At 71.9% G+C, this 57,671-nt stretch carries 47 protein-coding genes and 1 pseudogene (2 of these 48 only partly in view); 23 read left to right on the top strand and 25 right to left on the bottom strand.

The genetic code is table 11. The features are described from left to right. Both L3078_RS11485 and L3078_RS11480 read right to left on the bottom strand, forming a co-directional pair. Positions 1 to 34, bottom strand: partial view of an MBL fold metallo-hydrolase gene (locus L3078_RS11485; protein WP_239753338.1) — the 5' portion only. It extends 623 nt beyond the left edge of the window; only the first 34 of its 657 coding nucleotides appear in the window; the start codon lies at positions 32 to 34; its stop codon lies off the left edge, out of view. Positions 35 to 43: 9 nt separating this feature from the next. Next, positions 44 to 730: a maleylpyruvate isomerase family mycothiol-dependent enzyme gene (locus L3078_RS11480; protein ID WP_239753337.1), complete on the bottom strand. Its 687-nt coding sequence runs from the start codon at positions 728 to 730 to the stop codon at positions 44 to 46. A gap of 228 nt (positions 731 to 958) precedes the next feature. On the opposite strand from L3078_RS11480, the gene uvrA reads away from it, so the two are divergent. Both uvrA and L3078_RS11470 read left to right on the top strand, forming a co-directional pair. Then, complete coding sequence (gene uvrA, locus L3078_RS11475) at positions 959 to 4,027, top strand: excinuclease ABC subunit UvrA (RefSeq protein ID WP_239753336.1); 3,069 nt, start codon at positions 959 to 961, stop codon at positions 4,025 to 4,027. Between the two features lie 44 nt (positions 4,028 to 4,071). Then, the gene (locus L3078_RS11470) at positions 4,072 to 4,404 is read left to right on the top strand and encodes a hypothetical protein (protein WP_239753335.1); all 333 of its coding nucleotides are present in this window, start codon (positions 4,072 to 4,074) and stop codon (positions 4,402 to 4,404) included. On the opposite strand, the gene L3078_RS11465 is transcribed toward L3078_RS11470, so the two are convergent. From L3078_RS11465 to L3078_RS11455, 3 genes are all read right to left on the bottom strand, one after another. After that, positions 4,405 to 5,346, bottom strand: a complete 942-nt coding sequence (locus tag L3078_RS11465; protein WP_239753334.1) for a carbohydrate kinase family protein — start codon at positions 5,344 to 5,346, stop codon at positions 4,405 to 4,407. Positions 5,347 to 5,488: 142 nt separating this feature from the next. Next, positions 5,489 to 6,490, bottom strand: coding sequence for a hypothetical protein (locus L3078_RS11460; RefSeq protein ID WP_239753333.1), 1,002 nt, complete (start codon positions 6,488 to 6,490; stop codon positions 5,489 to 5,491). A gap of 228 nt (positions 6,491 to 6,718) precedes the next feature. Next, complete coding sequence (locus L3078_RS11455) at positions 6,719 to 7,093, bottom strand: LytR/AlgR family response regulator transcription factor (RefSeq protein WP_239753332.1); 375 nt, start codon at positions 7,091 to 7,093, stop codon at positions 6,719 to 6,721. A gap of 204 nt (positions 7,094 to 7,297) precedes the next feature. Here L3078_RS11455 and L3078_RS11450 point away from each other — a divergent pair, with 204 nt between their 5' ends. From L3078_RS11450 to pgi, 16 genes and pseudogenes are all read left to right on the top strand, one after another. Further along, on the top strand, positions 7,298 to 8,692 hold the full coding sequence (locus L3078_RS11450) for an ABC transporter substrate-binding protein (protein ID WP_239753331.1): 1,395 nt from the start codon (positions 7,298 to 7,300) through the stop codon (positions 8,690 to 8,692). Continuing rightward, entirely contained in the window at positions 8,689 to 10,089 is a 1,401-nt protein-coding gene (locus L3078_RS11445) for an ABC transporter substrate-binding protein (protein WP_420864052.1), read from the top strand. The genes L3078_RS11450 and L3078_RS11445 overlap by 4 nt, the downstream gene beginning before the upstream one ends. A 135-nt stretch (positions 10,090 to 10,224) precedes the next feature. After that, complete coding sequence (locus tag L3078_RS11440) at positions 10,225 to 12,906, top strand: PAS domain S-box protein (RefSeq protein WP_239760279.1); 2,682 nt, start codon at positions 10,225 to 10,227, stop codon at positions 12,904 to 12,906. 307 nt (positions 12,907 to 13,213) lie between these two features. Beyond that, entirely contained in the window at positions 13,214 to 13,885 is a 672-nt protein-coding gene (locus tag L3078_RS11435) for a response regulator transcription factor (protein ID WP_239753330.1), read from the top strand. Positions 13,886 to 13,952: 67 nt separating this feature from the next. Next, entirely contained in the window at positions 13,953 to 16,046 is a 2,094-nt protein-coding gene (uvrC, locus tag L3078_RS11430) for an excinuclease ABC subunit UvrC (protein WP_239753329.1), read from the top strand. Then, complete coding sequence (rapZ, locus tag L3078_RS11425) at positions 16,043 to 17,113, top strand: RNase adapter RapZ (RefSeq protein ID WP_239753328.1); 1,071 nt, start codon at positions 16,043 to 16,045, stop codon at positions 17,111 to 17,113. Before uvrC ends, rapZ begins: the two co-directional genes overlap by 4 nt. After that, on the top strand, positions 17,110 to 18,189 hold the full coding sequence (locus L3078_RS11420) for a gluconeogenesis factor YvcK family protein (protein WP_239753327.1): 1,080 nt from the start codon (positions 17,110 to 17,112) through the stop codon (positions 18,187 to 18,189). The genes rapZ and L3078_RS11420 overlap by 4 nt, the downstream gene beginning before the upstream one ends. Then, the gene (gene whiA, locus L3078_RS11415; protein WP_033526623.1) at positions 18,180 to 19,169 is read left to right on the top strand and encodes a DNA-binding protein WhiA; all 990 of its coding nucleotides are present in this window, start codon (positions 18,180 to 18,182) and stop codon (positions 19,167 to 19,169) included. Before L3078_RS11420 ends, whiA begins: the two co-directional genes overlap by 10 nt. Positions 19,170 to 19,351: 182 nt before the next feature. Continuing rightward, positions 19,352 to 22,306: a M14 family metallopeptidase gene (locus L3078_RS11410; RefSeq protein ID WP_239753326.1), complete on the top strand. Its 2,955-nt coding sequence runs from the start codon at positions 19,352 to 19,354 to the stop codon at positions 22,304 to 22,306. 269 nt (positions 22,307 to 22,575) lie between these two features. Then, the gene (gene gap / locus L3078_RS11405; RefSeq protein ID WP_215454515.1) at positions 22,576 to 23,586 is read left to right on the top strand and encodes a type I glyceraldehyde-3-phosphate dehydrogenase; all 1,011 of its coding nucleotides are present in this window, start codon (positions 22,576 to 22,578) and stop codon (positions 23,584 to 23,586) included. 136 nt (positions 23,587 to 23,722) lie between these two features. Then, the gene (locus L3078_RS11400) at positions 23,723 to 24,934 is read left to right on the top strand and encodes a phosphoglycerate kinase (protein ID WP_239753325.1); all 1,212 of its coding nucleotides are present in this window, start codon (positions 23,723 to 23,725) and stop codon (positions 24,932 to 24,934) included. A 6-nt stretch (positions 24,935 to 24,940) separates the two neighbouring features. Next, positions 24,941 to 25,717 carry a triose-phosphate isomerase gene (tpiA, locus tag L3078_RS11395; protein WP_239753324.1) on the top strand — a complete coding sequence of 259 codons (777 nt, stop codon included), beginning with the start codon at positions 24,941 to 24,943 and terminating at the stop codon, positions 25,715 to 25,717. 113 nt (positions 25,718 to 25,830) lie between these two features. Beyond that, positions 25,831 to 26,061: a preprotein translocase subunit SecG gene (secG, locus tag L3078_RS11390; protein ID WP_029181151.1), complete on the top strand. Its 231-nt coding sequence runs from the start codon at positions 25,831 to 25,833 to the stop codon at positions 26,059 to 26,061. A gap of 228 nt (positions 26,062 to 26,289) precedes the next feature. Continuing rightward, a complete protein-coding gene (locus L3078_RS11385; RefSeq protein WP_003957010.1) occupies positions 26,290 to 26,625 on the top strand; it encodes an RNA polymerase-binding protein RbpA in 336 nt (111 codons plus the stop codon). A 41-nt stretch (positions 26,626 to 26,666) separates the two neighbouring features. After that, positions 26,667 to 26,920 (top strand): annotated as a pseudogene (locus L3078_RS11380) (MFS transporter); the annotation flags it as partial. A 73-nt stretch (positions 26,921 to 26,993) separates the two neighbouring features. Further along, positions 26,994 to 28,649 carry a glucose-6-phosphate isomerase gene (gene pgi, locus L3078_RS11375; RefSeq protein WP_239753323.1) on the top strand — a complete coding sequence of 552 codons (1,656 nt, stop codon included), beginning with the start codon at positions 26,994 to 26,996 and terminating at the stop codon, positions 28,647 to 28,649. A gap of 79 nt (positions 28,650 to 28,728) precedes the next feature. Here pgi and fabG read toward each other — a convergent pair whose 3' ends face one another. From fabG to L3078_RS11305, 14 genes are all read right to left on the bottom strand, one after another. After that, positions 28,729 to 29,562, bottom strand: a complete 834-nt coding sequence (fabG, locus tag L3078_RS11370) for a 3-oxoacyl-ACP reductase FabG (protein ID WP_239753322.1) — start codon at positions 29,560 to 29,562, stop codon at positions 28,729 to 28,731. Beyond that, positions 29,559 to 31,220, bottom strand: coding sequence for an MFS transporter (locus L3078_RS11365; protein ID WP_239753321.1), 1,662 nt, complete (start codon positions 31,218 to 31,220; stop codon positions 29,559 to 29,561). Before L3078_RS11365 ends, fabG begins: the two co-directional genes overlap by 4 nt. Then, on the bottom strand, positions 31,217 to 32,683 hold the full coding sequence (locus L3078_RS11360; protein ID WP_239753320.1) for a nitrosuccinate lyase: 1,467 nt from the start codon (positions 32,681 to 32,683) through the stop codon (positions 31,217 to 31,219). Before L3078_RS11360 ends, L3078_RS11365 begins: the two co-directional genes overlap by 4 nt. Before the next feature lie 5 nt (positions 32,684 to 32,688). Continuing rightward, positions 32,689 to 34,785 (bottom strand): FAD/NAD(P)-binding protein, encoded by a 2,097-nt coding sequence (locus L3078_RS11355; RefSeq protein ID WP_239753319.1) that lies wholly within the window; start codon positions 34,783 to 34,785, stop codon positions 32,689 to 32,691. Continuing rightward, on the bottom strand, positions 34,782 to 35,708 hold the full coding sequence (locus L3078_RS11350) for an NAD-dependent epimerase/dehydratase family protein (RefSeq protein WP_239753318.1): 927 nt from the start codon (positions 35,706 to 35,708) through the stop codon (positions 34,782 to 34,784). The genes L3078_RS11355 and L3078_RS11350 overlap by 4 nt, the downstream gene beginning before the upstream one ends. 3 nt (positions 35,709 to 35,711) lie before the next feature. Continuing rightward, complete coding sequence (locus L3078_RS11345; protein WP_239753317.1) at positions 35,712 to 36,266, bottom strand: hypothetical protein; 555 nt, start codon at positions 36,264 to 36,266, stop codon at positions 35,712 to 35,714. Further along, positions 36,263 to 38,053 (bottom strand): AMP-binding protein, encoded by a 1,791-nt coding sequence (locus tag L3078_RS11340; protein ID WP_239753316.1) that lies wholly within the window; start codon positions 38,051 to 38,053, stop codon positions 36,263 to 36,265. The genes L3078_RS11345 and L3078_RS11340 overlap by 4 nt, the downstream gene beginning before the upstream one ends. Then, positions 38,040 to 38,846: a hypothetical protein gene (locus L3078_RS11335; protein ID WP_239753315.1), complete on the bottom strand. Its 807-nt coding sequence runs from the start codon at positions 38,844 to 38,846 to the stop codon at positions 38,040 to 38,042. The genes L3078_RS11340 and L3078_RS11335 overlap by 14 nt, the downstream gene beginning before the upstream one ends. Beyond that, on the bottom strand, positions 38,843 to 40,183 hold the full coding sequence (locus L3078_RS11330) for a beta-ketoacyl-[acyl-carrier-protein] synthase family protein (protein ID WP_239753314.1): 1,341 nt from the start codon (positions 40,181 to 40,183) through the stop codon (positions 38,843 to 38,845). Before L3078_RS11330 ends, L3078_RS11335 begins: the two co-directional genes overlap by 4 nt. Continuing rightward, on the bottom strand, positions 40,173 to 40,541 hold the full coding sequence (locus L3078_RS11325) for an acyl carrier protein (RefSeq protein ID WP_239753313.1): 369 nt from the start codon (positions 40,539 to 40,541) through the stop codon (positions 40,173 to 40,175). Before L3078_RS11325 ends, L3078_RS11330 begins: the two co-directional genes overlap by 11 nt. Continuing rightward, on the bottom strand, positions 40,538 to 40,822 hold the full coding sequence (locus L3078_RS11320) for an acyl carrier protein (RefSeq protein WP_239753312.1): 285 nt from the start codon (positions 40,820 to 40,822) through the stop codon (positions 40,538 to 40,540). Before L3078_RS11320 ends, L3078_RS11325 begins: the two co-directional genes overlap by 4 nt. 77 nt (positions 40,823 to 40,899) lie before the next feature. After that, positions 40,900 to 42,321 carry a class I adenylate-forming enzyme family protein gene (locus L3078_RS11315; protein ID WP_239753311.1) on the bottom strand — a complete coding sequence of 474 codons (1,422 nt, stop codon included), beginning with the start codon at positions 42,319 to 42,321 and terminating at the stop codon, positions 40,900 to 40,902. Positions 42,322 to 42,327: 6 nt separating this feature from the next. Further along, positions 42,328 to 43,548 (bottom strand): 3-dehydroquinate synthase II family protein, encoded by a 1,221-nt coding sequence (locus L3078_RS11310; RefSeq protein WP_239753310.1) that lies wholly within the window; start codon positions 43,546 to 43,548, stop codon positions 42,328 to 42,330. Further along, positions 43,545 to 44,369 carry a class I fructose-bisphosphate aldolase family protein gene (locus L3078_RS11305; protein WP_239753309.1) on the bottom strand — a complete coding sequence of 275 codons (825 nt, stop codon included), beginning with the start codon at positions 44,367 to 44,369 and terminating at the stop codon, positions 43,545 to 43,547. Before L3078_RS11305 ends, L3078_RS11310 begins: the two co-directional genes overlap by 4 nt. A gap of 454 nt (positions 44,370 to 44,823) precedes the next feature. Here L3078_RS11305 and L3078_RS11300 point away from each other — a divergent pair, with 454 nt between their 5' ends. Beyond that, positions 44,824 to 46,215 (top strand): MFS transporter, encoded by a 1,392-nt coding sequence (locus L3078_RS11300; protein ID WP_239753308.1) that lies wholly within the window; start codon positions 44,824 to 44,826, stop codon positions 46,213 to 46,215. Between the two features lie 217 nt (positions 46,216 to 46,432). On the opposite strand, the gene pgl is transcribed toward L3078_RS11300, so the two are convergent. From pgl to tkt, 5 genes are read right to left on the bottom strand one after another with little or no spacing between them, the layout of a single operon-like run. Further along, positions 46,433 to 47,215 carry a 6-phosphogluconolactonase gene (gene pgl, locus L3078_RS11295; protein WP_239753307.1) on the bottom strand — a complete coding sequence of 261 codons (783 nt, stop codon included), beginning with the start codon at positions 47,213 to 47,215 and terminating at the stop codon, positions 46,433 to 46,435. Beyond that, complete coding sequence (gene opcA, locus L3078_RS11290) at positions 47,212 to 48,474, bottom strand: glucose-6-phosphate dehydrogenase assembly protein OpcA (RefSeq protein ID WP_239753306.1); 1,263 nt, start codon at positions 48,472 to 48,474, stop codon at positions 47,212 to 47,214. Before opcA ends, pgl begins: the two co-directional genes overlap by 4 nt. Beyond that, entirely contained in the window at positions 48,471 to 50,003 is a 1,533-nt protein-coding gene (zwf, locus tag L3078_RS11285; RefSeq protein WP_391806280.1) for a glucose-6-phosphate dehydrogenase, read from the bottom strand. The genes opcA and zwf overlap by 4 nt, the downstream gene beginning before the upstream one ends. Beyond that, a complete protein-coding gene (gene tal / locus L3078_RS11280; RefSeq protein WP_220649592.1) occupies positions 50,000 to 51,118 on the bottom strand; it encodes a transaldolase in 1,119 nt (372 codons plus the stop codon). Before tal ends, zwf begins: the two co-directional genes overlap by 4 nt. 33 nt (positions 51,119 to 51,151) lie before the next feature. Next, the gene (gene tkt, locus L3078_RS11275) at positions 51,152 to 53,239 is read right to left on the bottom strand and encodes a transketolase (RefSeq protein WP_239753304.1); all 2,088 of its coding nucleotides are present in this window, start codon (positions 53,237 to 53,239) and stop codon (positions 51,152 to 51,154) included. 373 nt (positions 53,240 to 53,612) lie between these two features. Here tkt and L3078_RS11270 point away from each other — a divergent pair, with 373 nt between their 5' ends. The 4 genes from L3078_RS11270 to L3078_RS11255 all read left to right on the top strand — a co-directional run bounded on the left by L3078_RS11270 (position 53,613) and on the right by L3078_RS11255 (position 57,026). Beyond that, positions 53,613 to 54,569 (top strand): heme o synthase, encoded by a 957-nt coding sequence (locus tag L3078_RS11270; protein ID WP_239753303.1) that lies wholly within the window; start codon positions 53,613 to 53,615, stop codon positions 54,567 to 54,569. A 159-nt stretch (positions 54,570 to 54,728) separates the two neighbouring features. Further along, a complete protein-coding gene (locus L3078_RS11265; protein WP_239753302.1) occupies positions 54,729 to 55,076 on the top strand; it encodes a hypothetical protein in 348 nt (115 codons plus the stop codon). A gap of 57 nt (positions 55,077 to 55,133) precedes the next feature. After that, positions 55,134 to 56,240 carry an amidohydrolase family protein gene (locus L3078_RS11260; protein ID WP_239753301.1) on the top strand — a complete coding sequence of 369 codons (1,107 nt, stop codon included), beginning with the start codon at positions 55,134 to 55,136 and terminating at the stop codon, positions 56,238 to 56,240. 18 nt (positions 56,241 to 56,258) lie between these two features. Then, positions 56,259 to 57,026, top strand: a complete 768-nt coding sequence (locus tag L3078_RS11255; RefSeq protein WP_239753300.1) for a nucleotidyltransferase domain-containing protein — start codon at positions 56,259 to 56,261, stop codon at positions 57,024 to 57,026. Position 57,027: 1 nt separating this feature from the next. Here the strand turns inward: L3078_RS11255 and L3078_RS11250 are convergent, their stop codons facing one another. Next, on the bottom strand, positions 57,028 to 57,671 hold the 3' portion of the coding sequence (locus tag L3078_RS11250) for a COX15/CtaA family protein (protein ID WP_239753299.1). It continues 367 nt past the right edge of the window; only the last 644 of its 1,011 coding nucleotides appear in the window; its start codon lies beyond the right edge, outside the window; its stop codon occupies positions 57,028 to 57,030.

Raw genomic sequence — 57,671 nt, 5'->3', positions numbered from 1 at the left:
GACCGCCGACCTTCACCGCTCCGCTGTACGTCATGAGAGCAGCCTATAGCGGGGGCAGCGAGGGGAGCGCGCCTCCTTCGACGCGCAGGCCGGCGCCGTCCCGGCGACCGGCGAGCCAGCCGAGGAGAGCCGGCGCCGTCCCGGTCACCGTCACCCCGGAACCGGAGGGAGCGCTACCGGTGGTCCACGCGCGCGTGCCGTCCGTCACGTCGGTGAGGGGCACGTCGGGATGGCCGGCGAACCGGTCGACGAGGAAGGCGATCTCCCGCTCCATGAACTCCTCCGGAAGATCCTCCAACTCGTACCCGATCCCCAGATCCACGTGGTGGAGCTCCACCTCGATCCACCGCCGGAACGGCACCCGCGACACGTCGTCCGTGACCCCGTTGCGCAGCTCCACCGTCCGCGACCAGTCACTGAGGGCCGAAGCGGCGTCCTGGAGGCGGTCCGCGCTGTCGCGCACGTCGGCGAGCTGTGTCTTCAGAGGCCGGCGCGCGTCCCGCTCGATGTCGGCGTCCCGGGCGTCGCCGGAGACGTACATGGGGCGCCCTTCGAAGACGTTCACCAGCGCGTCCGCGTTGCGGGCGAGGTGGGCGAGGACGTGACCACGGGTCCAGCCGGGCAGCCGTGACGGCTGGGTCACAGCGGCGTTGTCCAGGCGGGCGGCTGCGGTGAGGAGCCGGTCCGTCGCTTCACGTACAGAGGCCAGGTCACGCGCGTGATCCATCATGCCGTCGACCCTAGCCCCGGCCACACCATCGGGTGAAGGTGGCGGAGTACGGCCGGAAATCGAATGCGCGTGCTATATGGTCGGTCGTGGCGTCGGGCATGCTGGAAGGCCCGAGATTGTTGTGGGAACGGGGAAACAGGACCGGCGCTGTCAGTGGCTCCCCCTAGTCTGTGGAGGACGGGGGCTCCCGGGCCCCTGTCACTTCACTCAAGAAAGGTGCGGACCGGCGTGGCCGACCGTCTCATCGTCCGTGGCGCGCGCGAGCACAACCTGAAGAACGTCTCGCTCGACCTGCCACGCGACTCGCTCATCGTCTTCACGGGCCTGTCGGGGTCGGGCAAGTCCTCGCTGGCCTTCGACACGATCTTCGCCGAGGGGCAGCGCCGGTACGTCGAGTCGCTCTCCTCCTACGCTCGGCAATTCCTCGGGCAGATGGACAAGCCGGACGTCGACTTCATCGAGGGTCTGTCCCCGGCGGTCTCCATCGACCAGAAGTCGACCTCGCGCAACCCGCGCTCGACGGTCGGCACCATCACCGAGGTCTACGACTACCTGCGCCTGCTCTTCGCGCGCATCGGCAAGCCGCACTGCCCCCAGTGCAGCCGGCCGATCTCCCGCCAGTCGCCGCAGGCCATCGTCGACCGGGTGCTGGAGCTGCCCGAGGGCAGCCGCTTCCAGGTGCTGTCCCCGCTCGTGCGCGAGCGCAAGGGCGAGTTCGTCGACCTCTTCGCGGACCTCCAGACCAAGGGGTACAGCCGTGCTCGGGTGGACGGCGAGACCGTCCAGCTCTCCAGCCCGCCCACCCTGAAGAAGCAGGAGAAGCACACCATCGAGGTGGTCGTCGACCGCCTTACGGTGAAGGACACCGCCAAGCGCCGCCTCACCGACTCCGTGGAGACCGCCCTCGGCCTCTCCGGCGGCATGGTCGTGCTCGACTTCGTCGACCTCCCCGAGGACGACCCCGAGCGCGAGCGCATGTTCTCGGAGCACCTGTACTGCCCGTACGACGACCTGTCCTTCGAGGAGCTGGAGCCCCGCTCCTTCTCCTTCAACTCGCCCTTCGGCGCCTGCCCCGACTGCTCCGGCATCGGTACGCGCATGGAGGTCGACCCCGAGCTGATCGTCCCGGACGAGGACAAGTCGCTCGACGAGGGCGCCATCCACCCCTGGTCGCACGGCCACACCAAGGACTACTTCGGCCGCCTCATCGGAGCCCTCGCGGACGCCCTGGGATTCCGGACCGACATCCCCTTCGCCGGGCTCCCGCAGCGCGCGAAGAAGGCCCTGCTGCAGGGCCACAAGACCCAGATCGAGGTCCGCTACCGCAACCGGTACGGCCGCGAGCGGGTGTACACCACGGCCTTCGAGGGCGCCGTCCCCTTCGTGAAGCGGCGGCACAGCGAGGCCGAGAGCGACGCCAGCCGCGAGCGCTTCGAGGGCTATATGCGCGAGGTGCCCTGCCCCACCTGTGAGGGCACGCGACTGAAGCCGATCGTCCTCGCGGTCACGATCATGGAGAAGTCGATCGCCGAGGTCTCCGCCATGTCGATCAGCGACTGCGCGGACTTCCTGGGCGAGCTGCGGCTGAGTGCCCGTGACAAGAAGATCGCCGAGCGGGTGCTGAAGGAGGTCAACGAGCGGCTGCGGTTCCTGGTCGACGTCGGCCTGGACTACCTGTCGCTGAACCGCGCGGCCGGCACGCTCTCCGGCGGCGAGGCGCAGCGCATCCGCCTGGCCACGCAGATCGGCTCCGGCCTCGTCGGCGTGCTCTACGTCCTCGACGAGCCCTCCATCGGTCTGCACCAGCGGGACAACCACCGGCTCATCGAGACCCTGGTCCGGCTGCGCGACATGGGCAACACGCTCATCGTCGTCGAGCACGACGAGGACACCATCAAGATGGCCGACTGGATCGTCGACATCGGCCCCGGCGCCGGTGAGCACGGCGGCAAGGTCGTGCACAGCGGCTCCCTGAAGGAGCTGCTCGACAACGCGGAGTCGCAGACCGGGCAGTACCTGTCGGGCCGCAAGGCCATCCCGCTGCCCGACATCCGCCGCCCGCTCGACCCGACCCGGCAGCTCACGGTCCACGGCGCCCGCGAGAACAACCTCCAGGACATCGACGTGTCCTTCCCGCTGGGCGTCTTCACCGCCGTCACCGGTGTGTCCGGCTCCGGCAAGTCCACGCTGGTCAACGACATCCTGTACACGCACCTGGCCCGCGAGCTGAACGGCGCCCGCAGCGTTCCCGGACGGCACACGCGCGTGGACGGCGACGACCTCGTGGACAAGGTCGTGCACGTCGACCAGTCGCCGATCGGTCGGACGCCCCGCTCCAACCCGGCCACGTACACCGGTGTCTTCGACCATGTGCGCAAGCTGTTCGCCGAGACCACCGAGGCGAAGGTCCGCGGCTATCTGCCCGGGCGCTTCTCCTTCAACGTCAAGGGCGGCCGTTGCGAGAACTGCGCGGGCGACGGCACGATCAAGATCGAGATGAACTTCCTCCCGGACGTCTACGTCCCGTGCGAGGTCTGCCACGGCGCCCGGTACAACCGGGAGACCCTGGAGGTCCACTACAAGGGCAAGTCCATCGCCGATGTGCTGAACATGCCGATCGAGGAGGCGACCGACTTCTTCGAGGCCGTCCCCGCGATCGCCCGCCACCTCAGGACCCTCAAGGACGTCGGCCTCGGCTACGTCCGGCTGGGCCAGGCCGCGACCACCCTGTCCGGCGGTGAGGCGCAGCGTGTGAAGCTCGCGAGCGAGCTGCAGAAGCGCTCCACCGGCCGCACGGTCTACGTCCTGGACGAGCCGACCACCGGTCTGCACTTCGAGGACATCAGCAAGCTCCTCAAGGTGCTGTCCGGCTTGGTCGACAAGGGCAACACGGTCATCGTCATCGAGCACAACCTCGACGTCATCAAGACCGCCGACTGGGTCGTCGACATGGGGCCCGAGGGTGGCGCCGGCGGTGGCCTCGTCATCGCGGAGGGCACGCCCGAGCAGGTCGCCGGGGTTCCGGCCAGCCACACGGGCAAGTTCCTGCGGGAGATCCTCGGCGCCGACCGGATCAGTGACGCGGCCCCGGTGAAGGCCCCGCGCAAGGCCGCGGCGAAGAAGTCCGTCGCCGCCGCCTCGACGGCCCGGAAGACGACGACGGCCCGCACCACCACGGCGGCGAAGACGTCGGCGGCCAAGTCCACGGCCGCCAAGACGACGGCTGCCAAGAAGGCCGCCGCGACCGCGAAGAAGGCCGCGCCCGCGAAGAAGACCACGCGGGCGCCCAAGGCCTGAGGCGTCCGAGCGGCGCGCGAGCGCAGTCGCAGCCGGAAGAAACAATGGCGGCCCGTGGGAACTCCCCACGGGCCGCCACCCGTTCCCGCGCCGCCCGCGCCGCCCGCGCCGCCCGCGCCGCCCGCGCCGCCCGCGCCGCCCGCGCCGCCCGCGCCGCCCGCGCCGCCCGCGCCGCCCGCGCCGCCCGCGCCGCCCGCGCCGCCCGCGCCGCCCGCGCCGCCCGCGCCGCCCGCGCCGCCCGCGCCGCCCGCGCCGCCCGCGCCGCCCGCGCCGCCCGCGCCGCCCGCGCCGCCCGCGCCGCCCGCGCCGCCCGCGCCGCCCGCGCCGCCCGCGCCGCCCGTGCCGCCCGCGCCGCCCCGGCGGCACTCGGTCTGTAGTCAGCCCTCCCGGGATTCGGAGGCGAGAGGGCGCAGCTCGTCCATCTCCGCCGCGTACGGCGGTTCCGCGCCTGCCCGGGAGCAGGTGATCGCCGCCGCGCGGGCCGCGAAGCGCAGCAGGCAGGTCCAGTCCTCGGTGTCCAGAGCCGCGAGGGCCGGGGCGGAGAGGGCGTCCCGGGCCGCCAGGCCGTGCAGGAGGGCCGCGTTGACGGTGTCACCGGCTCCGATGGTGTCGACGACGTCGACCTTCTCGCCCGGCACGGAGTGCTCCCCGCCGGCCCGGGTGTGGACGGTCAGCCCGTCGCCTCCGTGGGTGACGACGACGGCGGCGGGGCCGGAGTCCAGCCACAGACGCGGGGTGCCGCCCAACCACCGGGCGTCCTCCTCGGAGAGCTTGAGCAGCGACACCGAGGGCAGCCAGCTCAGGAAACGGGCCCGATAGGCGTCCGCGTCCGGGATCAGGCCCGGCCGGACGTTGGGGTCGAGCGCGGTGAACACGCCCTGGGCGGCGGTCGAGTGCAGCAGCTTCTCGTACGCGCTCGCGCCCGGCTCCAGGACCAGCGAGCAGGTGCCGAAGGAGACGGCCCGGGTCCCCTGGGGAAGCCGGTCGGGTGTCTCGAACAGGCGGTCGGCACTGCCCTCGACGTAGAAGGAGTACCGGGCCGAGCCGTCCGCGCCGATCGAGGCCAGGGCGAGGGTCGTGGGCTCGGGTCCCCGCTGCACGGCGGCCACGTCCACGCCGGCCTCGCGCAGGCCGGTCAGCAGGGCCTCTCCGTAGACGTCGTACGACACCCGGGAACAGAAGGCGGTGGGGGAGCCGAGACGGCCGAGCGCCACGGCCGTGTTGTAGGGGCCGCCGCCCCGGGCCGGCCGCAGATCCACGAGCGTGCCCGCGCCTTGCGGGACGAGGTCGATCAGGGCTTCACCGGCGACGACGATCACGAGGCGGATCCTTTCTGGGGGCTGTCGGCCGGAAAGTATCGCAAAGGCGTGCGCCTCGCGCTGGACGCCCGCCCGCCGCCGGGCCCTCCCGCGCCGGTTCAGACCCGGCCGCTCACTCCCAGTGCCAGCCGATCCCCACGATTCACTCCCAGTCCCAGCCGATCCCCACGATCCCCGTCCGCACCCGGGGTTCCACGAGGTGCACCGAGCGGTGGAGGCCGCTCAGGGCGAGGTTCTGCCGGCCGCCGCGCGGGGCCGCGGCGGAGTGCTGGCTGAAGCGGTGGCAGCGCGACGGCAGGGCACGCTCGTCGAAGCGGACCTGCAGGGCGTACTGGCCGCCCGTGGAGCGGAAGTCGCGGACGTACTCGGTGCAGACACCGGCCGTGCCGTCGTCGAAGCCGTAGCGGAACAGGTGGGTGTCGCCGCTGCGCAGCCGGGTGTCGAAGAGAAGCTCGGCGACCAGGACACCGGTGTCCCGGTCCCAGCGCACCCGCCCGCTGCGGCAGTTCTCCAGGGCACGGACAGCCATCCGCTCCGGTGCGCAGCCCGGGTCGCCGTGGTGGACGGCCACATAGCGGTCCACACCGTCCTTGTGGGCGCGCACGATCTGCTGGGACTCACGGCCGAGCAGCTCCCGACCGGCGCCGATCCGGACCCGCTCGTGGTGGCCGACGGTGTGCACCCCGCCGTGGAGCGGCACCTCCAGTTCGGCGAGGAGCCGTTCGAGGACGCCGGAGGCCTCCACGACGGACCGGTACGAGCGGCCGGCGGGGCGCTCCGGGCCGGACGCTTCGTCGTCCCTGGCGAGCAGCCGGATCAGCGACTCGTCCGGGAGCTGAAGGATCTCCTCCAGCGCCCGGACCGCCCGCAGCGACTCGGGGCGCTGCGGGCGCCGGGCACCCTGCTGCCAGTAACTGAGGCTGGTGACACCGACCTTGACCCCGTGGCGCGTCAGATGGTGCTGCACGCGCTGCAGCGGCAGGCCGCGGGCGGCGATCGCGGCGCGCAGGGCGACATGGAAGGGGCCGCCCCGCAGGGCCGACTCCAGCTCCGCCGTGGCGACGTCCGCGACGGCTGCGACGTCCGTGACCGCCGCGACGTCCGTGACCGCCGCGACGTCCGCGTGCTCTGTGGCGTGCCGCATGCAGGGACCTTTCCGTAGACGAGTGCGAGTGCGCGACGCGTGCTCGGGGCCGCGCGTGCCGATCGGGCGCCCGGCGGACGCTCGGGGCTGCGGGAACCCTGGGCGGCCGTCCGTCTTCACATCCGTACGACCGCGTTCCACGCCCCGAGTTCCTCCGCATTGAAGCGTGTCGACCAAGTCCCGACAACACCCACCGCGTGACATGGCCGGACACCGTCGCCGGGATCCTCACCGTGCGGGCGGCCCGTGATCGGGCCCCGACAGGTCCCGCAGCGCCTGTCCCGAGAGCTCCGACTTGTGCACGAAACCCCGGACCGGACTGGCGGCGACCAGCTCCTGGATGTCGTCCAGCGGGTGCGTGGAGATGAGGACGACGGCGGAGGCCGCCGAGCGCGCGAGTTTCGGCGCGAGCTCCAGTCCGCTCTCGCCGGCGAGGTCGATGTCCAGCAGCACCAGATCCGGGGCCAGTTCCACGGCCCGCGCCAGCGCCTCCGCGCCCGTGGACGCCACGCCGACGACGTGGACGCCGTCGCGTTCCAGCAGCGTACGGGCGGCCTCCAGGAACCGGGCACTGTCATCGACGATGAGACAGCGCATGGACATGGGCTCAGCCTCCCAAGGGGGTCAGGGGCATACATTCCGGCTAGCCGTAAAGTGTCGTCGCCGACGGACACCCGTCAGCGGGAAAGTGCCGAAGTCCTGTGCCGGGTCGACGCGTTCGCCCTCACTCAGGGAATCGCACGCGACACGAGGAGTAGCATGTCGTCGCCCTGGGGGCCGTGCCGTCCGGTCGAGTGGGGGTGTGCGATGCAGACGCAACGCCGGGACCTCGGAAAACGTCCTGTCCGCCGTGCCCTGATCTCGGGCGCGGCGGCCGTCGTGCTGCTCCTGGCCGGCTGCGGTGCCGGTGACGGCGACGGCCGGGTGGACGAGGAGAACAAGGCCGCGGGCGACACGACCTGCGACGGCAGGATCGACGGCACCGCCCACATCACGATGTGGTTCCACGCGGGCCAGAGCGGCGAGCAGACCACGCTCAGGCGCCAGGTCAAGGAGTTCAACAGAGCCCAGGAACAGGTACGGGTCGAACTGGTCACCCTGCCCGAGCAGCGCCCGTACACCGAACTGGTGCTGTCCGCGGCGGCCAGCGGCGATCTGCCCGACCTGCTCGACTTCGACGGCCCGAACCTCTACAGCTACGCCTGGTCCGGCACGCTCAGGCCGATCGACTCCTGCGTACCCGAGAGGACCAGGAAGGACCTGCTGCCCTCCCTCCGGGAACAGGGCACGTACGACGGCCGGTTGTGGGGCGTCGGCACGTTCGACTCCGGACTCGGCCTGTACGTACGGCCGTCGGTGCTGAAGGACGCGGGCGTGCGCATCCCGAAGGGCGTCGACGACGCCTGGACCGCCGACGAGCTGACCGGGATCTTGCGCACGCTGCGCGAGGCGGGCTACGAGGCGCCGCTCGACCTGAACTTCATCGACTCCCGGACCGCCGACGAGTGGAACACCTACGCCTTCGCGCCGGCCGTGTGGTCCGCGGGCGGTGACCTGATCGACCCCGAGGAGTTCCGCACGGCCGACGGGTTCCTCAACAGCCCCGAGTCCGTCGAGGCGCTCACCACCATGCAGCGCTGGGTGGAGGAGGGATACGTCGACCGGGACCGGAAGAAGGACAAGAGCGCCTTCGTGAAGGGCCGGACCCCCATCTCCTGGATGGGCCACTGGAAGTACGGGGAGTTCAGCGAGGCGCACCCCGGAGACGTGGCGATCGTGCCGCTGCCCGACTTCGGCACGGGGAGCGTCACCGGCATGGGCTCCTGGCAGTGGGGCATCCCCTCCGGGGACGCCGACGGCGACGCGGTGTGGCGCTTCCTGGAGTACCTGCTGCGCCCCGAGCAGGTGGCCAGGATGAGCGAGGCCAACGGCGCGATCCCGGGGACCGAGGGAGCCGTGAAGCTCTCCCCGCTCTACGACGAGGACGGCGCGGAGCGGCTGTTCATCGAGCAGCTGCGTGGCGGCACCGCCCGGCCCAGACCGCAGACCCCGGCGTACCCGGCGGTCACCGCCGCCTTCTCGCACGCGGTCGCCGACATCGTCTTCTCCGGAGCGCCCGTCGAGAAGACGCTGGACGACGCGGTCGAGGCCATCGACCAGGACCTCGCCGCCCACGACGGCTACCCGAAGAGCGGCCCGTGACCCGCGCCGCCCGACCCCGGCGAAGCGCCCCCCGGCTGCCCCGACGGCTCGGCGGCCCCGGGACGCCCCGCGCCCGGGCGGCGCTGCTGCTCTGCATGACCCTGCTGCTCGCGGGCTGCGAAGCGGGCGGGGCCGACGGCGAGCGCCCCCGGCGGGCCGCCGACGCGACCTGCGACGGGCGGATCGACGCCCCCGCACAGATCACGATGTGGTTCCACGAGCCCTCGGCGCGCGGTGAGCTGGACGCCGTGCGCGCCCAGGTCCAGGCATTCAACACCGCCCAGGACGAGGTGACGGTCCGCCTCGTCGACGTCCCGGAGGGCGACTACGACGACCTGGTCCACTCGGCCGCCGCCGACGGCGAACTGCCCGACCTGCTCGACTTCGACGCGCCGAAGCTGTTCAGCCACGCCTGGGCCGGCCACCTCCGGCCGATCGACTCGTGCGTCCCGGAGTCCCTGCGCGACGACCTGCTCCCCTCCGTCGTCGAACAGGGCACCTACGGCGGCCGGCTGTGGGGCCTCGGCACGTTCGACTCCGGACTCGGCCTGTACGTACGCCCTTCGGTGCTGAAGAAGGCGGGCGTGCGCGTCCCGAAGGGAGTCTCCGACGCCTGGACCGCCGACGAGTTCACCGGCATCCTGAAGAAGCTGCGCACCCTGGGCTACGACAGGCCCCTCGACCTCCAGCTGCCGTGGGCCGGCACCGAATGGGGCACGTACGGCTTCGCGCCGGCCGTCTGGTCGGCGGGCGGCGACCTGATCGAACGCTCCACCTATCGCACGGCCGACGGAGTGCTCAACGGGCCGCGGACGGTCGAGGCGCTGACGACGCTGCAGGGCTGGGCGAAGGCGGGATACGTGGACGCGAACGAGGACTCCGAGGCCTTCCAGAAGGGCCGAAGCCCCGTGTCCTGGACCGGCCACTGGTGGTACGGGCGCTACACCGAGGCCCACCCGGGCGACGTGGCGATCGTGCCGCTGCCCGACTTCGGCACGGGCAGCGCCACCGGGATGGGCTCCTGGCAGTGGGGCGTGCCCGCCGGCACGGCCGACGGCGACGCGGTCTGGCGTTTCCTGTCCTTCCTGCTGCGCCCCGACGAAGTCCTGCGGATGACGGACGTCAACGGCGGCATCCCCGCCACCGGCACCGCGATCGAACGCACCGAGGCGTTCGCCGAGGGCGGGCCCGCGCGCCTCTTCATAGACCAGCTGCGGAGCGGCACCGCCCGCCCCCGGCCGCAGACCCCCGCCTACCCGGCGATCACCGACGCCTTCGCCGCGGCGTTCGCGAAGATCATGAAGGGAGCGGCGGTACGGCCCGCCCTCGACGAGGCCGTGCGCGCCGTCGACAAGGACCTGGCGGACCACGGCCACTACCCGCCCACCGGACCGTGAGGCCCGGCCGTGCTCCGCCCACCGCCCAGCCGACCAGCCCCCGCGCCGCGCCGCGCGGCGAAGCCGCTGCCCCGGCGCGCCGAGACCGTGGACACCGTCCCGTTCCTGGCCCGGCTGCGCGTCGGCCCCAAGCTGATGCTGCTCGTCCTGCTCCCGGTCACCGTCCTGCTGGCCGTCACGGCGGTCACCGCCGTCGCCCAGTGGCGGGAGGCACGGACCCTGCGTGACTTCGACACCGCCATCGAGGTGTCCTTCGAGATCAGTGAGGTCTCCGACGCCGTCGCCCGCGAGCGGATCGCCGCGGTGGAAGCCCGGCTGCGCGCCGAGCCGGATACCCTGCGCGAGCGGTCGCGGGCCCAGCGGACCACCGACCACGCGCTGCGACGGGCCTTCGAGGAGACCGTCGGCCGGACGGAGTCCGACGACGCCGGGATGCTGGACGCCGTACGCCGCCAACTGCACGCCCTCAGGGTCCAGACGGGCACCGGGTCGCTGGAGGCGCAGATCGTCGCCCAGCGGTACGAGAACATCGAGAACAAGGTGCTCGACATCGTCTCCGACCTCGAGGCCGGGCGCCCCACCCGGGCCTCGGGCCGGGCGGCGGACGCCCACATCGCGATGCTGCGGGCCGTCGCCGCCGCCGAGAGCGAACGCGCGCAGCTCGCCATCCTCTTCCACGCACCCGGCGACGGACACGCCACCGCCGCCGCGGGCCGCTGGACCGAACTGGAGAAGGCCCAGCTCAGGGCGTTCCAGCAGACCGCCTCGGACGAGCTCAAGGCCGAACTGCACACCGCGATCTTCCGGGCCCCCGGACGCGCGGTCCGCACCGCCCGCGACCTGGTCGCCGACCCCCGGCCCCGGCCCGCCGACTGGCCCTCGTACGAGGACTGGCTCAGCGAGTCCGAGGACTACGCCGACGCCCTGCGCGGCATCCGCGACCGGGCGGCCCGTGAACTCGACGAGACCGCCCATCGCGACCTGCGCACCACCCGCGCCCGGACCTTCACCGAACTGACGGTCTCCCTCGTCGTCCTGGCCCTCGTCACCTTCCTCGCCCTGGCGCTGCGCCGCTCGATCACCCGCCCTCTCGGCGAGGTCTCCGAGGGCGCCCGGGCCCTGTCGGACGGCGACCTCTCGTACGACATCCGCTACGCGGGACGGGACGAACTCGGCGACGTCGCCGACACGTTCCGCGAGCTGCGGGTGACCAGCGAGCGCCTCGCGGGCGAGATCAGGGACATGAACACGGCGATCGACGCGGGCCGGCTCGGACACCGCGCCGATGTCGACTCCTTCGACGGCACCTGGGCCCAGCTGCTGGGCGGGATGAACGGCACCATGGCGTCCTTCGCCGCGGCCCACGGCCGGCGCCGACGCGCCGAGCGGGAACTGGAGGGCATCTTCAACCTCTCCCTGGACCTGCTCTGCATCAGCGGCGTCGACGGCTACTTCAAGCGCGTCAACCCGGCCTTCGAACACACCCTGGGCTATCCGGTCCGGACCCTGACCTCCCGGCCGTACCTCGACTTCGTCCACGAGGACGACCGGGACAGCACCCGGGCGGCCATGGCGCTGCTGGCGAGCGGCGCCGAGGTCGCCGAGTTCGAGAACCGCTACCTGCGTGCCGACGGCACCGAACGCTGGCTCCAGTGGAGCGCCCGGTCGGTCCCCGAGGAGGGCCTCGTCTACGCCGCCGCCCGCGACGTGACCGAGAGCCGCCGGGCCGCGCTCGAACAGGCCGCGCTGCGCCGGGTCGCCACCGCGGTCGCGCGCGGCGTACCGCCGTCCGAGGTGTTCGCGACGGTGGCGGAGGAGGTCGCGTCGCTGCTGGGCACGGCCTCGGCGGTCATCCGGTACGAGCCCGACGGCGGCGTGAAGGTCCTCGGGGTCGCGCACGCGCGCGCGGACGAGGTCGAGGCGGCCTGCCTGACCCGCCGGGAGGCGGCCGTCAGGACCATCGACGAGGTGGCCCGGACCCGGTGCGCGGTCCGGTCGGAGACCGCCGTGGGCGCCCCCATCGTCGTCGACGGCCGGATCTGGGGCGTGGTCGTGGCGGCCTCGCTGACCGATCCGCTGCCCGGCGGCGCCGAGTCCCGGCTCGCCGACTTCACCGCGCTGATCGCCACCGCGATCGCCAACGCCGACAGCCGAGACCAGCTGACCGCCTCACGCGCGCGCGTGGTGGCCGCCGGGGACGCCTCACGGCGCCGCATCGAACGCGACCTGCACGACGGCGTCCAGCAGCGCCTGGTCTCCCTCCAACTGGAGCTGCGGATGACGGAGACCCTGGTGGACGACCCCTCCTCGGAGCTCGCTCGGCAACTGGACCATCTGGCCAAGGGCCTCGACGACACCTCCCAGGAGCTGCTCCAGGTCGCCCGGGGCATCCACCCGTCCGTGCTCTCCAAGGGCGGCCTGGGCCCCGCCCTGCGCGCCCTGGCGCGGCGTGCCGCCCTGCCCGTGGAGCTCGACCTCGGATTCGCCCGCGCCCGCTTCCCCGAACAGGTCGAGGTGGCCGCGTACTACGTCGTCTCCGAGAGCCTCACCAACGCCGTCAAGCACGCGCGCGCGAGCGTGGTGACCGTGGCGGCCGAGGAACGCGCGGGCGTGCTGGAGCTGCTCATCCGGGACGACGGCGTCGGCGGAGCGGAACCCGACAAGGGATCGGGACTGATCGGGCTCATCGACCGGGTGGAAGCGACGGGCGGCAGGTTGACGGTCACCAGCCCGCCCGGCGGCGGGACGACGCTGAGCGTCCGGCTGCCGCTGACCCCGCCCGGGGCGGCCCCGACAGCCGTCGGGACGGGTGCGTGACCGCCCGAAGCGTACGCGGTGAGGCCCGTTCAAAGGGGGGAGTCCGGGACTCGGTACGGGCGTACGTTCCGGGCGGTCGAATCGGACGGCGGAGACGGCCGTCCGGCTCTCGGGCATGCGGAGGTCTCGCCGTCTCTCGTCAGAGGCGCCGGTTCCACCCGCGGCTGTGCTTCTTCGAGCATTGCGGGCCGACGTTCAGGTGTCTTCACGGCCCGCCCCCAACTAGGCTTCCGGCTAGCCGTAAGACCGTGTTCAGGCAGGCTGTTGGGACAAACGGGACAGGTCGGGCAAGGGGGAGACCGAGACCATGGAGGCCGATCAGCATCCGGTGCGCGGGCGAGTGGTGCTCGCGGACGACGACGTGCTCCTGCGGGAGGGCCTGGCGAGCCTCTGCGAACGCGTCGGCTACGAGGTGGCCGGGCAGGCCGGCGACGGCGCCGGGCTCCTGGAGCTGGTGGAGAACGAGCTGCCGGACATCGCGATCGTCGACATCCGGATGCCGCCGACGCAGTCCACGGAGGGGTTGAAGGCGGCGCGGGAGATCCGGGAGCGGTATCCGTCCGTCGGGATCCTCGTGCTGTCGGCGTTCGTCGAGGTCGAGGACGCCTTGGAGCTCCTGGCCGGTGGGCGCAGCATCGGATATCTGCTCAAGAGCCGGATCACCGTCGTGGACGAGTTCCTGGAGACGCTGGACCGGATCCGGCGAGGCGGGTCGGTGGTGGATCCGTCGCTGGTGCAGGAACTGGTCGCCGCGCAGCGACGTGACGATCCGCTGTCGATGCTCAGCAACCGGGAGCGGGAGGTCCTCGGCCTGATGGCGGAGGGGCGGTCCAACGCGGGCATCGGCCGCCGGCTGTGGGTCACCGAGGGGACGGTCGAGAAGCATGTGCGGAGCATCCTGGGCAAGCTGAGACTGCCCGAGGAGCCGGACGACCACCGCCGGGTCCTGGCCGTGCTGACGTTCCTGGAGACGCGCTAGCGGCGGGGGATCGGCCCTTGTCCACAGGGCCCCCGTGTTGTCACTCCCCGCCAGTAGGGTGTGGTGCATGGCCGATCCCTCCAGCTACCGCCCCAGTCCGGGGCAGATCCCGGACTCCCCAGGGGTGTACAAGTTCCGTGACGAGCACCGCCGGGTGATCTACGTCGGGAAGGCGAAGAGCCTGCGCCAACGCCTGGCCAACTACTTCCAGGACCTGGCCGGCCTCCACCCGCGCACCCGGTCGATGGTCACCACGGCCGCCTCCGTGGAGTGGACCGTGGTGTCCACGGAGGTCGAGGCACTGCAGCTGGAGTACTCCTGGATCAAGGAGTTCGACCCCCGGTTCAACGTCAAGTACCGCGACGACAAGAGCTACCCGTACCTCGCGGTCACGATGAACGAGCAGTACCCGCGCGTGCAGGTGATGCGCGGTCACAAGAAGAAGGGCGTGCGCTACTTCGGGCCGTACGCGCACGCGTGGGCGATCCGGGACACCGTCGACCTGCTGCTGCGGGTCTTCCCCGTGCGCACCTGCTCGGCCGGGGTGTTCAAGAACGCGGCCCGCACCGGCCGCCCCTGTCTCCTCGGTTACATCGGCAAGTGCTCGGCCCCCTGCGTCGACCGCGTCTCCGCCGAGGACCACCGCGAACTGGCCGAGGAGTTCAGCGACTTCATGGCCGGGCGCACCGGCACGTACATCCGCCGTCTGGAGAAGCAGATGACGGACGCGGCCGAGGAGATGGAGTACGAGCGGGCCGCCCGGCTGCGGGACGACATCGAGGCCCTGAAGAAGGCCATGGAGAAGAACGCGGTCGTGCTCGCCGACGCGACCGACGCCGACCTGATCGCCGTCGCCGAGGACGAGCTGGAGGCCGCCGTCCAGATCTTCCACGTCCGCGGCGGACGCGTGCGCGGCCAGCGCGGCTGGGTCACCGACAAGGTCGAGGCCGTCACCACCGGTGACCTCGTCGAACACGCGCTCCAGCAGCTGTACGGCGAGGAGACGGGCGACTCCGTGCCCAAGGAGGTCCTCGTCCCGGCGCTGCCCGACCCCCTCGGGCCCGTCCAGGAATGGCTCACCCAGCGTCGGGGCGCCAATGTCTCCCTGCGCATCCCGCAGCGCGGCGACAAGAAGGCGCTCATGGAGACGGTCGCGCGCAACGCCCAGCAGTCGCTCGTGCTGCACAAGACCAAGCGCGCCTCCGACCTCACCACCCGCTCCCGTGCCCTGGAGGAGATCGCCGAGGCCCTCGATTTGGACAGCGCCCCGCTCAGGATCGAGTGCTACGACATCTCCCACCTCCAGGGCGACGACGTCGTGGCCTCCATGGTCGTCTTCGAGGACGGCCTCGCACGCAAGAGCGAGTACCGCCGCTTCCAGATCAAGGGTCGTGTCGGGGACACGCAGGTCTGGCACGGCGAGGGCCAGGACGACGTCCGCTCCATGCACGAGGTCATCGCCCGCCGCTTCCGGCGGTACCTCGCGGAGAAGGAGAAGACCGGCGAGTGGGTGGAGGAGGACGCCGCCGAATCCGGTGACGGCGGCCCGACGGGCGGCCTCAAGGACGACGACGGCCGCCCCAGGCGGTTCGCCTACCCGCCGCAGCTCGTCGTCGTGGACGGCGGGCAGCCGCAGGTGGCCGCCGCGCGGCGGGCCCTCGACGAACTGGGCATCGACGACATCGCCGTGTGCGGCCTCGCCAAGCGCCTGGAGGAGGTCTGGGTGCCCGGCGAGGACGACCCCGTGGTCCTGCCCCGCACCAGCGAGGGCCTCTATCTGCTCCAGCGCGTCCGCGACGAGGCCCACCGCTTCGCCATCACCTACCAGCGGACCAAACGCGCCAAGCGCTTCCGGGCGAGCCCCTTGGACGACGTGCCCGGCCTCGGGGAGGCTCGCAAGCAGGCCCTGCTGAAGCACTTCGGCTCGCTGAAGAAGCTGCGGGCCGCGACGATCGAGCAGATCTGCGAGGTTCCCGGCATAGGGCGCAAGACCGCCGAGACGATCGCGGCGGCCCTCGCCCAGGCGGCTCCGGCCGCACCCGCCGTGAACACGGCGACCGGAGAGATCATGGAGGAAGAGGAGCCCGGTACGACGGCGGACCCCTCTGGGGAGCCCGTGGCCGCGGGCGCCCCGGACCGGCGGCGAGGGCAGGAGACATGACCGACCACGACGAGCGCCCGGGCCTCCGGGAACATGCAGAACCCCCGGAGCGCTCAGAGCGTCCAGAAGAACAGCACCACGAGCACACAGCGGAGCGCGGGGCAGCCCACAGCGCGGTCGGCGACGACACCCCGCAGCACCCAGCGCCACAGGAAGACGGAGCACACGTGAGTACGGGCATCGAAACAGCCGGGGTCCCCGAGGCGGCCATCCCCGAGCTGGTCATCATCTCCGGCATGTCCGGTGCCGGACGGTCCACGGCCGCCAAGTGTCTGGAGGACCTCGGCTGGTTCGTCGTCGACAACCTGCCGCCCGCGCTGATCCCCACCATGGTGGAGCTCGGCGCCCGCTCCCAGGGGAACGTGGCCCGGATCGCGGTCGTCGTCGACGTCCGCGGCCGCCGCTTCTTCGACAACCTCCGCGACTCCCTCGCCGACCTGGCCACCAAGCACGTCACCCGGAGGATCGTCTTCCTGGAGTCCTCCGACGACGCCCTGGTGCGCCGCTTCGAGTCGGTGCGCCGCCCGCACCCCCTCCAGGGCGACGGCCGCATCACCGACGGCATCGCCGCCGAGCGGGAGCTGCTGCGCGAGCTGCGCGGCGACGCCGACCTCGTCATCGACACCTCCAGCCTCAACGTGCACGAACTGCGCGCCAAGATGGACGCCCAGTTCGCCGGCGAGGAGGAGCCCGAGCTGCGGGCCACCGTCATGTCCTTCGGCTTCAAGTACGGCCTCCCGGTCGACGCCGACCTGGTCGTCGACATGCGCTTCCTGCCGAACCCGCACTGGGTCCCGGAGCTGCGCCCGTTCACCGGCCTCAACGAGGAGGTCTCGGCGTACGTCTTCAACCAGCCCGGCGCCAAGGAGTTCCTCGACCGCTACACCGAGCTGCTCCAGATGATCGCCGCCGGCTACCGCCGCGAGGGCAAGCGGTACGTGACCATCGCGGTCGGCTGCACCGGCGGCAAGCACCGCTCGGTCGCCACCTCCGAGAAGCTCGCCGCCCGCCTCGCCTCCCAGGGCGTCGAGACCGTGGTCGTGCACCGGGACATGGGGCGCGAGTGACCGGACCCACCTCGTCCCGGCTGAGCAGGCTGAGCAGACTGCGCCGGGTCGTCCCGGAGGGCCGTACCGACCGGCCCGCCGAGGCCCGCGGGGCCAGGCCGCGCCGCCGGGGCGCTCAGCCCAAGGTCGTCGCGCTCGGCGGCGGCATGGGCCTGTCCGCCTCGCTCGCCGCGCTCCGCCGGATCACCGGCGACCTCACCGCCGTCGTCACCGTCGCCGACGACGGCGGCTCCAGCGGACGCCTCCGTGACGAGCTGGGCGTCCTGCCGCCCGGCGACCTGCGCAAGGCGCTGGCCGCGCTCTGCGGCGACGACGACTGGGGCCAGACCTGGGCCCGCGTCATCCAGCACCGCTTCCAGTCCAAGGGCGACCTGCACGAGCACGCGGTCGGCAACCTGCTGATCGTCGCCCTGTGGGAACAGCTCGGCGACCACGTCCAGGCACTCGACCTGGTCGGCAGGCTGCTCGGCGCCCAGGGCCGGGTGCTGCCCATGTCCGCGGTCCCACTGGAGCTCCAGGCCCTGGTCAAGGGTCACGACCCGGACCGCCCGGACGAGGTCGACACCGTGCGGGGACAGGCCACCGTCGCCCTCACCCCCGGCGAGGTGCAGTCCGTGCACGTCGTGCCGCACGACCCGCCCGCCGTCCCCGAGGCCGTCGCGGCGGTCCGCGACGCCGACTGGGTGGTCCTCGGCCCCGGCTCCTGGTTCTCCTCGGTGATCCCGCACCTGCTCGTGCCCGAGCTGCTCGACGCCCTCACCGAGACCAAGGCCCGGCTCGTGCTGTCGCTGAACCTCGCCCCGCAGCCCGGAGAAACCGATGGCTTCTCCCCGCAGCGTCATTTGGAGGTTTTGGCACGACACGCCCCTAAACTCGCCCTGGACGTGGTGCTGGCCGACGAGGCCGCCGTGCCCGACCGCGACTCCCTGACCGACGCCGCCAAACGGTTCGGCGCCGCGGTCGAGCTGGCGCCGGTGGCCCGGACCGACGGATCTCCGCGGCATGACCCGGAGCTGTTGGCCGCCGCGTACGACCGTATTTTTCGGATGCATGGAAGGATCGGCCCATGGCGATGACGGCAGCGGTGAAGGACGAGATCTCCCGGCTACCCGTCACCCGGACCTGCTGCAGAAAGGCGGAGGTCTCGGCGATCCTGCGGTTCGCGGGCGGGCTGCACCTGGTGAGCGGCCGCATCGTGATCGAGGCGGAGCTGGACACAGCGATGGCGGCCCGCCGCCTCAAGCGGGACATCGCGGAGATCTTCGGCCACGGCTCCGAACTGATCGTGATGGCCCCCGGCGGCCTGCGCCGAGGTTCCCGTTACGTCGTCCGGGTGGTCGCCGGCGGTGACCAGCTGGCCCGCCAGACCGGCCTGGTGGACGGCCGGGGCCGCCCGATCCGCGGTCTGCCGCCCCAGGTGGTCTCCGGTGCCACCTGTGACGCGGAGGCGGCCTGGCGGGGCGCCTTCCTGGCCCACGGCTCGCTCACCGAGCCCGGCCGTTCGTCCTCCCTGGAGGTGACCTGCCCGGGCCCGGAGGCCGCCCTCGCACTGGTCGGCGCCGCCCGTCGGCTGTCGATCGGGGCCAAGGCGCGCGAGGTGCGGGGCGTGGACCGGGTCGTCGTACGCGACGGGGACGCCATCGGCGCGCTCCTGACCCGCCTCGGCGCCCACGAGTCCGTGCTGGCGTGGGAGGAGCGCCGGATGCGCCGCGAGGTCCGGGCCACGGCGAACCGGCTCGCCAACTTCGACGACGCCAACCTGCGCCGCTCGGCCCGGGCCGCCGTCGCCGCCGGCGCCCGCGTGGGCCGCGCCCTGGAGATCCTCGCCGACGACGTCCCCGAGCACCTCGCGGCCGCCGGACGGCTGCGGATGGAGCACAAGCAGGCCTCCCTGGAGGAGCTGGGCGCGCTCGCCGACCCGCCGCTGACCAAGGACGCCGTCGCGGGCCGGATCCGGCGGCTGCTCGCCATGGCCGACAAGCGCGCGTCGGACCTCGGCATCCCGGGGACCGAGGCCAGTCTCACCGAGGAGATGGCCGAGAATCTCGTGGGGTGACCGCCCCCCCCCGTACAGCTCAACTCGCCGGTGCCGACGCCCATTTGGGTGCTGTCGGCACCGGCCTTCGGCTTTCTGTGTGAATTCCGCGTATGGCCTGTGAGGCACCCTTGACGTGACCCATGTCTGACATGAGCCTGGCGTCTGTTCGCCGCTGGGGCGAACCACTGCAAGGGGGGCTCATGAGACGAAGAGCGAGATCGATCCTCGCTGCCGGCGCGCTCCTGCTGGGCGGTGGTGCGGGACTCGCACCACTCGCCCAGGCGGCCGAGAACGACGGCTCGGACACCGAGGAAGTCAAGGTCTTCCGGGCCGAGGTGACGAAGAAGCAGATACCGCTGCTGCTCGCGGCCGGGCAGGACGGTCACGAACTCAGCGAGCAGGCGCCGGAGAAGGGCACCGCGTCGGTCGAGGTCTACCTCACCGACAAGCAGGCGGACGCCCTGGAGGAGCAGGGCGTCGAGCTGAGGGAACACCGCCTCACCAGCAAGGCCGAGGCACGCGTGGACGCCGCCGGCGACGGGGTCTACCGCCCCTACAGCGGCGCCGGCAACCTCAAGGAGGAGATCCTCCGTACGGGTCAGGAGCACCCCTCCCTGACCAAGGTGGTCTCCCTCGGCAAGACCCTGCGGGGCCAGGACATCCTCGCGGTCAAGCTGACCAAGAACGCGAAGAAGACCAAGGACGGCGCCAAGCCGTCGGTGCTGTACCTGTCCAACCAGCACGCCCGTGAGTGGATCACGCCCGAGATGACCCGGCGCCTGATGCACCACTACCTGGACAACTACAAGACGGACAAGCGGATCAAGAAGATCGTCGACTCCACCGAGTTGTGGTTCGTGATCTCCGCCAACCCGGACGGCTACGACTTCACGCACCAGGCCGACGGCAACCGTCAGTGGCGCAAGAACCTGCGGGACGTCAACGGCGACAACGCCATCACCGTCGGCGACGGCGTCGACCTCAACCGCAACTTCGCCTACAAGTGGGGCTACGACAACGAGGGTTCCTCCCCGTTCCCCACCAGCGAGACCTATCGCGGCGGCGGCCCGAACTCGGAGCCGGAGACCAAGGTCCTGGACGCCTTCGAGAAGCGCATCGGCTTCGAGTACGGCATCAACTACCACTCGGCCGCCGAACTCATCCTCTACGGGGTCGGCTGGCAGGTGGCCAGCCCCAGCCCGGACGACGTGGCCTACAAGTCGCTGGCCGGCACCCCGGAGAACCCCGCGATCCCCGGCTACCGCCCCCAGCTCTCCTCCGAGCTGTACACGACGAACGGCGAGGCGAACGGCCACGCCTCCAACGTCAACGGCGCGGCGTTCTTCACCCCCGAGATGTCGACGTGCCAGACCGCGTCGAACATCGACCCGGACGACGCCTGGAAGCCCGAGGACTGCGCCTCGGTCTTCACGTTCCCGGACGACGAGAAGCTGATCCAGCAGGAGTTCGAGAAGAACATCCCCTTCGCGCTCTCCGTCGCCGAGTCCGCGGCCAAGCCCGACCAGCCGAAGTCCTCGGTCGGCATCGACGCCCCCGACTTCACCCCGGCCGCCTTCACCACGTCGTACTCGCGCGGCGCCGACCAGACGATCTCCGTCGTCGCCCGCAAGTCCGTGCGCGACAAGGAGCTGAGGTACCGGATCAACGGCCGCGGTCCCACGTACGACCAGACGCTCAAGGCCTGGAAGGGCGGCGAGACGTTCGGCGGCGCGGACAACCTGTACTTCGACGAGTACCGGGCCAAGGTGCAGGACGGCGAGCCGGGCGACAAGGTCGAGGTCTGGTTCACCGGTGAGACCAAGAGCGGCAAGCCGACGAAGAGCGAGCGGTTCACCTACACGATCGCCGAACGCCCCAAGGCCGACACGCTCGTCGTCGCCGAGGAGGGCGCGACCGCGACCCAGACGCAGGTCTACGTGGACGCGCTGAAGGCCAACGGCAAGAAGGCGCTCGTCTGGGACGTCGCGACCCAGGGCGCGCCCGACGCGCTCGGCGTACTGAAGCACTTCAAGCAGGTCGTGCACTACACGGGCGCCGTGCGCCCCGGCGTCGCCACCCAGCTCGCCCTGCGCGCCTACCTCAACGAGGGCGGCAAGCTGATCGAGTCGGGCGAGAGCGCCGGCGGCTCGGTCGACCTCGGCGACGGCACGCTGTCGAACGATTTCAGCCAGTACTACCTGGGCGCGTACAGCCGTACCTCCCTGCCGAACGCCACCGCCTTCGCCGGTCTCGCCAAGCTCGACGGCTTCTCGGGAACCCTCGGCGACGCGCCCGGGAACCCGCTGAACACCGCCGGATCGTTCGGCGTCACCTCCGACGCCCTGCCCGTGGAGACGTTCCCGCAGTTCGCGAGCGCGGGCGCCGGCCAGTACCCCGGGACCGTCAACCCGTACGGCCCCTACGAGGGCGCCTCCATGGCGGCGGCAACGCACACCGACTACGCCTGGAACCGGCTCACCCGCACCATCGACCTCACCTCGGTGACCGCGGCGGACAGGCCGACCCTGCGCACGCAGCTGCTGTGGAGCACGGAGGAGGGGTACGACCACGCACTCCTGGAGGCGCACACCGTCGGCGCGGACGACTGGACGACGCTGCCGGACGCCGGCGGCGCCACCTCCACCACCGTGCCCACCGAGTGCGAGGCCGGGTTCTTCGTCCAGGGTCACCCCGCCCTGAAGCGGTACCTGACCGTGGGCGCCGGGGGCTGCACGCCCAGCGGCACCAGCGGCGCCTGGAACAGCTTCACCGGGGCCTCGGACGGCTGGCAGCAGGTCGAGTTCGACCTGTCCGCGTACGCCGGCAAGAAGGTCGAGGTGTCGCTCAGCTACGTCACCGACCCCGGCAGCGGCGGTCGCGGCCTCCTCGCCGACAACGCCACCGTCGTCATCGGCGGCACGCCCGGCGCGGTGGACGGCTTCGAGACCTCGCTCGGCGCGTGGAGCACCCCCGGCCCGCCGGCGGGCAGCCCGGCGGTCGTGAAGGACTGGGGACTGTCGGGTGAACTGTTCAAGACCTTCGGCGCGGTCACCACGGACGACACGGTGCTGCTGGGCTTCGGTCTGGAGCAGGTCGTCTCGGCGGCCGACCGCAAGGCACTGCTCGGCAAGGCGCTGGCGGCACTGAAGAACTGAGTGCCGACTGCGCCGAACGGGTGAGGAAAGCCCTCGTGGGCGGCCCTCCGGACATCGAAAATCAGATGATCGGGGGGCCGCTCAAAAGGTAATCACCTTGTAAAACCAGGGCGGTCCGTACCCCTACCGGTGAGTACGGACCGCACCGGCATGTATAGGGCATCTCGATGTCACTCGACGGGTGCCGGGGAGGTAGGGTCGTAGGCGGTCGGGGACATCCCATACAGCTCGCCGGCACTGAGCCGGCGTACCAACGAGGAGATCGGTTCGTGACGATCCGCGTAGGCATCAACGGCTTTGGCCGCATCGGTCGTAACTACTTCCGCGCGCTGCTGGAGCAGGGTGCGGACATCGAGATCGTGGCTGTCAACGACCTGGGTGACACCGCGACCACCGCTCACCTGCTGAAGTACGACACCATCCTGGGCCGTCTCAAGGCCGAGGTGTCGCACACCGCCGACACGATCACCGTGGACGGCCACACCATCAAGGTCCTCTCCGAGCGCAACCCCGCGGACATCCCGTGGGGCGAGCTGGGCGTCGACATCGTCATCGAGTCCACCGGCATCTTCACGAAGAAGGCCGACGCCGAGAAGCACCTCGCCGGCGGCGCCAAGAAGGTCCTCATCTCGGCTCCGGCCAAGGACGAGGACATCACCATCGTGATGGGTGTCAACCAGGACAAGTACGACCCGGCGAACCACCACGTCATCTCCAACGCCTCCTGCACCACCAACTGTGTGGCGCCCATGGCCAAGGTCCTCGACGAGAACTTCGGCATCGTCAAGGGTCTGATGACGACGGTCCACGCCTACACCAACGACCAGCGCATCCTGGACTTCCCGCACTCGGACCTGCGTCGCGCCCGCGCCGCCGCCGAGAACATCATCCCGACCACCACGGGCGCCGCGAAGGCCACCGCGCTGGTCCTCCCGCAGCTCAAGGGCAAGCTCGACGGCATCGCGATGCGCGTCCCGGTCCCGACCGGCTCGGCCACCGACCTGGTCGTCACGCTGCAGCGCGAGGTCACCAAGGACGAGGTCAACGCCGCGTTCAAGAAGGCCTCCGAGGACGGCGACCTCAAGGGCTACCTGGCCTACACCGAGGACCCGATCGTCTCCTCCGACATCGTCAGCGACCCGGCCTCCTGCACCTTCGACTCCTCCCTGACCATGGTCCAGGAGGGCAACTCGGTGAAGATCCTCGGCTGGTACGACAACGAGTGGGGCTACTCCAACCGCCTCGTCGACCTCACGGTCTTCGTCGGCGGCCAGCTCTGATCGGCAGAGCGGGCACTTCCGTGTGAGAGCAGGGCTCGGGCGGCGCAGGGACGCGCCGCCCGAGCCCTGACGCACGTACAAAAGCGGTTCCTCCTACGATCACGAGCACCACAAGTCCTCCTCGGGAGCCCTCTCCATGAAGACGATCGACGAGCTCCTCGCCGAGCCAGTCGCCGGCCGGCGGGTCTTCGTCCGCGCCGACCTCAACGTGCCACTCGACGGCACCACCATCACCGACGACGGCCGTATCCGCGCCGTCCTGCCCACCGTGAAGGCGCTGGCCGAGGCGGGCGCGCGCGTCGTCGTCGCCTCCCACCTCGGCCGCCCCAAGGGCGCCCCGGACCCGGCCTTCTCCCTCGCTCCGGCCGCCGCCCGCCTCGGTGAACTCCTCGGCGCCGACGTGGCGTTCGCGACGGACACGGTCGGCGAGTCCGCCACCGCCACGGTCGCGGGCCTGACCGACGGCCAGGTCGCCGTCGTCGAGAACCTGCGCTTCAACGCCGGCGAGACGAGCAAGGACGACGCCGAGCGCGGCGCCTTCGCCGATCAGCTGGCCGCCCTCGCGGACGTCTACGTCGGCGACGGCTTCGGCGCGGTCCACCGCAAGCACGCCTCGGTCTTCGACCTCCCGGCCCGGCTGCCGCACTACGCCGGGTACCTCATCGCCACCGAGGTCGGCGTCCTCAAGAAGCTCACCGACGACGTCCAGCGGCCCTACGTGGTCGCCCTCGGCGGCGCCAAGGTCTCCGACAAGCTCGCCGTCATCGACCAGCTGCTCGGCAAGGCCGACCGCATCCTCATCGGCGGCGGCATGGCGTACACCTTCCTCAAGGCCAAGGGGTACGAGGTCGGCGGCTCCCTCCTCCAGGAGGACCAGCTCGGCGCGGTCACCGAGTACCTGGAGCGCGCGGAGAGCACCGGCGTCGAGATCGTCCTGCCCGTGGACGCCGTCGTCGCCCCCGCCTTCCCGGACCTGAAGAGCAAGGCCCCGGCCGACGCCACCTCGGTCGCCGCGGACGCCATGCCCGCCGGGCAGATGGGCCTGGACATCGGTCCGGACTCCGCCACGCTGTACGCCTCGAAGATCGCCGACGCCGCCACCGTCTTCTGGAACGGCCCCATGGGCGTCTTCGAGCACCCCGATTTCGCCGAGGGCACCAAGGCGGTCGCCCAGGCACTCCTCGATTCCAAGGCCTTCACGGTCGTCGGCGGCGGCGACTCCGCCGCGGCCGTACGGCTCCTGGGCTTCGACGAGAACGCATTCGGCCACATCTCTACCGGTGGCGGCGCCTCCCTCGAATACCTCGAGGGCAAGACGCTCCCCGGTCTCGCCGCACTGGAGGACTGACCCTCAATGAGCACGCGTACGCCCCTGATGGCGGGCAACTGGAAGATGAACCTCAACCACCTCGAGGCCATCGCCCACGTCCAGAAGCTCGCCTTCGCCCTCGCCGACAAGGACTACGAGGCCTGCGAGGTCGCGGTCCTGCCGCCCTTCACCGACCTGCGCTCGGTCCAGACCCTGGTCGACGGCGACAAGCTCAAGATCAAGTACGGCGCCCAGGACCTCTCGGCCCACGACTCCGGCGCCTACACCGGCGAGATCTCCGGCCCGATGCTGGCCAAGCTCAAGTGCACCTTCGTGGCGATCGGCCACTCCGAGCGTCGCCAGTACCACGACGAGACCGACGAGATCGTCAACGCCAAGGTCAAGGCCGCCTACAAGCACGGCCTCACCCCGATCCTCTGCGTCGGCGAGGAGCTGGAGGTCCGCGAGGCGGGCAACCACGTCTCCCACACGCTCGCCCAGGTCGAGGGCGGCCTCAAGGACGTCCCCGCCGAGCACGCCGAGACCGTCGTCATCGCCTACGAGCCCGTCTGGGCCATCGGCACCGGCAAGGTCTGCGGCGCCGAGGACGCGCAGGAGGTCTGCGCCGCCATCCGCGCCAAGCTCGCCGAGCTGTACGGCCAGGAGCTGGCCGACAAGGTCCGCATCCAGTACGGCGGCTCCGTCAAGGCCGGGAACGTCGCCGAGATCATGGCCCAGGCCGACATCGACGGCGCCCTCGTCGGCGGTGCCTCGCTGGACGCCGACGAGTTCGTCAAGATCGTGCGCTTCCGCGATCAGTGAGTGGCACCAGTGAGTAGGCCCTAGCGGCGTAACGTCGTACTCTTGCGGGGACCGGCCACGCGGCCGGTCCCCGCAGTCCATCAGAATCCGAGGAAGTTGGTCCAGCCGTGGTTATGGGGTTCTCGATCGCCCTGATCGTCTTCAGCCTGCTGATGATGCTGCTGGTGCTGATGCACAAGGGCAAGGGCGGCGGCCTCTCCGACATGTTCGGTGGCGGTATGCAGTCCTCCGTCGGCGGCTCCTCGGTCGCCGAGCGCAACCTCGACCGGATCACCGTCGTGGTCGGTCTGCTGTGGTTCGCGTGCATTGTCGTACTCGGCATCCTGATGAAGGTCAACAACTGACCCTCAGGCCGACACCGGCGAACAACGCGTCACGGACGCACCATTCCGCACGTAAAGCCCCATGCCGGGTACGCGACTTCGAGCGCGGCCTATCATGGGGCTTGCGTCTGTGGGTGGGATGTAACTCCAATCACTGGACGCGCGTTGGGCCTTACGTAGACTGAGGCGCTCGCAGCGAAGCGAAACGCCGACTCGCTTCGCCGCACCATCACGCAGGGAGTTACGACCGTGGCAAGTGGCAACGCGATCCGAGGAAGCCGGGTCGGGGCGGGGCCGATGGGCGAAGCCGAGCGCGGCGAGTCCGCACCCCGGCTGCGCATCTCCTTCTGGTGCTCCAACGGACACGAGACCCAGCCGAGTTTCGCCAGCGACGCTCAGGTCCCCGACACCTGGGACTGCCCGCGCTGCGGCTTCCCGGCCGGACAGGACCGGGACAACCCGCCGGACCCACCGCGCACCGAGCCCTACAAGACGCACCTCGCCTACGTCCGCGAGCGGCGCAGCGACGCGGACGGCGAGGCGATCCTCGCCGAGGCGCTCGCCAAACTGCGGGGCGAGATCTAGACAGTGACACCGGCCGGGCACCGAGGGGTGCCCGGCCGGAACTGTTCGGAGCCATGGGGATGGTGTGGACCGTCAACACCACGACGCTGATGCCACAGCGCACCCCCGCCGACCTGCTCGGCCGCGTCGCTCCGCCTTCCGGACGCTCGGTGTGGCCGGGGCGCCTCTCGGTGCTCTCCTGCTCGCCGCCGTCTTCTTCGCCGTGTCCGTCGGCACACTGACACCGGCGCTCGGGGCGGACGTATCTGTTGTCGTGTCGGACGACCCCGGGACGACGGCTCGTGTTTCGTCGTGATCAATTAGGTTGGAACGGCAGCGGGGCAAGGTACGCAGGCAGGACCAGGTAGGAAAGAAGGCTGAAGTCCGAGATGAACGCAGAAAGCCGTACCAGGCTCAACCAGACGCCGGAGTGGACCGCGCTGGCCGAGCACCGGGAGCAGCAGGGCGAGGTCGGGCTGCGGGAGTTGTTCGCGGCCGACCCGGGGCGCGGCGCCGGGTACACACTGGAGGTCGGCGATCTGCACGTCGACTACTCCAAGCATCTGGTCACCGACGAGACACTGCGGCTGCTGCGCGAGCTGGCCGCCGCGACCGACGTGTTCGGGCTGCGGGACGCCATGTTCCGCGGCGAGAAGATCAACACCACCGAGGACCGTGCCGTCCTGCACACCGCGCTGCGCGCCCCGCGCGACGCGGTGATCGAGGTCGACGGCGAGAACGTGGTGCCCGGTGTGCACGCCGTGCTCGACAAGATGGCCGCCTTCGCCGAGCGCATCCGCTCCGGCGAGTGGACCGGCCACACGGGCCGGCGCATCAAGAACGTCGTCAACATCGGCATCGGCGGCTCCGACCTCGGCCCGGCGATGGCGTACGAGGTGCTGCGCTCCTACACCGACCGCGATCTGACCGTCCGTTTCGTGTCCAACGTGGACGGCGCCGATCTGCACGAGGCGGTGCGGGACCTGGACGCGGCGGAGACGCTGTTCATCATCGCCTCCAAGACGTTCACCACCATCGAGACGATCACCAACGCGACCTCCGCGCGCGACTGGCTGCTCACCGAGCTGAAGGCCGGCTCCGAGGCCGTCGCCAAGCACTTCGTGGCGCTCTCGACGAACGCCGAGAAGGTGTCGGACTTCGGCATCGACACGGCCAACATGTTCGAGTTCTGGGACTGGGTCGGCGGGCGGTACTCCTACGACTCGGCGATCGGGCTGTCCCTGATGATCGCGATCGGTCCCGACCGCTTCCGGGAGATGCTCGACGGGTTCCACATCGTCGACGAGCACTTCCGCACGGCACCCGCCGAGTCCAATGTGCCGCTGCTGCTGGGCCTGTTGGGGATCTGGTACGGCAACTTCCACGACGCCCAGTCGCACGCGGTGCTGCCCTACAGCCACTACCTGTCCAAGTTCACCGCCTACCTCCAGCAGTTGGACATGGAGTCCAACGGCAAGTACGTGGGCCGGGACGGCGTGCCGGTGGAGTGGCAGACCGGGCCGGTGGTCTGGGGCACGCCCGGGACCAACGGTCAGCACGCGTACTACCAGTTGATCCACCAGGGCACGAAGCTGATCCCGGCGGACTTCATCGGCTTCGCCGAGCCGGTCGCCGAGCTCAGCGACACGCTCAAGGCCCAGCACGACCTGCTGATGGCCAACTTCTTCGCCCAGACCCAGGCGCTGGCCTTCGGCAAGACGCCGGACGAGGTGCGGGCGGAGGGCGTGCCGGAGGAGCTGGTGCCGCACAAGACCTTCAAGGGGAACCACCCGACGACCACGATCCTGGCGAAGGAACTGACCCCGTCGGTCCTCGGTCAGCTGATCGCGCTCTACGAGCACAAGGTGTTCGTCCAGGGCGCCGTCTGGAACATCGACTCCTTCGACCAGTGGGGTGTCGAGCTGGGCAAGGTCCTCGCCAAGCGCGTGGAGCCGGCGCTCACGGAAGGGGCCGAGGTACCGGGGCTCGACGAGTCCACGAAGGCCCTGGTCGCCAAGTACCGCTCGCTGCGAGGGCGGAGCTAGTTCTCATCCGCGTTCCGTACAGGGGTGGGGAAACGGGCGGCCGCGCGACGTCCGCTTCCCCACCCGGTCGCGGCGCACCTCAGTGGCCCAGCCCGGCGCCTCCGTCGACCGGGATCACGGCGCCGCGTACATAGCCCGCGCCGACCAGGAAGGCCACCGCGTCGGCGACCTCCTCCGGGGTGCCCGGGCGGCCGGCGGGGGTGGTGCTCAGCAGTGCGCGGCGCTGTTCCGGGGTGAGGGCGCGGGTCATGTCCGTCTCGGTGAGCCCGGGGGCGACGACGTTGCAGGTGATGTCCCGGGAACCGAGCTCCTGGGTGAGGGAACGGGCGAAGCCGACGAGGCCGGCCTTCGCCGCCGCGTAGTTGGTCTGGCCGGGTGAACCGTGCAGGGCCGCCGTGGAGGAGAGCAGGACGATCCGGCCGTGGCCCGCGCGCAGCATGCCTCGCACCGCACGCCGCGCGACGCGGAAGGCGCCGGTGAGGTTGGTGTCGACGACGGAGACGAAGTCCTCCTCCGACATCCGCACCAGCAGCCGGTCCCGGGCGGCGCCCGCGTTCGCGACCAGGACGGTGACCGGGCCGTGCGCCGTCTCGGCCTCCTTGAAGGCCTGGTCGACCTGGGCGCCGTCCGTCACGTCGCACCGTACGGCGAGGAAGCCCTCGGAGGCGGGGGGTGCCTCGCTCCGGTAGGTCACGGCGACACGGTCCCCGGCCGCCGCGAATCGGCGGGCTATGGCGAGTCCGATGCCCCTGTTGCCGCCGGTGACGAGGACCGAGCGGGCTGCGGGAGCCACGGGGGAGGCGGGCGCCGGGGTCGTCGCCGGGGTCGTGGCAGAGGGCGCGGCCGGGGTGGTGGCTGCGGATGCGGCCGGGGCGGTGGATGCGGCCGGCTTCGCGGTCGTCGGCTGTGTCATCGTGCGGTTCCTCTCGGCGCCGGGTCCGACGGCTGGGTGGGCTCCTGCGGGTGTGTGGCGGAGGTCTGGGGTCCGGGGCGTTCCCGCGACCCGGTGGGTTCTGGGCTCCCGGGTGCCGGGCGGGCGCGCAGGCCCGTCACCGCCACCGCGCAGCCGATGAGGGCGAGGGCGGCGACGGAGAGCGTGGCGGCGTACATGGCGTCGAGGAAGGCGCGGTCGGCGGCGGTCGCCAGGCCGGGCAGGTTCAGCGAGTCGGCGAGGGAGCGGGCGGCCTCTGCGGAGGCGCGGGCCTGTTCCCCGGCGGCGGGGGACAAGCCCTGTGCGGGGCCGGGCAGTTCGGCCTCCGCCATCCGGTCCCGGTAGACGGCCGAGAGGATGGAGCCGGCCATGGCCACGCCGAGGGTGCCGCCCACCTGCCGGGTCACGCTGTTGACGGCGGAACCGGCGCCCGCGAGCTGGGGCGGCACCCCGCGCATCATCACGGCCGTGACCGGCGTGCCGACCAGGCCCATGCCGAAGCCCTGGATCCACAGCAGCGCGGCGACGACCCACAGCGGGGTCTCCCCGTCGAGCCAGGCGTACGCGACGTAGGTGGCGGCGGTGGCCAGCACCCCGGCCGCGACGGTCCAGCGGGCCGACAGTCGACGGCTCAGCGCCGGCGAGGCCTGGCTGCCCAGGACGATGCCGATCGCGGCGGCGATCATGACCGTCCCGGCGTCGGCGGGGGAGAGGCCCCGGGGGCCCTGGAGATAGAAGGCCGCGTAGAACAGGTGACCGGCCAACGCCATGAAGGCGATCAGCAGGACCACGCTGCCGGCCGTGAAGCCGGGCTGCCGGAACAGCCGCAGATCCAGGCTGGGCGCCCTGGACCTGTGCTGACCGGCGACGAAGACGGCCAGCAGCACACCGCCCACCACCAGGGGCAGCAGTACGTGCGGCCCGTACCAGGCGCTGCCGCCGCCGAGTTCGATGATGCCGTAGACCACTCCGCCCAGGCCGAGCACCGACAGGACGAGGCCGGGCAGGTCGAGCACACGGCGTCGGGAGCCGCCGAGGTCGGGGACGACGGCCAGGACCGCCGGCAGACACAGGGCGACGATCGGCACATTGACCAGGAACACCGAGCCCCACCAGAAGTGGCTGAGCAGCGCCCCGCCCGCGACCGGGCCGATGGCCACGCCGAGACCGCTCGACGAGCTCCAGATCGCGATCGCGCGGGTGCGTTTCTCCTCCGGGGTGCTCTGCACGATGACCGTCAGGGTGGCCGGCATCAACAGGCCGGCGCCCGCGCCCATGAAGACGCGGGCCACGATCAGCCACTCCGGGCTGGCCACGAACGCGCCCGCGCCGGAGGCCACGCCGATCAGCGCGAGCCCCGCGACGAGCGTGTTCCGGGGGCCGAAACGGTCGGCGAGCGCGCCGCCCGCGAAGAGGGTGCCGGCGACGACCAGGGTGTAGGCGCTCGCCACCCACTCCAGTTCGCCGGGGGTGGCACCCAGGCCCTCGACCGGGTCGGCGAGCGTGGTGACGGCGACGTTGAGGATCGAGGTGTCCAGCCAGATCAGCATCTGCGCGCAGACCACGACCACCAGGACCGGCCAGGAGCGGGTGGGTGGGGCGGCCTCCGGGGCCCCGGTCGTCCGGCTCACGGTGCTCACAGGGTTCCTCCGCCGGTCGTCTCGTGGCCGCGCGCGCCGTCGTATCTGCGCAGGGCGCGGTCGATCAGGTCGTCGGCCGCGCCGGTGTAGCGGGCCGGGTCGAGCAGTTCCGCCAGCTGGGCGGAGGGCAACCGGGCGGACAGCTCGGGGTCGGCGATCAGCAGCTCGCTCAGGGGCCGGCCGGTGTCGGCGGCCTCGGCCGACGCGGCGGTCAGCAGCTTCTTCGCGCGGGCCTTGCCGAGCGCCGGGGCCAGGGCCACGGCCAGCCGTTCGGCGACGATGGCACCCCCGGTCAGATCGAGGTTGGCCCGCATGCGCTCCGGGTGGACGACCAAGCCCTCCGCCAGCTCGACGGCGGTGTGCGCGGCCCCGCCCGCCAACCGCAACGCCTCCCGCAGCGGCTGCCATTCGGCGTGCCACGCCCCGGCGGGCCGTTCGTCCTCGGCGAGCAGACACTGCGCCAGCACGAGCGCGTGCGCGGGTACCTGCCGGGCGGCCGACACGATCAGTGTGGCCAGCGCGGGATTCCGCTTCTGCGGCATGGCCGAGGAGGCCCCGCGCCCGGCCGCCGCCGGCTCGGACAGCTCACCGATCTCGGTACGGGACAGCGTCTGCACGTCCAGCGCGAACTTCCCGAGCGCCCCGGTGACGAGCTGCAGTACGGCCCCGAGCTCGGCGACGGGCGTGCGGACGGTGTGCCAGGGGAGGGTGGGTTCGGCGAGGCCCAGAGCCGAGGAGAAGGGCCCCAGCAGCTCCGGACCGCCCGCGTCGGGGGTGCGATCAGCCCTCGCGGGCCCGCGGCTGTCCGTCTCCCGGCGGCTCGCGCGGTCCACCGCCGCGTACTCCCGGTACGCGGCCAAGGTCCCACCCGCTCCCCCCAGTTGCGCCGGAAGCCCGGACGCCACCGCCCGCACCCGCACCGCCGCGTCGACCACCAGCTCCAGCCACCCCGCGGCCTTCAGCCCGAAGGTCGTCGGCACGGCGTGCTGGGCCAGGGTGCGCCCGGCGAGGACGGTGTGCCGATGGGTGTCGGCCAGCGCGGCGAAGGCCCCGGCGACCCGTGACAGATCCCCGCCGATCAGCCCGAGGACCCGGCGGGCGATCACCATCGCCGCCGAGTCCAGGATGTCCTGACTCGTGGACCCCCGGTGCACATACTCCGCGGCGCCCGGATCCTGCGCGGCGACGACCTCGGTGAACGCGGTCACCAGCGCGACCACCGGATTGGCGGCGGCCCGGGCGGCGTGGGCCAGGGCGGGCAGGTCGAGCCGTTCCACCCGGGCCGCCGAGGCGATCGTCTCCACCACGGCCGCCGGTGTCAGCCCGACCGCGTGCTGGGCGCGGGCCAGCGCCACCTCGGCGTCCAGCATGGCCTGCAGCCACGCCTCGTCGGTCACCTCCGCCGCGGCGGGCGTACCGGCCCAGGTGGGGGCGAGCAGGCCCGCGTCGGTGCCCACGGACATCGCGTTCACGCTCCTCGACTCTCTCCGCCTGCTGTCCGGCCTGCCGCCGGGGTGAGCCCGAGCGCGGCCCGGGCGATCGCGTCCGCGTCCTCCAGCGTCACCGAGCCCACGCCGGGCCTGATGCCGACCGCCGTCACCCAGCGCACGCCCTCCACCGGCACCCCGAAGGCGTACCGGCGCGGATGCGGTCGGCCCCCGGCGTCCACGAGCCTGGGCGGGCCGTCGGTCACCGCCAGCCCGCCGGGCTCGTACCCCGCGCCGCCACCGAGCCGGTACGGCGCGCACGCACCGGCCCGGAACAGTGCCCGCAGCAGCGGGTCGGCGCTGCGCCGCAGATCGACGGCGGGCAGCCGCGCCTCGATCAACGCGGCGACCCGGACCGGGGGTTCGTCCACCAGCTCCGCGTCCACGAGGAAGCAGCCAGGGGCGGGGCCGCCTTTGTCGGAACCGGGCCCCTCGGGACCGAGTCCGTCGGGACCGGGTTCTTCGAGGCCGCCGTCGGGCGACCAGGCCCGGACGCGGATGCCCGGGCCCAGCACGTGCAGCACGTCCGCCTCGATCAGCGCGATCAGCTCCTCGATCCGGAAGGCGGGCGGGCCGATCGACGTGAAGGCGTTCAACGGGGTGTACCAGTCGTCGAGTTCGGCGCGGTACGAGTCGCCGGAGACCCCGCCGTGGTCGACGACGAGCCGGATCTCGTTGCGGAGGTCCCGCAGGGCGTCCAGCGCGGCCTTCAGCGGGCCGTTCACATTGCCGAGGCGGGCCTCGGCGACATCCCGGCGCAGATGATCCAGCAGCCAGAGCCGGAAGGCGGCCCGGTCGCTGAACGTCCGCTCGCCGTAGGGCTGTTCGATCCGCGCCCAGTCCCATCGCTCGTCGGCCGGGACACCGTGCTCGTCGAGCAGGGCCGCCTCGGCGCCCTCGTCGCCCGAGGCCGCGAGGTACGACCGTACGAAGGCCGCGGCCGCCTCCGGCCCCCGGGCAGCGCGGATGCGGGCCTCGTGGTGGACGGTCCGTACCTCGCGGTCGACGAGGGGCCAGAGGGCGTCGCGGAAGCCGAGGGGGTGGCCGGCGGTCACGCGGTGCCGTAGCTCCGCGATGACGTCCGGCGTCAGGAAGCGCGGCTCGTGGCGGCCGAGGGCGCCCTTCTCGTTCTCGCCCCGGGCGTGGTACGGCACGCCGCGCCGCGAACCGGCGTACAGGACGGGCTCGTTGCCGCTCGGCAGATAGACGAGACCGGACTCGCCCTCCTTGAACGTGCCGCCGCGGCCCTCGGTGAGCAGGGCCAGGCAGTCGAAGAAGTTCAGGCCCAGGCCGCGCAGGGCGACCGGGGTGCCCGGGGCGATGCCGCTCAGGTCGGTGTAGGCCGGATTGGCGGGGGCCACGTAGGTGAGGCCGTGGCGGTCGGCGAAGGAGCGCAGCGCGCGTTCCTCCGGCGACGGGGTCAGGGCGCCGTGGCCGAGGGCCAGCACCACGCCGGCCAGCCCGGTCAGCCGTTCGCCGTTCGCCAGGGTCACCGTCTGCGGTCCGTCCGGGGTGTCCTCGCACAGGCCGATCGCGGTGGTCCGGTGCGGGTGGACGGTGACATGGGCGGGAGCCGTACGTAACAGGTGGCGGAAGACCCACTCCAGGTAGTGGCCGTGGAACGCGCGGGTCGGATAGGTGTCCGGGCCGAGCCGTCGGGCCTCGACCAGGGCGCGGGCCGGGAGATCGTGGTCGACGACCCCGTCCCGAGCCGCGCACGCCCACTCGTAGAGGCTGGGGCCCGGCACCGTCGGCCCCGCGCAGTCCACGCTCGCGTCGGTGAACAGCGTCACCTGGGAGGCGACCGTGTTCATCAGCAGCTCGCCCGGCTGGTCCGTGCGCCAGACCGCGCCCGCGCCCGGCGGGTACGGGTCCACGAGGTGCACCTCGACCGGCCGGACGAGTTCCCCGGCATTCGCACAGATCCGCTCCAGGACGGACAGCCCCCGGGGGCCGGCACCGACCACACAGACGGTGAGGGGGCCGCCGGGGCCGGGGGCGCCGGGCAGGGCGGCTGCCGTGACGGTCCCGCCGGGCAGGGGTGTGTCGGGCGCGGTGGTGTCGTCGGGGGCGGTCATTCCTGGCCCAGTCCGTCGCGCCAGCTCGGTCTGGCCGGCTTCCAGCCGAGCGCCGTGCGGGCCCGGTCGTTGGCGGCGCCGTGCGCCGAAGTGAGCTGGTGGGCCATGAACCAGCCGAGGAGACGGGGCGCGAGGGCCGCCGGGACCGTGCGCGGCGAGGGCGCGGCGAGCATCCGGGCGAGATGGGGCAGCCACTGCGCGGCCGGGGCCGGATCGTCGTCCGTCACATGGAACACTCCGCTCGCGTCGGCCTCGACGGCCGTCACGGCCGCCCCCACGGCGTCCTCGACGTGCAGGAACGACATGATCCCCGCCCCGCTGCCCGGCAGCGGCAGCCGCCCGGCCCGCACGGAGTGCGCGGTCGCGCCGGTGGGGGCGTACGCGGTGCGGGGGCCGTACAGCGTGCCGTAGCGCAGCACCACACCTTCCAGGCCGTTGTCCCGGTCCGTCACCCGCCGTTCCAGCTCGGCGACGGCCCGCACGGTCGAGGCCCAGCCGGGGTCGGGGGCGTCCACGTACAAGGGCGCGTCCTCGTCGAGGACCGGGTCCCCGGCCGGGGCGGCGGCGAACGCGATGGACTGGGCGACCAGCCGGCGCGCGCCGGCCGCGCGGGCCGCCTCGACCAGATGGGCGGTGCCCTCGGTGCGCAGCCGGGCGGTGAGGGCGAAGGCCCCCGGCGGGTCGTCGCGCAGCAGACGCAGCGCCGACATCTGGTGGACGACCACCTCGGGCCGGGCTGCCGACACCGCCGCCAGCACGGCCTCACGGTCCAGGGCGTCGGCGACCACCACCTCGTCCGCCTCCGGGACCCGGTCCCTCGACCTCTGCCGCACCAGTGCGCTCACCCGGTGGCCCCGCGCCCGCAGCGCGCCCACCAGCGGACGGCCGACCACTCCGGTGGCCCCGGCGACAAGTACGCGCATGCCTCAGTCCTCCGAACCCGGTGCGACGGGAGCGGCGACGCGCATCAGCAGACGGCACGACGCGTCGCCGTTCCGCAGACAGGTCTCGGCCCTGTTCTCCGTGAGGGTCACGCCCAGTCCCTCGGACCAGCCGGCGTGGACGGCGGTGCACGGGCAGCGGTAGCCCTCCAGCGAGCCGGCCATCCGGACCATGGTGATCGCGAAGTTCCGCTTGAGGGTGAGGACGATCAGGTCGTCGTCCTCGACCTCGGTGGCGGCGTTGCGCAGCTCCGGCGGGAACATCCGGTCGCCGCAGTCGTCGTAACGGCGGCGCAGCTCCTCCAGGTCCTTGCGGCCGTCGCCGGTGTCGGGGAGGGGGCCGTACAGCTTGGCGACCCGCTGCCCGACGTGCAGGGCGACCTTCCCCATCGCCTCCGCGTTGATCTCGTTCGCGGCCTCCTGCCCGAACCGGGCGGCCACCCCCTGGTACCAGTTGGCGTCGTGCTGCCACCACAGCCGGTACGCCTCACCGGCCCGGGCGCGGTGATTGACGCCGTCGGCGTCGGAGTGCGTGCTCATGCGTGCTGCTCCTCGGCGGCGACCGCGGCGGCCGTGTCGGCGGCGAACCGGTCGCGCATCACTCGTTTGAGAACCTTGCCGGTGGCGCCCTTGGCCACGTCACCGGCCTTCATCCGCAGGGCCCGGGTCACCGGGGGGAACCCGGCCGCCGTCAGCACCGCGTTGACCCGCCCGGTCCACTCCTCGTCGACTCCCGCTCCGGTGGCGCTCGGGTCGGCCAGTCCGCCGGTGCGTTCATCGGCGATTTCGTCGGCGAGTTGGAGCAGCGCGTACGCCTCCGCCTCGCCGTCGCCGTCCCAGTCCGCGCGTACGCCCTCGGGGGCGATCCCGACCACCGTGCAGTCGCTGAGTTCCGGCAGCGCGGCCAGGAGCAGTTCCTCGGTACGGGTGCTGAAGACGATCCCCGCCGGGGTGCGGATGGCGTCCGGGGCCCGGTCGAGGTGGTAGAAGTTGCCCTCCTCGTCCTGGTGGGCGAGGTCCCCGGTGAGCCAGTAGCCGCCGAGCCGCATCCGGTGCCAGGTCAGCGAGTCGTTCCAGTAACCGGGCGTCAGCGTCGGCGACTTGAGGCCCAGACGGCCGATCCGCCCGGGCGGCAGCGGGGTGCCGTCCTCGGCGAGCACGGCGGCCTCGGCGAAGCTGATCGGCTTGCCGACGCAGCGGGAGTAGGCGGAGGTGTCCTTGGTGTGCCGGTTGTGGAAGACGGAGTAGCCGGCCTCCGACGAACCGAGTCCGTCCACGAAGACCGACCCCTCGACCCGGACGCGGCTCAGGTCCCGCCGGATCTCGATCCGGCTCCCGTGCTGGACGAGGGCCCGGATGTGCGCCTCGTGCGCCGCGTCCCCCGTGTTGAACCACACCTGCACGCTGGACAGATCGCGCGCCGTCAGATCCTCCGCCGCCATCTCGCCGAAGGTTCCGGCGAAGGCCAGCACGGTCGTCGGCCGGAACTCCTCGATCGCGTCCAGCACGTCCGTGCCGCGCTGGCTGGAGAGCAACTTGAGGTCCGTGCGCAGCAGCAGGCAGTACAGCAGCGTCGCGACCATCGCGTTGTGCGCGCCCGGCAGTCCCACGAGCGTGCGTTCCATGTCGGCGCCGGTCGAGAACCGCAGTCGGTGCAGCTGGGCGTACATCAGCGTCCGATGGGTGTGCGGCACCCCTTTCGGCAGGCCGGTCGTGCCGGAGGAGTGGGAGATGAGCACCGGGTCGGTGGGGTCGTGCCGGTAGGGGTACGACGGCGGGAGCGACGCGCGGTGCTCCGGGTGGACGTCGGCGGCGGTCACGTGGAAGCCGAGCCCGAGGCCGCGCCCCCCGGAGCCGTTCGCGCCCCCTTCTCCGTCCGCGCCCCCGGCTCCGCCCGCGTCCCCGGTCAGCACCTCCCGGTGCGCCTCGTCCGTGAAGGCGCCCACCGCGCCCTGGCGGCGGACGTACTCCCGGGCGATCTCCGGCGAGAGGTTGCCGTTGACGAACGACGGCACGGCTCCGATCGAGGTCAGCGCCAGGAAGTTCACCGCGAACTCGGTGGCGGAGGAGGAGTGGATGGCCACCGGGTCGCGGGGGCGCACCCCGTGGGCCGTGTACCAGCCGGCGTAGGCTTCGACCGCCTCGTACAACTGCCCGAGAGTCAGCGCCTCGGGGTGGCTGCCGTCCGGTGCGCGCCAGGTGCGGTCGGTGTGCAACACCGTTTCGTCGAGCGGGCGTTCGTATGCGCGCAGTCGTCGCAGGACGTTGCCGGCGCCGAGTTCCGTGTCGGAGCAGATCCGTGCCCGCTCCTGCCTACTGATGAGCATGGCTCTCCGTCTCGTCTCGTTCCGCGTCCCGCGGCGACCGCCGGTGGGCGGCGGCCAGGTCGAACAGACCTTGGACGCTGCCGTTGTGCGCGGCCGCCGCCGTGATGGGGGCACCGGGTCCGGGGTGCGCGCCGGAGTCGGGGCGGCCGAGCAGGACGGCCACCGCCAGGGCGGCGCTCTCGGGCAGGTCCGGGACCGGGCGGCCGTACTCCGCGGACAACTCCTGGTGCACGGCGGCCCACCGCTCGCCGCCGCCCAGTTCCACGCCGATCACCAGGACCTGGTCCAGCTCCGGGTCCTCCAGGAGGAGTTCGGCCATGGCCAGCAGTTCGGTCACCGGGTCGTCGAGGGTGGACAGGCTGAACATCTGCCCGGTGATCCCGAACTCCCGGCTGAGGTGTCCCAGCACGGAGTTGGCCGTGGCCTGCATGAACAGCAGCGGGTTGTGGACCCGGCCCGCGACCACGCGCCGGCTCGCCAGATCGGCCGTCGTGGTGTCGCCCATCAGGCTCGCGAGCGCGACGGCCGTACGGGCACCGTCCCCGGGCCGCTCGGTCAGACACCGCGCGGCGACCTCGTACACCAGCGGGCTGAACGCCGACTCCACGAACCCGGGCAGGCGCGGCAGCGGGATGTCGCCGTCCCGCCCGGTGCCATGGGTCGCGGTGGCGCCGGCCAGGACCAGGAGCGGCGAACGCGGCACGGATCCGTCGGCCGTGAGGGCCTCGCTCCCGCTGTCGGAACGGGTCTCGGTCGTCCTTCTCCTGTCCGTCTTCGTCTCCGTCGTCGTCACGGCCGCTCCAGGACGAGTGCGGTGTTGGCGCCCCCGAAGGCGGCGTTGATGGTGAGGGCCCGGCGGAGGTCGGCGGGGCGGGGCCTGTTCGGTACGTAGTCCAGGTCGCACTCGGGGTCCGCCCGCGTGAAGTTGGCGGTCGGCGGCAGCACGCCCTCCGTCAGGGCCAGCATCGTGATCACGAACTCCACGACTCCGGCGGCCTCCAGGAGATGCCCCGTGGTGCTCTTGGTCGAGCTGACCGGGATCGACTCGGCCCGCTCCCCGAGCGCGGCGCGCAGCCCCCGCGTCTCGGCGCCGTCGTTGTACTTGGTGCCGGTGCCATGGGCGTTGACATAGCCGAGGCCCGACCCGTCGGGGTCCCCGGCCATCCGCAGCGCCTGCCGGGTCGCGCGGGCCAGGCCGACGCCGTCGGGATGCGGCTGCGCGATGTGGTGGGCGTCGGTCGCCGCACCCCAGCCGACCACACCCGCCAGCGGCCGCGCCCCGCGCCGCCGCGCGTGCTCGGCGGACTCCAGTACGACCGCCGCGACCCCGTCGCCGAGCAGCAGCCCGGTGCGGTCGGCGCTGAACGGCCGCACGGTGCCGTCACGCGACAGGGCCCGCCCCGAGTCGAACTTCCCGAACGTCTCCTCCTCCACGAGATAGCCGCCGGCGCACACCGCGACATCGACCCGCCCGGTGGAGATCAGCCGGCAGGCGTGGATGATCGCGGCGGCGGAGGCCACACAGGCGTTGGTGAAGGTGAGCCGGGGCCCGGTCAGCCCGAGGCCTCCTGCCAGTGACTCGGCGAGATGGGCGGGGACGGCGTCGGCGAGCCGGGCAGCCGCCGGGTCGGCCGGTGGCGCGGCGAGCCCCACCGCTCCGACGGTCCCGTTGCCAGGTAAGGCGGACCCGGCGTCGGGCGCTTCACCGGGGGGTGCGTGCCCCGCGTCGGTCCCGGTGAGCCCGGGGGCCGGGGTGGTGGCTCGGCCCGTACCGGCGCCGTCGTTCTCGTCGGCCCCCGGTGCCGCCGCCTCCCGCCAGTACCGGGTGATGCTCGTGCAGTCGCCCGCGATGCCCAGCAGGACCGCCGCCTCGGTGCCCGTCGGCAGCCCGGCCATGTCGAGGGCTTCCGCCCCGCAGCGTGCGAGGGCGGGACGCAGCGCCCAGTGCTCCACCGCGTCGGGGCCGTCGGGGGCGGCGCCGGCCATCGGGGTGCGGTAGGGAGCGGTGTCGAAGCGGGTGGTGGGGGCGAAGGAGGGAACACCGGCGAAGACACCGCGCCGCAGGGCGTCCGCGCCCGCGCCGAAGGCGGTACGGACACCGAACCCGGTCACCATCACCTCACCGGTCACCGCGCTCACCCCCACCCGCCGCGTCCGACGCACTCGCCGCCCCCGCCCCCGCCGAATCCGGCGCCCCTGCCGCGCCCAGGAACTCCGTGAGGCGGCGGAGTGAGGTCAGGTTCGCGATGTCCTCGTCGCGGGGCTCCACGATCAGGCCGTACCGCTCCTCCACCACATGCAGCAGCCACACCAACCCCAGGGAGTCCAGGACGAGTTCGGCGTCCTCGTCGAGGTCGTCCGGGACGCCGGGGAAGATCTTGCGGTCGGACAGCAGCTCCCGGACGAGCCCGGTGGTGAGGACGGTCGGCGCGGCGGCGCCCTGCGGGGCCGCTTCCGTGACGGGCGGCCCGGCGGTCTCCGCCGTCATGCCTTCGCCCCGCGCCGGACGACCTCGGCCACCAGCCCGCCGAGGGTCAGCGAGGCCAGCGGCTCGATGTCGGTGTCCGGGATCTCCACGCCGAACCGCGATTCCAGCCGCAACGTCAGCTCGATCAGACTCAGGGAGTCCAGCTCCAGACCGCCGACGGTCACCGGGCTCTCGTCGGTGATGCCGTCGCGGCTCAGCAGGATGTTCATCTCGTCGATGACCGTGGTCAGGACGAACTCGCGGATCTCGTTGTCCAGGGTGGACGTGCTCATGATCGCCATCTCCAGAGGGGAAGGTCGTGAGAAGGTCGTGCGAAAAGTCGTGTGCGGGCCGCGCGCGGACGGCTGGGGCCGAGCCGCTACGCGTCGCTCGTCGTCGCTGCCGCCTGGAGCGTCGCCGCCCGGCGGACCAGCTTCCCGTTCGACGTGCGGGGCAGGTTCTCCAGCAGCCGGATCACCCGGGGCAGCTTGTAGTCGGCCAGCCGTTCCCGGCACCAGCGCAGCAGCTCCTCCGCCGAGGGACGCTCGGTCCCGGCGGCGACGGTCACGTACGCCTCGGTGACGTCCTCGTGGACGAGGACCGCCTGTTCGACGGCCGGGTGCGCGCGCAGCACGTGCTCGACCTCGGTGAGGTCGACCTTGAGGCCGCCGATGACGACGAGGGAGTCGGCGCGGCCGCCCACGGTGACCGTGCCGTCGGCGCCGACCACGGCCCGGTCCCGGGTGTGCAGCCAGCCGTCGGCGTACTGGGTGCCGCCGGAGTCGAAGAGGTACGGCGACTCGGCGAGCGCGACGTCCAGTTCGCCCTTGTGCTCCCGGACCACCACGCCCGGCGCGGGCCGGCCCACGGAGGGCCGGAGTGTGCCGCCGACGTCGATGGCGACGATGCCGGTCTCGGTGGTGCCGTAGGCCTCGCCGACCGTCACGCCGTACCGCTCGGCGAACCGCGCGGCGACCTCGGGGGGCATCAGCTCGCCGCCGGAGACGGCGGTGCGCAGCGCGGGCAGCGCGGGCGGATCGAGGGCGGCCGCGAGCAGCTCGTAGTGCATCGGCACCCCGAACAGGGTGGTGATCCGGTGGTCGAGGGAGGTCCGCAGGATGTCGCGGGCCGAGACCCGGGGCGCGAAGACGACGGAGACCCCGGCCGCCAGCGCGTGCAGCAGCCCGCCGAGCAGCCCGAAGCTGTGCGCGGTGGAGCTGAGCAGCAGCAGCCGGTCGCCCTCGACCGGCATCCCGGGAACCGCCGCGAACGACTCGACCTCGGCGGCGATCGAGGAGGCGGTCCGGCCGATCACCTTCGGCCGCCCGGTCGACCCCGAGCTGAACTGGACCAGCCGGTGGTCGCCGTCGGCCGCCCGCCCCGCCCTGCGGCACTCGGTGGCGACCTCGTACTCGGACCGGAAGCCGAACGCGGCCCGTACGTTGCTGCCGGCCCGGACCATGAACTGCGGCCGGCAGACGGCGCACAGGGCGTCGACCTCGGCGGGCTTCAGCCGGAAGTCGAACAGCATCACCTGTGCGCCCAGCCGCCACAGCGCGAGCAGCACCTCGACCTGGGTGAAGCTGGGCGGCGTCCGCAGCCCCACCGTGCTGCCCGGCCCGATGTCGTACCCGGCGAACACGGCGGCCTGCTTGGCCACCCGCTCCCGTAACTCCCCGCGGGTGACGGTCTCCCGCTGGTGTGTCAGATACGGCAGACCGTCGTCCCGCGCGTCGAACAGCCGTTGGACCAGGACGCCCATCCCGTCCTCGCCGGCCGCGGCCGCCACGAGTTCGCCCATGGGGCCTCAGACCTCCTTGCAGAACTCGCCGATGGGCAGGCCCACATGGCGCTTGTCCTGGGCCAGATAGCCGAGCAGCTCGTCGCCGGTCCGCAGTTCGGTGACGTTGAGGACCTTGCCGCCCGGCCCGAGGACCCGCACGTGCCAGTCGTCCTGGACGGTCAGGCTCACCAGCCGTCCGTCCTCCGCGTGGGTGCGGATCTCCAGCAGCGGCCGGGACTCCAGCTTGGCCCGCCCGACCACCACCCGCCGGGTACGGCCGTCGGCGCCGACCGCGAGCAGGGCGCTGCCGGAGCCGACCTCGCTGAGGTAGTTGGTGCGGTTGTCGGGGCCCAGCGTGTACGAGTGCAGGGCGCCGGCGTTGACCCGGAACGGCCGCGTCGGCATGTACGGCAGCGGGTGGGTCTCGCTGCAGCAGAGCACGAAGCCGGAGGAGTACGAGCCGACGAGGATGCCCTCGTCCTCCTCGAAGTGGGAGCAGGTGTCCACACAGACCCGGTCGCCGAGCCCGACGTGCCGGATGCTCTCGACGGTGAGCGTGGACAGCTCCAGCTGCGGGGTGGTCGCCTCCAGCAGCCGCGCCAGCGCGAACACGTCGTCCGCGCTCCGGGGGGTGAACAGGATGCCGTCCGAGCCGCGTTCGAGCACGTCGAAGACGATGGCCGCCTCCTCCAGGTCCCCGACCACGGTGACCAGCTTCCCCTCGGCCGACTCGGCCGCCGCGAGCACGATCTCCAGCGGGATCTTCGTCGGATCGGCGAAGTGGATCACCGTGTACGGCAGTGCCATCGCGCCCGCGCACGACAGCTGGAGGGTGCGGTCGTCCCGTACGTCGACGAAGCCGGCGACCGGCGCGTCGGTGGCGGCCCGGTTCTCGGAGGCGAGGGCGTCCAGCTCGTCCTGGACGGTGAACTTCCGCAGCAGGAGGTCGAATCCGGCGCCGGCCGGGAGCTTGTGCTCGGATTCGGCGTCGGCGGCCGCCTTGGCTTCGGATGTGGCGTCGGCGGCAGCCTTGGCCTCCTTGTCGCCCTTGACCGCGGTCTTCTTCGGGGGAGCGGCGCTCGGGGCTCCGCCGGCCAGCACCCGGGTCACCGTCGGCGGGAGTGTCCCCAGCAGCTCGGCGTCGGCGGAGACCACCCCGGCCATCCGGGCGTGGACGGCCGCGTCCACCACCGCCTGGAGCTGCGGACGGGGGACTTCACGGAGATCGATCCACGCGAACCTCATGCGACACCTGCCACGATCGTCGAGTAAGGGGAGGGGGAGGTCATGCTCATGTCATTGGTGACCCCGTCGCCGTGCACCACCGCGGCGAGCCGCGAGACCAGGGATGCGGGGGAGGGGGAGGAGAAGATACGGCGGCCGACGGCCAGGCCCCGGCAGCCGGCGGCCATCACGGCGGTGCCGTACTCGATGAGGTCGGAGCCGTCGGGCGGGCCGCCGGCCGCGAGGACGGGGATGGGGCTGTGGGCCACCACCTCGGCCATCCGGTCGAGCGGCAGGGCCACCGAGGTCTTCACCATGTCGGCGCCCAGGTCGGCGGCGACGTTCACGATGTGCGCGAGGAGCGCGGGATCGTGCGGGTTCTCGATCCGGGGGCCCCGCGGGTAGACCATGGCGATCAGCGGCATGCCCCAGGTGTCGCAGGACCGGGCCACCGCGCCCAGGTCCGCGAGCTGGCGCCCCTCGGTGTCCGAGCCGATGTTCACATGGACGCTGACCGCGTCGGCGCCGAGGGCCACCGCCTCCTCGACGTCGCCGACCAGCACCTTGGCGTCGGCGTCGGCGGAGCAGGCCGTGCTGGCGCTCAGATGCACCACCAGCGCACAGCTCCTGAGGAGGGCCGGGTCGAGTGTGCGGGCGCGCCCTTTGTGGACGATGATCCCGTCGGCGCCGCCGGCCACCAGAGCCTTCAACAGCTCTTCCCACTGACCCGGAGGAGCGACTGGACCGTCCGAGACGCTGTGGTCGAGGGGTATCAGTAAATGCCGGTCGTCGCCGGCCAGGGAAAGCCTTCTCCAACGTAATGGCTTGCCAGTTTTCAGCATGGGAAAAGCGCCTTCCGCTCCATGTCCGAAAAACGATGGTCGTAGAACTTTCAAGTTCAGCCAGGGCGTCAGCATTCCGTGCGTGATCGGCGGTTGGCAAGGCGTGACCGTCGGCAAATTTTTATGCATGCCCCCACATGAATATTGACAGCCACTTGACAGGATCTCCGGGGTTGACGAGGCCCAGGAGTGGTGTTCGTGGCGTATTTTGGCGACCTGTCCGCACGCATAGCGGGATCACATGCTTTAAATGTCGTTGTCCTGCGTAATCGCGCGTATTCCGCCATCGAAACAATTCGACGAACTGGGCGGGCGTTCTTTTCCGAGGGTTCCTTGTGGGATTCGAATTTCCCGGCCTAGGGTGACAGCCGCACTCCGGTTCGTGTTTCATGCGTGGCCGTCCCCCTCTGGGCCCGGACCATTCGTCTCCGGGCGTACCGGAAGTGAGCCCCCCATGCCCGAATCCCCGTCCAAAACCGTCGCCGAGGCCGCGGAACCCAGACCCGTCTCCTTACCGGACTCCCCGCCGGCCGGGTCGAACAAGGCGCCCAGGGTCGCCGCCGCGAGTCTCATCGGCACGACCATTGAGTACTACGACTTCGCCGTCTACGGCACGGCCTCCGCGCTCGTCCTCGGCCCCGCGTTCTTCCCCTCCGGCAACCCGACCGTCTCCTCCCTCGCCGCGTTCCTCACCTTCGCCGCGGCCTTCCTGTCCCGCCCCCTGGGTGTCGTGCTCTTCGGCACGATCGGCGACCGGCTGGGCCGACGACGCGCCCTGGTCGCCTCCCTCCTGCTGATGGGCCTCGCGACGGTCGGCGTCGGCCTGCTCCCGACCTACGAGACCGCCGGACTCCTCGCCCCCGTCCTGCTGGTGACACTCCGTCTGCTGCAGGGCGTCAGCATGGGCGGCGAGTGGGGCGGCGCGGTCCTGCTGGCCGCCGAGCACGCCCCGCCCGGCCGGCGGGCCCTCTACGCCGCCGTCCCGAACGTCGGCCCCTCCCTCGGGTTCCTGCTCTCCACCGCCGTCATCCTCCCGACCCTGAACATCGTGGGCCGCGACGGCTTCACCGACTGGGCCTGGCGCGTGCCGTTCCTGCTCAGCGCGGTGCTCGTGGTGGTCGGGCTGTGGGTGCGGACGACGGTGTCGGAGTCACCGGTCTTCCAGGACCGCGCCTCGGCGGCGACGCGCGAGGCCTCCCCGGCATCTGCGCCTTCTTCGGTGTCGGCGGTGTCGCGCTTTCCGCTCGGGACGCTCCTCGCGCGGTACCCCGGGCGGCTGTTGCTCGGCACCGGCGCGGCGATCGGCGGGTCCGCCGTCTACTACCTGACGATCGTCTACAGCCTGTCCTACGGGCCGAAGTCGCTCGGCATCCCGCAGAACACGATGCTGACGGCGGCGAGCGTGGGGGCGGCGGCCGGGATCGCGATCACGCTGCCCGTCGCCCGGCTGGCCGACAGGGTCGGGCGCCGTCCGCTGATGCTGGCCGGCGCGGTCGGGTCCGTCGTGTGGGCCGTGCCGATGTACGGGTCGCTGAGCACGGGCAACGGGTTCGTCATCACCGGTGCGTACACCGTGGGCCTCGGGCTGCTCGCGCTGATGTTCTCGCCGGCGGCGGCGTTCCTGGCGGAGTTGTTCCCGGCGAGGCTGCGCTACACCGGGGCGTCGGCGGCGTTCATCCTGGCCAACACGCTCGGCGGCGGGTTCGCTCCGCTGGTGGCGACGTGGCTGAACAGTCAGTGGTCGTCGCCGTTGGTGCTGGGGTTCTACACGGGCGGGTTGTGCCTGGTCAGCCTGCTGTGCCTGCTGGCGCTGCCGGAAACCCGCGAGAACGACTTCACCGCCTGACAGGGGCTGCGCGCCGCCTTCGACCCCCGCTCAAAGACTCGGGGCTCCGCCCCGGACCCCGTTCGCGCAGTTCCCCGCGCCCCTATGAAATGGCCGCAGGCCTTTCAGGGGCGCGGGGAACTGCGCGAGAAGCCCCACCGGGCGGACGTCTGGGGGTCGAAGGGGCGCAGCCCCTGAAGGATGGGACGGGTAGGGGCGGCGGGGGCGAGTCAACCCTTCACGGTGAGGCCGGTGGGTACAGGGCGCGTGGCAGGCGGGACGCCGCCGCCGCGTCCAGCAGCCACAGGGTCCGCGACCTCCCCGTCGCCCCCGCCGCCGGCGCCTGGATCTCCCCGGCCCCGGACAACGCGATCGCCGCCGCCCCCGCCTTGTCCTCCCCGGCCGCCAGCAACCACACCTCACGCGCCGCCCGAATCGCCGGCAACGTCAACGTGACCCGCGTCGGCGGCGGCTTCGGCGCCCCACGCACCCCCACCACCGTCCGCTCGGTCTCCCGCACGGCGGGCAACTCGGGGAAGAGCGAGGCCACATGGGTGTCCGGCCCGACCCCCAGCATCAGCACGTCGAACGTCGGCACCGACCCGTGGTTCTCCGGCCCCGCCGCCCGCGCCAACTCCTCCGCGTACGCCGCTGCCGCCGCGTCCACATCGGCACCCCACGGCCCGTCCGAAGCGGGCATGGCGTGCACCCGCTTCGGGTCCAGCGGCACGGAGTCCAGCAGCGCCTCCCGGGCCTGGGTGACATTGCGCTCGGCGTCGCCCTCGGGCAGGAACCGCTCGTCGCCCCACCACAGATCCAGCCGGCCCCAGTCGATCGCGTCCCGGGCGGGCGCCGCCGCGAGCGCGGCGAGCAGCCCGTTGCCGTTGCGCCCGCCCGTGAGGACGACCGAGGCGTAGCCGCGCGAGGCCTGCGCGTCCACGACCTTGGTGATCAGCCGGGCCGCCGCGGCCTGCGCCATCAGCTCCTTGTCCCGGTGGACGACCAACTGCGGTGTGCTCATGACGAGTTCGCCTTCTTCACGGGCGGCATCTGCGCGGGAGTGGGCCGCTCGGAGTCACCGTCACCGGCCGACGCCGTGGACCCTGCCGACCCCGTGGACCCTGCGGACCCCGTGGACCCGGCCGATCCCGACGGAGCGGCCGGAGGCAGCGCCGCGGCCGAAGCCCGCGCCGCGGAAGCGGCCGACGCGACGGCCGCACCCAGCCCGGGACCGGACCCGGACACGGCACCCGGAACGAACGCCGACGCATCCCCCGGCGCTCCGGCCGAGGTCACCGCCCCAGCACCCCCGGCACCGGAGACCGAACCCCCGGCACCGGCCGCGCCGCTCAGTCCGCCACCCAACCGGTCCACCCCGAACCGCAGCGCCGAAGCGTACGTGTCGTCGGGGTCGAGCCTGCGCAGCTCCTCCGCCAGCAGCTCGGACGTCTCGCGCCGCTTCAACGCCACCGCCCGGTCCGGCTGGTCCTCCAGCGTGAGGAGGGCGAGCCCCCCGGCGGGCCGGTACAGCCGGATGGGCCCGGTGCTGGTCAGCATCCGCACCTCGTTGAGGCCGGGCCCGGCCGACACCCCGCGCCGTACGTGCACATGGAGCCGGTCCGCCAGCCACATGGCCAGCAGTTCCACGCTCGGGTTGTACTGCTCGCCCTGCACCTCCGCGGAGATGACCTCGCAGTCCACCTGGTCGAGCGCGGCGGCCAGCATGGAGCGCCAGGGCGTGATCCGGGTCCAGGCCAGATCCGTGTCGCCGGGCTCGTAGTTCTCCGCGCGGGCCCGCAGCTCCTCGATGGGCTTCTCGGCGGCGTAGCTGTCGGTGACCCGGCGCTGGCCGAGCGCGCCCAGCGGATCGCGGGCCGGGTCGAGCGGCGCGTTCACCGGCCACCACACCACCACCGGCGCGTCCGGCAGCAGCAGCGGCAGCACCACCGACTGGGCGTGGTCCGCGACCTCGCCGTAGAGCCGCAGCACGACCGTCTCGCCGGTGCCCGCGTCCGCGCCCACCCGTACCTCGGCGTCGAGGCGGGACTTCGTCCGGTCGCGCGGGGAGCGGGAGACGCGCTTGATCACCACGATCGTGCGCGAGGGGTGCTCGCGGGAGGCGTCGTTGGCGGACTTGAGCGCGTCGTACGCGTTCTCCTCGTCCGTCACGATGACCAGCGTGAGCACCATGCCGACGGCCGGGGTGCCTATCGCCCGGCGGGCTTTCACCAGCGCCTTGTTGATCTTGCTGGCCGTGGTGTCCGTGAGATCCGTCTTCATGGCCGGCGCCAGCTCCGTCCGTCTCGCTCCAGCATCTCGTCCGCCTCGACGGGACCCCACGTGCCCGCCTGGTACTGCGCGGGCCTGCCGTGCTTGTCCCAGTACTCCTCGATCGGGTCGAGGATCTTCCAGGACAGCTCGACCTCCTCGGTGCGCGGGAAGAGGTTGGAGTCGCCGAGGAGGACGTCGAGGATCAGACGCTCGTACGCCTCGGGCGAGGACTCGGTGAAGGACTCGCCGTACGCGAAGTCCATCGACACGTCCCGGATCTCCATCGAGGTGCCCGGCACCTTCGAACCGAAGCGGACCGTGACGCCCTCGTCGGGCTGGACGCGGATGACGATCGCGTTCTGGCCCAGTTCCTCGGTGGCGGTGGAGTCGAAGGGGGAGTGCGGTGCACGCTGGAAGACGACCGCGATCTCGGTGACCCGGCGGCCCAGGCGCTTGCCCGTCCGCAGGTAGAAGGGGACGCCCGCCCAGCGGCGGTTGTCGACCTCGACCTTGATCGCCGCGTAGGTGTCGGTCTTCGACTTGCGGTCGATGCCGTCCTCTTCGAGGTAGCCGATGACCTTCTCGCCGCCCTGCCAGCCGGCCGCGTACTGCGCGAACACGGTGTCCCGGCCCAGGTCCTTCGGCAGCCGCACCGCGCCGAGCACCTTGGTCTTCTCGGCGGCGAGCGCGTCCGCGTCGAAGGAGGCGGGCTCCTCCATCGCGGTCAGCGCCATCAGCTGCAGCAGGTGGTTCTGGATGACGTCACGGGCCGCGCCGATGCCGTCGTAGTAGCCCGCCCGGCCGCCGATGCCGATGTCCTCGGCCATCGTGATCTGCACGTGGTCCACGAAGGACCGGTTCCAGATCGGCTCGAACATCGTGTTGGCGAAGCGGAGCGCCAGGATGTTCTGGACGGTCTCCTTGCCGAGGTAGTGGTCGATCCGGAAGACCTGGTCCGGGGCGAAGACCTCTTCCACGGTCGTGTTGAGGTCCTCGGCGGACGCCAGGTCGTGGCCGAACGGCTTCTCGATGACCGCGCGCCGCCACGAGCCACTGCTCTGGTCCGCGAGCCCGTGCTTCTTCAGCTGCTGGATGACGACCGGGAACGCGGACGGCGGCACCGAGAGGTAGAAGGCGAAGTTGCCGCCCGTGCCCTGGGCCTTGTCCAGCTCCTGGATGGTGTCGCGCAGCCGCTCGAAGGACTCGTCGTCGTCGAAGGTGCCCTGGACGAACCGCATGCCCTGGATGAGCTGCTGCCAGACCTCCTCGCGGAAGGGCGTGCGCGCGTGCTCCTTGACCGCGTCGTGCACCTCCTGCGCGAAGTCCTCGTTCGCCCACTCCCGGCGCGCGAAGCCGACGAGCGAGAAGCCCGGCGGCAGCAGTCCGCGGTTGGCGAGGTCGTACACGGCAGGCATCAGCTTTTTACGTGACAAATCGCCTGTGACGCCGAAGATGACCAGGCCCGACGGCCCCGCGATACGCGGGAGCCGTCGGTCCGCGGCGTCACGCAGCGGATTGCTGCTCGACAAGGTGTTCAGCCCTCCGAGGGTGCGAGGCGCTGCAGCTCCGCCTCGGTCGACTTGAGCAGGTCGTTCCAGGACGCCTCGAACTTCTCGACGCCCTCGTCCTCCAGCAGCTGCACGACCTCGTCGTACGAGATCCCGAGCTTCTCCACCGCGTCCAGCTCGGCACGCGACTGCTCGTACGTCCCGGCGATCGCGTTGCCGCGGATCTCACCGCTCGCCGCGGTGGCCTCCAGCGTGGCCTCCGGCATGGTGTTGACCGTGTTCGGCGCGACCAGCTCGTCGACGTACAGCGTGCTCTTGTACGCCGGGTCCTTGACGCCGGTCGAGGCCCACAGCGGACGCTGCTTGTTGGCGCCCGCGCTCTCCAGCGCGGCCCAGCGGCCGTCCGAGAAGACCTCCTCGTACGCCTGGTACGCGAGGCGCGCGTTGGCGACACCGGCCTTGCCGCGGGCGGCCTTGGCCTCGTCGGTGCCGAGCGCGTCGAGGCGCTTGTCGATCTCGGTGTCCACGCGGGACACGAAGAAGGACGCCACCGAGTGGATCTTGGAGAGGTCCAGGCCGCGCTCCTTGGCCTTCTCCAGACCGGCCAGGTAGGCGTCCATGACCGCGCGGTAGCGCTCCAGCGAGAAGATCAGCGTGACGTTGACGCTGATGCCGAGGCCGATGGTCTCGGTGATCGCGGGCAGGCCCGCCTTCGTCGCCGGGATCTTGATCAGGGTGTTCGGGCGGTCCACCAGCCACGCCAGCTGCTTGGCCTCGGCGACCGTCGCCTTGGTGTTGTGCGCCAGGCGCGGGTCGACCTCGATGGAGACCCGGCCGTCCTGGCCGCCGGTCGCGTCGAAGACCGGGCGCAGGATGTCGGCGGCGTCACGGACGTCCGCCGTCGTGATCATGCGGATGGCCTCTTCGACGGTGACCTTGCGGGCGGCGAGGTCGGAGACCTGCTGCTCGTAGCCGTCACCGCTGCTGATCGCCTTCTGGAAGATCGACGGGTTGGTGGTGACGCCCACGACGTGCTGCTGGTCGAGCAGCTCGGCGAGGTTGCCGGACGTGATGCGCTTGCGCGACAGGTCGTCCAGCCAGATCGCCACGCCTTCCTCGGAGAGGCGCTTGAGTGCGTCTGTCATGGAATTACATCTCCTACGTGTCGTGTGTAAGCGTCAGCGCTGAGCGGCGGCGAGGGATTCCTGCGCGACCGCGGCCACGTTCTCGGCAGTGAAGCCGAACTCGCGGAAGAGGACCTTGCCGTCGGCCGAAGCGCCGAAGTGCTCCAGCGAAACGATGCGACCGGCGTCGCCGACGTACTTGTGCCACGTCAGCCCGATGCCGGCCTCGACCGCGACACGCGCCTTGACGGACGGCGGCAGAACGCTGTCCCGGTACCCCTGGTCCTGCTCCTCGAACCACTCCACGGACGGCATGGACACGACGCGGGTGGGCACCCCGTCGGCCTCCAGCCGCTCACGGGCCTCGACAGCCACGTGGACCTCGGAACCGGTGGCGATGAGGACGATCTCCGGCGCGCCGTTCGACGCCTCGAAGAGCACGTAACCGCCCTTGGCGGCGCCCTCGTTGGCCTCGTACGTCGGCACGCCCTGACGGGTCAGCGCCAGACCGTGCGGGGCGCCCTTGCCGAACTCCTTGGTCCAGCGCCGGAGGATCTCGCGCCAGGCGATGGCGGTCTCGTTGGCGTCGGCCGGGCGGACCACGTTCAGACCCGGGATCGCGCGCAGCGAGGCGAGGTGCTCGACCGGCTGGTGCGTCGGGCCGTCCTCACCGAGACCGATGGAGTCGTGCGTCCACACGTACGTCACCGGCAGGTGCATCAGCGCGGACAGGCGCACGGCGTTGCGCATGTAGTCGGAGAACACGAGGAACGTGCCGCCGTAGATACGGGTGTTGCCGTGCAGCGCGATGCCGTTCATCTCCGCGGCCATGGAGTGCTCGCGGATGCCGAAGTGGATCGTGCGGCCGTAGGGGTCCGCCTCCGGCAGCGGGTTGTCCGCCGGGAGGAACGAACTGGTCTTGTCGATCGTGGTGTTGTTCGACCCGGCGAGGTCGGCGGAGCCGCCCCACAGCTCGGGGATCACCGCGCCGAGCGCCTGGAGGACCTTGCCGGACGCGGCACGCGTCGCGACGCCCTTGCCCGTCTCGAACTCCGGCAGGTGCGACTCCCAGCCCTCGGGCAGCTCGCCCGCGCTGATCCGGTCGAACTCGGCGGCGCGCTCGGCGTTGCCGTCCCGCCACTCCTGGAGCTGCTTCTCCCAGACGGCACGGGCCTCACGGCCGCGCTCGCCCAGGGCACGCGTGTGCGCGATGACCTCGTCCGCGACGTCGAAGCTCTTCTCGGGGTCGAAGCCGAGGACGCGCTTGGTGGCCGCGACCTCGTCCGCGCCGAGCGCCGAGCCGTGCGCGGCCTCGGTGTTCTGCGCGTTCGGGGCGGGCCAGGCGATGATCGAACGCATCGCGATGAACGACGGCTTGTCGGTGACCGCCTTCGCGGCCTCGATCGCCGCGTACAGCGCGACCGGGTCGAGGTCGCCGTTCTCCTTGGGCTCCACGCGCTGCACGTGCCAGCCGTAGGCCTCGTACCGCCTGGTGACGTCCTCGGAGACGGCCGTCTCGGTGTCGCCCTCGATCGAGATGTGGTTGTCGTCCCACAGCAGGACCAGGTTGCCGAGCTTCTGGTGACCGGCCAGCGAGGACGCCTCGGCGGAGATGCCCTCCTGGAGGCAGCCGTCACCGGCGATGGCGAAGATGTGGTGGTCGAACGGCGACTCGCCCTGCGGGGTCTCGGGGTCGAAGAGACCACGCTCGTAGCGGGCGGCCATCGCCATGCCCACGGCGTTGGCGACACCCTGGCCGAGCGGCCCGGTCGTCGTCTCGACGCCCTTGGTGTGTCCGTACTCGGGGTGGCCCGGGGTCTTGGAGCCCCAGGTGCGGAACGCCTCCAGGTCGGCCAGCTCCAGGCCGAAGCCACCCAGGTACAGCTGGATGTAGAGGGTCAGGGAGGAGTGGCCGGCGGACAGGACGAACCGGTCACGGCCCACCCAGTCGGGGTCGGCGGGGTCGTGGCGCATCACCTTCTGGAAGAGGGTGTACGCGGCGGGCGCGAGGCTCATCGCCGTGCCCGGATGGCCGTTGCCGACCTTCTGGACGGCGTCGGCGGCCAGGATCCGGGCGGTGTCGACGGCCCGCTGGTCCAATTCGGTCCACGCGAGGTCTGTAGTGGTCGGCTTGGTGCTCACCCTGGGTCAGGGCTCCTCTCCACATGTCTCGTGCCGGTGTTCTTCACGGCACCGGCCGTTGTCGAGCCTACCCCCGTAGGAACGCGCATTTTTTCGAGTCATTCCAGACTGACGGGACTGGGTCCGGTCCGCCTCCCGACCCGTGTTCCGCATGGTGAGACCTGGGGGTTCCGCTGTTCGACATCTGAATACGGAGCCGCTCATCCGACTGCTCAACCGAAGTGTGTTCGGGTCCCCGCCGGGCGCCTCCCAACACGACCCCACCCCCTTGAAAGGCTGGCTCTGGGCAACGTCTACAGTGGCGTGGTACGCGCGAGCCGTCACGGGGAGTTCACATCCGGAGGCTTGCTGGGAGTCTCTGTCAGGGGTGTGCGTGACGGCCGTCGAATCCCGTCCACCGGGAGTGCTGGGCGCGAGCAACACGAGCAGCAGCCGGGGTCAGCGGCCGATCGGGGCCCGAGTCATGGCGTTCGTGGCGCTCACCAAGCCGCGGATCATCGAACTGCTGCTGATCACCACGGTTCCGGTGATGTTCCTGGCGGAACAGGGCGTCCCGGACCTCTGGCTGGTGCTCGCCACCTGCGTCGGCGGCTACCTCTCGGCGGGCGGCGCCAACGCGCTCAACATGTACATCGACCGCGACATCGACGCCCTCATGGAGCGCACCTCCCAGCGTCCACTGGTCACCGGCATGGTCACCCCGCGTGAGGGCCTGGTCTTCGGCATCACCCTCGCGGTCGTCTCCACCGCCTGGTTCGGCGTCCTCGTCAACTGGCTGTCCGCCTGGCTGTCGCTCGGGGCGCTCCTCTTCTACGTCGTCGTCTACACGATGATCCTCAAACGGCGTACGTCGCAGAACATCGTCTGGGGCGGCATCGCCGGCTGCATGCCGGTCCTCATCGGCTGGTCCGCGGTGACGAACTCGATGTCGTGGGCCGCGGTCATCCTCTTCCTCGTCATCTTCTTCTGGACCCCGCCGCACTACTGGCCCCTCTCCATGAAGGTGAAGGACGACTACGCCCGCGTCGGCGTCCCGATGCTCCCGGTGGTCGCCTCCAACAAGGTGGTCGCCAAGCAGATCGTCATCTACAGCTGGGTCATGGTCGCCGTCTCGCTGATGCTGACCCCCCTCGGCTACACGGGCTGGTTCTACACCTCGGTCGCCCTGGTCACGGGCGGCTGGTGGCTCTGGGAGGCCCACGCCCTCCAGAACCGCGCGAAGAACGGCACGACCGGCGCCAAGCTCAAGGAAATGCGCCTGTTCCACTGGTCGATCACCTACGTGTCCCTGCTCTTCGTGGCGGTGGCGGTGGACCCCTTCCTGCGCTGAGGCCAAGCCGAAGCCGCGCCCCGAAAGGGGCGCGGGGAACTGCGCGAGCAACCACGACGAGCCCGAACGCACCCACTCGCCGCAACCCACCACGGCGAGTGGCGAAGCCCACTCACCCCACCATCGCCGCCCGCCCTACCCCTCGGTAGCATCCTGACCATGTCAGACACCAAGCAGGCGGCCAAGGCGGAGCGCACCGCGGAGCGCAAGGCGGCCAAGCTCGCGCAGCAGATCGGCACCTTCGCCAAGGCCCACGGAGGAGCCGAGGCCCAGGTCGCCTACATCGGCCAGCTCGGCGCCCGCATCGTCCTCGTCGGCGAGGACGGCGGCTGGGGCGACCTCGTGGCCCCGACGTACGCGATCGCCGAGGCGGCCGTGGCCAAGGCCGGCGTCACCGTCCACGAGGACTTCGACGGCGAGTTCGCCGCCAAGGTGCGCACCGGACCGTACGAGTGGTCGCGGATGGCCGGAATCCAGGTCGGCGGCCCCGCCAACAGCAACACCTGAGCCCGGCTCACCCGTTAGGACCTGTGGGAGTTCACAGGTCCAGCCTCGGGGAGCCCGATGATCGACACGCCGTCCCTCGTGGACCAGTACTGCCACGGCGTACTGCGCACGGAGCTGGGCCTCGGCACCTTCGAGGCCCACCTCGCCCGCAGCGAGGGCCCGCCGGCCCCCGGCACCACCTTCTTCGACACCCAGACGGGCTTCGCCGTACGCCGCTGGTGCCCGCCCCTGCTGGGGCTGGAGCCGCACTGCCCACCGGCCCGCTATCTGGCCCGGCGCCGCGAACTGGGCGTCCTGGAGGCCGGCCGCAGACTCCTGCGCGGCAGCGGCGTCACCACCTACCTCGTCGACACGGGCCTGCCCGGCGACCTCACCGGCCCGCGCGAGATGGCCTCCACCGGAGACGCGGACGCGCACGAGATCGTCCGCCTCGAACTCCTCGCCGAACAGGTCGCCGACACCTCCGGCACCGTCGAGTCGTTCCTGGCCAATCTCGCCGAGTCGGTGCACGCGGCCGCCGCGAACGCCGTCGCCTTCGCCTCGGTCGCGGGCGTACGGCACGGCCTGGCGTTCGCGCCCGAGCCGCCCGGCCCCGGGGAGGTGCGCGGCGCGGCGGGACGCTGGCTCGCCCACCGGCCGGTCGGCGGGGCGCTCACCGACCCGGTCCTCCTGCGCCACCTGCTGTGGATCGCCGTCGCCTCGGGCCGTCCGCTGCAGCTCCACGCGGGCCTCGGCGAACCGGGCCTGCGGATCGACGCCACCGACCCCGTCCTGCTCACCGACTTCGCCCGCGCCACGGCGGGCCTCGGCACCGACCTGATCCTGCTGCACGGCTACCCGTACCACCGCCACGCCGCCCACCTCGCCGCCGTCTTCCCGCACGTCTACGCCGACCTGGGCGCCGAACTGGTTCGCACCGGCGCCCGGGCCACCGCCGTACTCGCCGAAGTCCTGGAACTCGCCCCCTTCGGCAAGCTCCTCTTCTCCAGCGGCGCCCACGGCCTGCCCGAGCTGCACGTGGTCGGCGCCCGGCTCTTCCGCGAGGCGCTCGCACGGGTGCTCGGCACCTGGGTGGCGGAGGGTGCCTGGTCACTGACGGACGCCCAGCGCGTGGCGGGACTGATCGCGGCCGACAACGCACGACGGGTGTACGGGCTGGAGTGAGCCGGAGAGACTGAGCGCATGACGCGCCAGAACGCGACCGCCCCCTTACCCGACACGGCCGCCGCCACCGCGGCCCTGCTCGAACGCTACCTCGACGAGCTGGGGCAACTCGCCCCGCTCGCCGTGTGGGCCCACGGCTCCCTCGGCGGGGGCGACTACCGGGAGGGCCGCAGCGACCTCGACCTGATCGCCGTCCTGGACGGCCCGGTCACCGCCCGCACCGCCTGGCGGGTCGGACGGCTGCACGCCCGGCTGCGCCACGACCGCCTCGCCGGCCTGCTGCACTGCACCTATCTGACGCCGGCCACGGCGGACGACGCCGAGCGCAGACACCTCACCTGGGCGCACGGGCACCTGTTCCGGCGGCCGGTCACCCCCATCACCCGGCGCGAGCTGCACACCTTCGGCCTCGTCCTGCACGGCGAGGCGCCGAAGGCCCTGCTGCCGCCCGTCTCCGACATCGAGCTGGACGCCTTCGTCGTCCGCGACCAGAAGGAGTTCTGGCGCCCGGCCGTGGACAGGGCCCACCTCTGGGAGCGGGACGTCTGGGTCGACCTCGGGCTGCTCACCTTCGCGCGCGCCACCGCCACGCTGCGCGACGGCCGCCTGATCTCCAAGCGGGAGGCCCTGGACCTGCTGCCCGCGCTGGGCGCGCCCGCCGAGGTGGTCGAGGACATCGTGCGGCGCCGATACGACGGACGCGGCGAGCAGGTGCCGTACCGGGCCGAGCTGACCCGGCAGTTCCTCGGCCCCGCGATCGACGACCTCCTGGCGACGTACGGCTGACTCAGCCGTGCGCGGCGACCGGCGCCTCGGCCGCCGTAGCGGACACGTCGATCTTGTCCACCGGCCGCTCCCACAGCGACAGCAGCACCCGCAGGGTCGCGATCCAGACCAGGCAGGAGCCGAACATGTGGGCGCCCACCAGGATCTCGGGGAGGTCGGTGAAGTACTGCACATAGCCCAGGAGGCCCTGCGCGAGGAGGATCAGGAACAGGTCGCGGGTGCGGCGCAGCGGACCGGGCGGGGCGTCCACGGCCTTGAGGACGAACCACAGGGCGAAGGTCAGCGTCACCACGATCCAGGCCAGCACCGCGTGCAGCTTGGTGACGTTCTCCCAGTTCAGCGGGATCCGCTCGACCTCGCTCGAGTCACCGGCGTGCGGACCGGCGCCGGTGACGACCGTGCCCACCGCGATCAGCAGCAGCGTCACGCCGACCAGCACCCACACCAACTGCCGCACCGCCTGGCCGACCAGCGGACGCGGGGCCGTGTCGCTCTCGCCGGTGCGGTGCCACATCACGGCGGCCACGGCGATCAGCACGGTCGAGAGCATGAAGTGCGCGGCCACCGTGTACGGGTTGAGGCCGACCAGCACGACGATGCCGCCGAGCACCGCGTTGCCCATGACGACCCAGAACTGGGCCCAGC

The sequence above is a fragment of the Streptomyces deccanensis genome (genome assembly GCF_022385335.1).
GTDB lineage: Bacteria > Actinomycetota > Actinomycetes > Streptomycetales > Streptomycetaceae > Streptomyces > Streptomyces deccanensis.
The sequence above is the reverse complement of the archived record's forward strand: the minus strand, read 5'-3'. Positions and strand labels throughout refer to the sequence as shown.

Coding starts and splice junctions, on each gene's coding strand:
- L3078_RS11360 (WP_239753320.1), bottom strand. CDS start 32,683: ATGTCCGTGGGCACCGACGCGGGCCTGCTCGCCCCCACCTGGGCCGGT.
- L3078_RS11410 (WP_239753326.1), top strand. CDS start 19,352: ATGAGACGAAGAGCGAGATCGATCCTCGCTGCCGGCGCGCTCCTGCTG.
- L3078_RS11455 (WP_239753332.1), bottom strand. CDS start 7,093: ATGTCCATGCGCTGTCTCATCGTCGATGACAGTGCCCGGTTCCTGGAG.
- L3078_RS11340 (WP_239753316.1), bottom strand. CDS start 38,053: ATGCTCATCAGTAGGCAGGAGCGGGCACGGATCTGCTCCGACACGGAA.
- L3078_RS11345 (WP_239753317.1), bottom strand. CDS start 36,266: ATGAGCACGCACTCCGACGCCGACGGCGTCAATCACCGCGCCCGGGCC.
- secG (WP_029181151.1), top strand. CDS start 25,831: ATGGGGTTCTCGATCGCCCTGATCGTCTTCAGCCTGCTGATGATGCTG.
- L3078_RS11480 (WP_239753337.1), bottom strand. CDS start 730: ATGATGGATCACGCGCGTGACCTGGCCTCTGTACGTGAAGCGACGGAC.
- opcA (WP_239753306.1), bottom strand. CDS start 48,474: ATGAAGACGGATCTCACGGACACCACGGCCAGCAAGATCAACAAGGCG.
- L3078_RS11300 (WP_239753308.1), top strand. CDS start 44,824: ATGCCCGAATCCCCGTCCAAAACCGTCGCCGAGGCCGCGGAACCCAGA.
- rapZ (WP_239753328.1), top strand. CDS start 16,043: ATGACCGACCACGACGAGCGCCCGGGCCTCCGGGAACATGCAGAACCC.
- L3078_RS11255 (WP_239753300.1), top strand. CDS start 56,259: ATGACGCGCCAGAACGCGACCGCCCCCTTACCCGACACGGCCGCCGCC.
- L3078_RS11400 (WP_239753325.1), top strand. CDS start 23,723: ATGAAGACGATCGACGAGCTCCTCGCCGAGCCAGTCGCCGGCCGGCGG.
- L3078_RS11265 (WP_239753302.1), top strand. CDS start 54,729: ATGTCAGACACCAAGCAGGCGGCCAAGGCGGAGCGCACCGCGGAGCGC.
- uvrC (WP_239753329.1), top strand. CDS start 13,953: ATGGCCGATCCCTCCAGCTACCGCCCCAGTCCGGGGCAGATCCCGGAC.
- tpiA (WP_239753324.1), top strand. CDS start 24,941: ATGAGCACGCGTACGCCCCTGATGGCGGGCAACTGGAAGATGAACCTC.
- tal (WP_220649592.1), bottom strand. CDS start 51,118: ATGACAGACGCACTCAAGCGCCTCTCCGAGGAAGGCGTGGCGATCTGG.
- L3078_RS11450 (WP_239753331.1), top strand. CDS start 7,298: ATGCAGACGCAACGCCGGGACCTCGGAAAACGTCCTGTCCGCCGTGCC.
- L3078_RS11310 (WP_239753310.1), bottom strand. CDS start 43,548: ATGAGGTTCGCGTGGATCGATCTCCGTGAAGTCCCCCGTCCGCAGCTC.
- pgi (WP_239753323.1), top strand. CDS start 26,994: ATGAACGCAGAAAGCCGTACCAGGCTCAACCAGACGCCGGAGTGGACC.
- fabG (WP_239753322.1), bottom strand. CDS start 29,562: ATGACACAGCCGACGACCGCGAAGCCGGCCGCATCCACCGCCCCGGCC.
- pgl (WP_239753307.1), bottom strand. CDS start 47,215: ATGAGCACACCGCAGTTGGTCGTCCACCGGGACAAGGAGCTGATGGCG.
- L3078_RS11305 (WP_239753309.1), bottom strand. CDS start 44,369: ATGCTGAAAACTGGCAAGCCATTACGTTGGAGAAGGCTTTCCCTGGCC.
- L3078_RS11325 (WP_239753313.1), bottom strand. CDS start 40,541: ATGACGGCGGAGACCGCCGGGCCGCCCGTCACGGAAGCGGCCCCGCAG.
- L3078_RS11470 (WP_239753335.1), top strand. CDS start 4,072: ATGGCGGCCCGTGGGAACTCCCCACGGGCCGCCACCCGTTCCCGCGCC.
- whiA (WP_033526623.1), top strand. CDS start 18,180: ATGGCGATGACGGCAGCGGTGAAGGACGAGATCTCCCGGCTACCCGTC.
- L3078_RS11435 (WP_239753330.1), top strand. CDS start 13,214: ATGGAGGCCGATCAGCATCCGGTGCGCGGGCGAGTGGTGCTCGCGGAC.
- L3078_RS11320 (WP_239753312.1), bottom strand. CDS start 40,822: ATGGCGATCATGAGCACGTCCACCCTGGACAACGAGATCCGCGAGTTC.
- L3078_RS11315 (WP_239753311.1), bottom strand. CDS start 42,321: ATGGGCGAACTCGTGGCGGCCGCGGCCGGCGAGGACGGGATGGGCGTC.
- L3078_RS11460 (WP_239753333.1), bottom strand. CDS start 6,490: ATGCGGCACGCCACAGAGCACGCGGACGTCGCGGCGGTCACGGACGTC.
- L3078_RS11440 (WP_239760279.1), top strand. CDS start 10,225: ATGCTGCTCGTCCTGCTCCCGGTCACCGTCCTGCTGGCCGTCACGGCG.
- L3078_RS11260 (WP_239753301.1), top strand. CDS start 55,134: ATGATCGACACGCCGTCCCTCGTGGACCAGTACTGCCACGGCGTACTG.
- L3078_RS11355 (WP_239753319.1), bottom strand. CDS start 34,785: ATGACCGCCCCCGACGACACCACCGCGCCCGACACACCCCTGCCCGGC.
- L3078_RS11350 (WP_239753318.1), bottom strand. CDS start 35,708: ATGCGCGTACTTGTCGCCGGGGCCACCGGAGTGGTCGGCCGTCCGCTG.